The organism is Geodermatophilus sp. SYSU D01105 (assembly GCF_054050095.1).
On sequence record NZ_JBJGYR010000006.1, the window covers coordinates 112,841 to 169,029 of the forward strand.

A 56,189-nucleotide genomic window follows, 5' to 3' on the forward strand; every position below is an offset into this window, starting at 1 on the left:
CGTGGAGACGACCAGGCCGTCGCGGCCGAGCGTGCGGGTACCGACGGGGGGAGGAGAGGTCACCCCCGCATCCTCGCCTCGCCCCGCCCGGCACCGCCACCGCCGGCCGGCGGCGTCCTCCCTCAGCCCGGCGGCCGCAGGAGCACCGGCAGCTGTTCCAGGCCGTGGACGATGACGCTGCGCCGGTGGCGCAGGTCCTCCGGGGGCACGGCCAGGCGCAGGCCGGGGAACCGGTCGAGCAGCGACCGCAGGGCGACCTCCCCCTCGAGCCGCGCGAGCGGGGCACCCAGGCAGAAGTGCAGTCCGTGACCGAAGGCGAGGTGCCCTCCGGGATCGCGGTCGGGGTCGAGCAGCTCGGGCCGGTCGAAGCGGCCCGGGTCACGGTTGGCCGCGCCCACCGACAGCGTGACCACCGCGCCGGCGGGGATGGTGGTGCCCGAGTACTCGACGTCCTCGGCGGCGAAGCGCATCGGGGCGTTGTGCACGGGGCCGTCCCAGCGCAGGAACTCCTCGACCGCGGCGGGGATCCGCTGCGGGTCGGCGAGCAGGTGCTCGCGGAGCGCCTCGTCGGTGGCGACCCCCAGCACCGCGTTGCCGATGAGGTTGGCCGTGGTCTCGTGGCCGGCGATGAGCAGCAGCACGCCCATCGCGACGACCTCCTCGGTGCTGAGCTGGTCGCCGGCCTCGGACACCTCGACGAGGGCCGAGATCAGGGCGTCGTCCGGGGTGCGCCGCTTGGTCTCGACGAGGGCGTAGAGGTACTCCGCCAGCCCCGCGGTGGCCTGCTGCTCGTCGACGTCGTCGTGGTCGTCGACCAGCGCGCGCGACCAGGTGCCGAAGGCGTCGCGGTCGGTGTCGGGCACCCCGAGCAGCTCGCAGATGACGGCCATGGGCAGCGGCACCGCGTAGGCGGCGAGCAGGTCGACCGGCTCCCCGTCGGGCACGGCGTCGAGCAGGCCGGCGGCCAGCGCCTCGATGCGCGGGCGCAGCTCGGCGGTGCGCCGCGGGGTGAAGGCCCGGGAGACCAGGCGCCGCAGGCGGGTGTGGTCGGGCGGGTCGAGCAGGATCATCATCGAGCCGAAGGGCCCCGGCAGACGGGGGGCCTGCGCGCGGACCTCCGGGGGCAGGGTCGCGCGGTGGTCCTTGACCAGGCGGGGGTCGGTGAAGGCCGCGCGGACGTCGTCGTACCGGGTGATCATCCACGTGGTGCCGCCCCGGGGCAGCGCCACCTCGCGCACCGGGGCCTGCTCGCGCAGCCGCTCGTAGGCGGGGTACGGATCACGCCAGAAGGAGCCCTCGAAGACCGAGTCGTCGACCGCGGTCACCTCGCGCTGCCCTGCCTCAGCCGGCTCATCGCCCCAGCGTCGGGGCCGGGGGCCCGGGCGGCAAGGCGGGGCCCGCGTGTCGGCGTCGTGGTCAGCGGCGCGACAGGCCGTCGATGCGGGCGACCTCGTCCTCGCTCAGGGCGAAGCCCCCGATCGCGAGGTTGGCGCGGATCCGCTCCGGCGTGGCCGACTTGGGGATGACGACGACGCCGTGCTCGACGTGCCAGCGCAGCACCACCTGTGCCGGGGTGACGCCGTGCGCGTCGGCGACCTCGCGCAGCACCGCGTCCCCGAGGTCGGTGTTCTTGAACGGGCTGTAGCCCTCCAGGACCACCCCGCGCTCCCGGTGCCCGGCCTCGACCTGCGCGTCGTACTTCGCCGGTGCCCAGCTGACCTGGTTCACCTGCGGCGTCACGCCGGTCGCCTGCGTCAGCCGGTCGACCTGCTCGAGCGAGTAGTTGCTGACCCCGATCGCCCGGGCCCGCCCGGCCTCGCGGGCGGCGACGAAGCGCTCCCACACGTCCTCGCCCGCGCCGCCGGGCGGCCAGTGGACCAGCCACAGGTCGACGGCGTCCACGCCGAGTGCGGCCAGCGACGCCGACAGGGTCTGGTCGGCGCGGCCGGCCTCCCGCGGCGGCAGCTTGGTGGTCACGAAGACCTCGTCCCGGTCGAGGCCGGAGTCGCGCAGCGCGCGCCCGACCTCGGCCTCGTTGCGGTACATGGTCGCGGTGTCCAGGTGCCGGTAGCCGGCGTCCAGGGCGGTGCGGACGGCGTCGTAGCAGGTGGATCCGGTCATCTGCCAGGTGCCGAAGCCCAGCAGCGGCATGCTGCCGCCGCCGGGGAGCGGCGCGGCGGGGACGGTCTCGGTCATGCCACGCCCGTGCCCGACACCGCGCGGGACGACACCCGGCGCGGGCCGGTCCCGTCTGGTGGGATGGACGGCGACGGGCCGGCGACCGACCGGCCGAGGAGGGCCTCCCGTGCAGTACGCCGAGTCCGTCGTCGACCTGGTCGGCAACACCCCGCTGGTGCGGCTGACCTCGGTCACCCGCGACCTGGGTCCCGACGCGCCGCTGGTGCTGGCCAAGGTCGAGTACCTCAACCCCGGCGGGTCGGTGAAGGACCGGATCGCCGTCCGCATGGTCGACGCCGCCGAGGCCAGCGGCGCGCTCCGGCCGGGCGGGACCATCGTGGAGCCGACCAGCGGCAACACCGGCATCGGCCTGGCCCTGGTCGCCCAGCAGCGCGGCTACCGCTGCGTCTTCGTCTGCCCGGACAAGGTCGGCCAGGAGAAGATCAACGTGCTCAAGGCGTACGGCGCCGAGGTGCACGTGTGCCCCACCGCCGTCGACCCGGCCGACCCGCGCTCCTACTACTCGCTGTCCGACCGGCTGGCCCGCGAGCTGCCCGGCGGCTGGAAGCCCGACCAGTACTCCAACCCGGCCAACCCGCAGTCGCACTACGAGACCACCGGCCCGGAGATCTGGGCGCAGACCGAGGGGCGGGTCACCTGCTTCGTCACCGGCGTCGGCACCGGCGGGACGATCAGCGGCACCGGCCGCCACCTCAAGGAGGCCTCCGGGGGGCGGGTGCGGGTGGTCGGCGCCGACCCCGAGGGCTCGGTCTACTCCGGGGGCACCGGCCGGCCCTACCTGGTCGAGGGCGTCGGGGAGGACTTCTGGCCGTCGGCCTACGACCCCTCGGTCGCCGACGAGATCATCGCCGTCAGCGACGCCGACTCCTTCGCCATGACCCGCCGGCTGGCCCGCGAGGAGGGGATGCTCGTCGGCGGCTCGTGCGGGATGGCCGTGGTCGCTGCGCTGCGCGCCGCCGCGCGCCTGACGGCGGACGACGTCGTCGTCGTCCTGCTGCCCGACGGCGGCCGCGGGTACCTGAACAAGATCTTCAACGACGAGTGGATGGCCGACTACGGCTTCCTCGAGGAGACCGGCGGGGAGAGCGTCGGCGAACTGCTCGTCACGAAGTCCGGCGCCACCCCGCAGCTGGTGCACACCCACCCCAACGAGACGGTGCGCGAGGCGATCGACATCCTGCGCGAGTACGGCGTCAGCCAGCTGCCGGTGGTGCGGGCCGAGCCCCCCGTCACCGCCGGCGAGGTGGTCGGGTCGGTGTCGGAGAAGGTGCTGCTGGACGCGCTGTTCGCCGGGCGGGCGAACCTGTCCGACCGGGTCGAGCGGCACATGTCCGCGCCGCTGCCGATCATCGGGTCCGGCGAGCCGGTGAGCGCCGCCGTCGCCGCCCTCGGCGAGGCCGACGCGCTGCTCGTGCACGAGGACGGCAAACCGGCCGGCGTCGTCACCCGCCAGGACGTGCTCGGCCACCTGGCCGGCCTCGCGCCTACGGTGGCGCCGTGAGCTCCTCCCCGCGGCTGCCCGGCTTCAACACCCGCGCCATCCACGCCGGGCAGGACCCGGACCCCGCCACCGGCGCGGTCATCGTCCCGGTGCACCTCACGACGACCTACAAGCAGGACGGCGTCGGCGGGCTGCGCGGCGGCTACGAGTACAGCCGCAGCGGCAACCCCACCCGGACGGCGCTGCAGGAGGCGCTCGCCGCCCTCGAGCAGGGCCGGCACGGGATGGCCTTCGCCTCGGGGCTGGCCGCCGAGGACACCCTGCTGCGCACGGTCTGCGAGCCGGGCAGCCACGTCGTGCTCGGCGGCGACGCCTACGGCGGCACGTTCCGGCTGATCTCGAAGGTGGCCGCGCGCTGGGGCCTGGAGCACACGCCGGCCGACCTCAACGACGTCGACGCGCTCCGGGCGGCGATCCGGCCGACGACGCGGGTGGTCTGGTGCGAGACGCCCACCAACCCGCTGCTCAACATCGCCGACATCGCCCTGGTGGCCGAGGTCGCGCACGAGGCCGGCGCGCTGCTGGTCGTCGACAACACCTTCGCCTCGCCCTACCTGCAGCAGCCGCTGACCCTGGGCGCGGACGTCGTCGTGCACTCGACGACCAAGTACCTGGGCGGGCACTCCGACGTCGTCGGCGGCGCCCTCGTGGTCGGGGACGACGCCGACCTGGCCGAGCGGCTGGCCTTCTCCCACAACGCGATGGGCGCCGTGGCCGGCCCGTTCGACTCCTGGCTGGTGCTGCGCGGCCTCAAGACCCTCGGCGTCCGGATGGACCGGCACCAGGCCAACGCCGCCCGCATCGCCGAGTTCCTCCTCGGCTCCCCCGCCGTGACCTCGGTCCTCTACCCCGGGCTGCCCGACCACCCCGGCCACGACATCGCCGCGAAGCAGATGTCCGGCTCGGGCGGGATGCTGTCGTTCCGGCTGGCCGGCGGGGAGGACGCGGCGCTGCGGGTGTGCGAACGGGCGCGGGTGTTCACCCTCGCGGAGTCCCTCGGGGGTGTGGAGTCGCTCATCGAGCACCCGGCGCGGATGACCCACGCCAGCGCCGCCGGCTCGCCGCTGGAGGTGCCCGGCGACCTCGTGCGCCTGTCGGTCGGCATCGAGGACGTCGAGGACCTGCTGGCCGACCTGGAGCAGGCCCTGGCCCCCTGACCTCCGGGTCACACCGCGGGCGCGCGACGCCGGATCACCTCGGTGCGGTGAGGATGCGCGGCCCCTCGTCGGTCACCGCGACGGTGTGCTCGACGTGGGCGGCCCGGCTGCCGTCGGCGCTGCGCAGCGTCCAGCCGTCGGCGTCGACCTTGTAGTCGTCGCTCCCGCCGGCGAGGAACCACGGCTCGATGGCGATGACCAGCCCAGGACGCAGCGGGACCCCGCGACCGGGGCGGCCCTCGTTGGGCACCGACGGCGCCTCGTGCAACGACCGCCCGACGCCGTGGCCGCCCTGGTCGGTGTTGATGCCGACTCCCCCGGCCCGGCCGACGGCGCCGATCGCCGCGGAGATGTCACCGACCCGGTTGCCGACGACGGCCGCGGCGATCCCCGCCTCGAGCGCCCGCTCGGTGGTGGCGACCAGTTCCAGGTCCTCGGGGCGGGGCGTGCCCACCGGGAAAGTCGTCGCGGCGTCGCCGACCCAGCCGTCGAGGGTGGCGCCGGCGTCCACGCTGAGCAGGTCGCCGTCGGACAGGACGTCGGGCGTCGGGATGCCGTGCAGCGCGACGTCGTTGACCGACAGGCACACCACGCCGGGGAACGGCGGCGTCGTCGGCAGGGGCGCGTAGCCGAGGAACGGGGACGTGGCACCGGCGTCGGCCAGCACGTCGCGGGCCACGGCGTCGAGCTGGCTGAGCCGCACGCCCGGGGCCGCGGCCGCACGCACCGCGGCCAGCATGTCGGCCACCACCGCTCCCGCGGCGCGCATCGCGTCCAGCTCGCCCGGGGTCCGGAGTTCGATCACGCCGTCATCCTGTCGCGCGGTGCCGGCCGACCGGCCACCGGATCCGCCCGCCGGCGAGCCTCAGCCCTGCGGACGGTCGACCAGGTCGGCGTAGTCGGGGTGCCGGTCGACCCAGGCGGCGATGAACGAGCACCGGGGGACGGCCCGCAGGCCCCGCGCCCGGACGTCGTCGAGCGCACCCCGGGCCAGGGTGCTGCCGACGCCGTTGCCCTCCTGGGCGGGGTCGACCTCGGTGTGGGTGAACACGACCCGGTCCCCCTCGCGCTCGTACGCGGCCAGGCCCAGGACCCGGTCGCCGTCGCGGACCTCGTAACGACCTGCCCCGGGCACGTCCCGGACGGTGAGCTCCATGCGACCGGCAACCCCGTACGCCGCGGCCCTGTTCCTCACTCGGTCAGGGACAGGGCCGTGGTCGGGCACTGGGCGACGGCGTCCCGGACGGCGGCCTCGTCCTCCGCGCCCGGCTCCGGCCGCAGCACCGCCACCACGCCGTCGTCCCCGACCTCGAAGACCTCCGGCGCCAGGACCTCACACTGGCCGGAACCGATGCAGCGCTCGCGGTCCACGACGACGCGCATCAGGCGACCCCGGACAGCCGGGCCGGCAGCCGCTTGACCCCGTTGACGAAGGAGGAGCGCAGCCGGTCCGGCGGGCCGGTGACCTCCAGGTCGGGCAACTGGTCGAACAGGGCGCGGAAGGTCACCGCGATCTCCCGGCGGGCCAGGTGCGCGCCCAGGCAGAAGTGCGGGCCGCGCGAGCCGAAGCCGACGTGCGGGTTCGGGTCGCGGGCGAGGTCGAAGACCTCCGGGTCGCGGAAGACGGCGGGGTCCCGGTTGGCCGCGGCGTAGAACAGCAGGAACTTGTCCCCGGCGGAGAACCGGTGGCCGTTGACCTCACCGTCCCGGGTGGCGGTCCGCCGCATCCAGGTGACCGGGCTCGCCCAGCGCACGACCTCCTCGACGGCGGTGCGGTCCAGCCCCGGGTCGGCTCTCCAGCGGGCCCGCTGCTCCGGGTGCTCGGCGAGGGCGAGGACGCCCTGGGAGATGGCGGTGCGGGTCGTCTCGTTGCCGGCGACCAGCAGCAGGATGAAGAACGACGCGATCTCCTGGTGGGTGAGCCGCTCCCCGTCGACCTCGGTGGTGACCAGGGCCGTGGTGAGGTCCTCGCGCGGCTCGGCCAGCCGCTCGGCGGCCAGGCGCTCCATGAGCGCGGCCAGCTCGATCCCGGCCTGGAGGACGGCGGTCATCGGGTCGTCCTGGTCCTCGACCAGCTCCGGGTCCCCGCCGGAGAGGATGACGTTCGAGTGGGCCAGGACCATGGGCCGGTCGGCGTCGGGGATCCCCATCATGTCGCAGATGACCCGCAGCGGGATCGGCGCCGCGACGTCGGCGACGACGTCGATCCGCCCGTCGTTCGCCTCCGCCGTCCGCCGTGTCCGCGCCAGGACGTCGTCGACCACGGCGCGCACCGAGTCCACGGTCCGCTCGAGCATCCGCGGCGTGAAGGTCTTCGACACGATCCGCCGGATCTTGGCGTGCCGCGGGTCGTCCATGCTGATCAGCGAGCCGTAGAACTCGTTGAGCTCGGCCGGGATGTCCTGGATGGACACCGCCCCCTCCCCCGAGCAGAAGACCGCCGGCTGGGAGCTGATCGCCTCGACGTCGGCGTACCGGGTCACCGCCCAGTAGCCGGGGCCGGTCGGCAGCATCGGGATCTCGGGCTCGGCGAAGAAGGCGAACGGCCGATCGCGCCGGAGCGCGGCGAAGGTGGCGTACCGCTCGGCCGCCGGGCGCAGCCACCAGTCCCGGTCGGAGAGGTCCAGGCTGTCCAGGTCGATGCTGTCCGGGTCGACGGTGCCCGGTGCGGTGGCCTCGACGGTCACGGGTCCTCCCCCTGCGAACGGTCAGCGTTGACCGGTCACGCTAGAGAGGGGGTGGCATGACGCACAACACAGCTGGCGCGGAGCCCGGGAACGGCGGAAGGCCCGGTCACCGTGGTGACCGGGCCCTCCGTGGTGGTAGCGGGGACAGGATTCGAACCTGTGACCTCTGGGTTATGAGCCCAGCGAGCTACCGAGCTGCTCCACCCCGCGTCGCACCCCCACCATACACGTCGCCCGGAGAGCCGCCGCCGGGCCCCCGGCACCCGCGCGCGCCTCACCCGATGCACTCGCGTGGCAACCTACAGTCGCGACCGTGGCGGAGGTGGCGACGAGCAGCTTCGTCGGCGACCCGCAGCCGGTGGAGGTCTTCCACGCCGGCGTCTGGTTCCCCGGCGAGCTCCTGGGCTGGCGGTTCGACGAGGCCGGGACCTGCCGGGTGCGCGTCCGCTGCGTGGTCGGCGGCCTGCGGCACACCGCCTGGACCGACCTGGCACACCTGCGCCTGCCGTCGATCACGGACGCCGACGTCCCGCCCCCTGCCGACGGTGCAGGCACTCCCCCGGTCGACGCCCCGCAGCCCCGGCGGCCCGCCGCGGACGGCGACACCGCACGGCACCCGCTGCTGCCCGCGTGGGACCGGCACGAGCACGGCGCCGACCTCCCCCGGCCGCGGCGCTCCGGGCTCGTGGAGTGGCTGAGCGCCACCTGACCGGCTCGCGGGACCGCGCCGCGACGGACCCGTCAGGCCGAGTGCGGGGATCGTGGACGGCTGCACGGCGCCGGCGTCCCGCCTGGAGGGCGGACCCGGTGATCCTGCCGATGCGAACAGCGACGAGCCGTCCCTGGGTTCGTTGCACAGACGACCGCCGACACCCAGGGGAACGCCGTGCAGATCGCCATCCTCCTGTTCGAGCACCTCACCGCACTCGACGCCGCCGGCCCCTACGAGGTGCTCAGCCGCATGCCTGGGGCGCAGACGGTCTTCGTCGGAGAGCGACCGGGCCCCGTCAGCACCGACGTGGGCAGCCTCGCCCTGCACGTGGACGCCGCGCTGACGGAGGTCCCGGCACCGGACGTCGTCCTGGTGCCCGGCGGGTTCGGCCAGACCGCCCTCATGTCCGACGGACCGGTGCACGACTGGCTGCGCGCCGCCGACCGCACGAGCACGTGGACCACGTCGGTGTGCACGGGGTCCCTGGTCCTGGCCGCCGCTGGTCTGCTGGCCGGGCGGTGCGCGACGACGCACTGGCTGGCCGCCGACCAGTTGGCCGGCTGGGGCGCGGTCCGGGCCGACGCACGGGTCGTCGTCGACGGCAGGTACGTCACCGCGGCCGGGGTCTCCGCCGGCATCGACATGGGCCTGACCCTGGTCGAGCGGATCGCCGGGGACGCCACGGCCCAGGCCGTCCAGCTCGGCATCGAGTACGACCCCCAGCCGCCGCACACCGCCGACTCCCCCCGGACGGCGCCGGCGCCGGTCGTCGACCTGGTCCGCTCCCTGGAGGGGACGATCCTCCGCGGCGAGTGAGCCCTCCGGCAGCGGGCCTCGACGAGCCACCCGCCTCCGCAGGACAGGGCGACGGGGCCACACAGCACGGAACCCCGGCCCTCTGACGAGGACCGGGGTTCCGGGTGGTAGCGGGGGCAGGATTCGAACCTGCGACCTCTGGGTTATGAGCCCAGCGAGCTACCGAGCTGCTCCACCCCGCGTCGGTGAGACCACTGTACCCCGCCGTCGGCCGGGTGTGCACCCGACCCCGGGGTGGGCCCCACCACAGGGCGGGACGGGCGTGGACCCCGTCCCGCCCCGCGGGTCACCCGCCGCCGCCGGCCGCGGCCTGAGCGGCCTCGTAGGCGTCGACGGCGGCCTGCAGGTCCTCCAGCGCCTGACCCTGGGCGGCGAAGTCACCGGAGCGCTGCGCGTTCTCCAGGGCCTGCAGCGCGGAGTTGATCCCGTCCACGGCCGACTGGAGCTCCGGCGTGTCCGCCGTCCCGCCGTCCGCCGGAGGTGCCGGCGTGGTCGTCGGCGAGGGGCTGGGTGACGGCGAGGGGCTCGGCGTCGTGGGCTCCTCCGCCGTCTCGTCGCTGTCGGCTGCCGCCTCCCCCGCCCCGGCGCCGAAGACCTGGTCCAGCGCCTCGGCGAGGGTGTTGGCGTAGCCGACCCGGCCGCCGTAGTTGACCAGCACCTTGCGCAGCAGCGGGAAGGAGTTGTCCCCGGTGCCCTCGACGTAGAGCGGCTGCACGTAGAGCAGGCCGTCGCCGCCGATGGGCAGGGTCAGCAGGTTGCCGAAGACCGCCCGCGACTCCTGGCTGTTGAACAGCGTCACGTCCGGCCGGACCTGGTCGTTGGTGTTGAACGACTGCTGCACCTGCTGCGGGCCGCGGAAGGGCGTGTTGCCCGGCAGCCGCAGCACCTGGATCTCCCCGTAGGTCGCCGGGTCGCTGGACGCGGAGATGAACGAGGAGAGGTTCTCCCGGCGGAAGGCGTTGAGCGCGCTGGTGAGCTGGAAGCTCGCGCGCTCGTCACCGGGCCGCTGGGCCAGGATGTAGTACGGCGGCTGCGCCTCCTGGGTGTCCTGCGTCGGGTCGGCGGGCACCTGCCAGCGGTCGTTCTGGTTGTAGAAGTCGACCGGGTCGCTGACGTGGTACCGGGTCAGCACGTCCCGCTGCAGCTTGAACAGGTCCTCCGGGTAGCGCACGTGGCTGACCAGCTCGTCCGACATCCGGTCGCGCGGCTCGACGACGCCGGGGAAGGCCTTCATGTAGGTCTTCAGAACCGGGTCGTCGACGTCCCACTGGTAGAGGGTGACGGTGCCGTCGTAGGCGTCCACCGTGGCCTTGACCGAGTTGCGGATGTAGTTGAACTGCTCGTTGGGCAGGGCCGTCGTCCCGGTGCCGGTGAGCGCGTCCGAGGCGGCCTCGCCCAGCTCCATCGACTCGGAGTACGGGTAGGAGTCCGAGGTGGTGTAGCCGTCGAGGATCCACTGGATCCGCCCGCCGATCACCGCCGGGTACGGGTCGCCGTCGACCTCGAGGAACGGCGCGGCCTTCTCGACGCGGTCCCGCGGGTCGCGGACGTAGAGCACCTTCGAGGCGTCGTTGACCGCGCTGGAGAGCAGGAAGTTGCGCTCCCGGTAGTAGATCGCGAAGGTCAGCTGCCGGAAGAAGCTGCCGATCGCGACGCCACCCTCGCCGTCGTAGGTGTTGTTGATCTGGCCCTCGTCCGACCCGTCCTCGGGCTGGTCGAACTCGCGCGGCGTGGCCCCCTCCGGCGCGCCGACGACCGAGTAGTTGTCGCTGCCGATCAGCTCGCCGTAGTAGATCCGCGGCTGCTCGACGTCGATGTTGCCGACCGTGGGCAGGTCACGGGTCGTGAAGTTGGGCTCGCCGCCCTCCTGACCGGCCACGACCTGGTTGGCCGGCGCCGCCACGAACCCGTTGCCGTGGGTGTAGACGGTGTGCCGGTTGATCCAGGTGTCCTGGTTCTCCGACAGCGCGTCGCTGTTGAGCTCGCGCGCGGCGACGACGTAGTCGCGGGTCTCGCCGTCGATCGTGTACCGGTCGATGTCGAGCTTCTCCGGGAAGCCGTACACGTTGCGGATCTGCTGGCGGGCCGTGAACGTGTCGGACAGGACGTTGGGGTCCAGCAGGCGGGCGTTCGGGATGGTCTCGGTGTCGTTGCGCAGCTCGGCCTGCGCCGCCGCGGTGTCGACCGACTCCCCCGTGCTGTCCTGCGCGTAGTCGATGTACTCGACGTCGGTGAGGTCGTAGGCGTCGCGCGTGGAGGCGATCGCCCGCTCGATGTAGTCCGACTCCCGCTGGTCGGCACTGGGCCGGACGACGAACTGCTGCACGATCGCCGGGTAGGCCACGCCGATCACCAGGCTGGACAGCAGCAGCAGCACCAGCGCTGCGGCCGGCAGCCGGAAGTTGCGGACGGCGACGTTGGCGAAGAAGGCGATCGCGCAGACCGCCGCGGCGAACACCAGGATCGTCTTGGCCGGGAGGAGCGCGTTGACGTCGGTGTAGCTGGCGCCGTTGAACAGCTCGCCGCGGTCGGAGTAGACCAGCCCGTAGCGGTCGAGCCAGTAGGCCACCGCCTTGAGCGCCACGAACAGCCCGAGCAGCACCGACAGCTGCACCATCGCCGCCGACGTCAACTTCTGCCCCGGTGTCTGCAGCCGCAGCCCGCCGAACACGTAGTGGGTGAGCAGCGAGCCGATCAGCGCCAGCAGCACGATGGCGAAGCCGAAGCCGAGCAGCAGGCGGTAGAAGGGGTAGTCGAAGACGAAGAACGACAGGTCCAGCCCGAACTGCGGGTCGGTCCGGCCGAAGTCGGTCGCGTTGCGGAAGGTCAGCCAGGTCTCCCAGTTGCCCTGGGCGGTGAACCCGGCGAACAGGCCGAGCACGACGGCCACCGCGGTCAGCACCAGGGTCCGGCGCGGCTCCAGCGACTGCCGGTAGCGCTCGAGGTTCTGCTGCTCGAGCGACATCGGCCGGAACGTGGGCCGGAACCGGTAGGCGAGGTAGATGGCCAGCGCCGTCAGGCCGCCGGTGGCCACGCCGGCCACCGCGAACAGCAGCGCACGGGTCTGCAGCTCGGTCCAGAAGACCTCGGTGTAGTCCGTCTCGTCGAACCACAGGTAGTCGACGTAGACGTTCGTCAGGGTCCCGATGGCCGTGAACAGCACCAGCAGCACGGCGATGGCCCCGATGACCACCTTCGCGCGCCGCGACAGCGTCGGCACGGACACGGGGGGCCGCATGGCCACGAGCGGTCTCCTTCAGTTGCAGTCGTGGCGGGCGGCCACGGACGTCCCCGGCCGCGGACGGTCGGGCCGGCCCGGAACGGGCGTCCCGGCGCCGTTCCGGTCAACCCAGATCAACGCGTGGGACCGCGCCGGGTTCCCCCGGTCGCCCGCTGTCGCCAACAGCTTCCCCCACCGGGGGCCCGATGTGTCGCCGGGGCGTCCTCAGCAGGGTTCCGGTGTCCGTCCGGCGCGGACGTCGGCCAGCGCGGCGAGGGCGTCGTCGAGGGTGGCCACCCGGGCGGTGACGAGCCCCTCCTGCGGCGCGGCGAGGGCGTCGGCGCAGTTGTCGGCGGGCACGAGGAACACCTCGGCGCCGATGTCCGCGGCGGCGACCATCTTCAACTGGATGCCGCCGATCGGTCCGACGTCACCGTCGGCGTCGATGGTGCCGGTCCCGGCCACCAGGGCCCCGCCGGTCAGGTCGGTGTCCCCGACCAGGTCGAGGATCCCGAGGGTGAGCATCAGCCCGGCCGACGGGCCGCCGACGTCCTCGACCCGGATGTCGATGTCGAAGGGCGCCGACGGCTGCTCGCGGACCAGCACGCCCAGCAGCGACCCCTCGTCGTCCTCCGCGGCCCGGGTCGTGACGGTCACGGTCTCGGCCTGCCCGAGGCGGATGAGGCCGACGGTGACGGTGGACCCGCCGGGGATCGAGGCGAGGACGTCGTCGAGCGTCTGCATGTCCGGGGTGGCCCGGCCGTCGACGCTGTCGATGGCGTCGCCCTCCTGCAGCAGTCCGTCGGACGGCGAGTCCTCGGTCAGGCCCCGCACGACCACCTTCACCGGGTAGCCCAGCTGCGAGAGCGCCGCGGCCTCGGCGGCCTCCTCGGAGGTGAGGAAGGCCTGCCGGTTGGCCTCGCGGGTCTCCTCCTCGGAGCGGTCGGAGGGGTACACCGCCTCCTCCGGGACGACGCTCACCTCGTCGTCGAACCACCCCTGCACCGCCTCGACCAGGCTCAGCCCGGCGCGGCTCACACCCACGGTGGTGAGCGTCAGCTCCCCCTCGACGTCGTTGCGCTCGCGGCCCTCGACGCTGATGACCGGCTCGCCGTCGATCTCGCCGAGGGTGTTGAAGGTGGGCCCGGGCACCTGCGCGACGTAGGGCACGGGCACGGCGGCACCGAGCACGCCGAAGACCACGAGCAGCACGACACCGACGCTGAGGACGGCGATCCGACGGGTCACGACCGGCGAGCTTATGTGGCCGGGCTGAACGGAGCCGGGGCCTCGGCGGTTCCGCCTTGCGCTGCGGGCGGACGGACCCTCTCGGCAGAGATCACCCGTCTACCGTGGGGGCATGAGCGATCTCCCGTTCGGCTTCGGCCTCCCCGATCGCGACCCCGAGCGCCGCGACCAGCCCGGATCCGGCGGCGGCATGCCACCCGGGTCCGGCGGGGGCGACGACCCGTTCGGGTTCGGGGCTCTCTTCGGCGGCGGCGCCGGCGGCGCGGGCACCCCCGAGGACCTCCTCGGCAAGATGCCGCTGTTCGCCGAGCTGCAGAAGCTCATGAACTGGTCGGGCGGGCCGGTCAACTGGGACCTCGCCCGTCAGGGGGCCATCAGCACGCTGGCCACCGGCTCCCAGCCGACGTCCGAGGCCGAGCGGGCCGCCGTCGCCGACGCGCTGCGGCTGGCCGACCTCTGGCTGGACCAGGTGACCGAGCTGCCCTCCGGCGTGGACCGTGCACTGGCGTGGTCCCGGGTGGAGTGGGTCGAGCAGACCCTCCCCGCGTGGAGCGAGCTCATCGACCCGCTGGCCGAGCGGGTGGTCGGCGCGATGACCAGCGCGCTGCCCGCCGAGGCGGCGGCGATGGCCGGGCCGCTGGCCGGGATCATGGGCCGGATGGGCGGGCTGATGTTCGGCGCCCAGGTCGGCCAGGCGCTGGGACGGCTCTCCGGTGAGGTCCTCACCAGCACCGAGGTCGGCATCCCCCTGGCCCCCGCGGGCGCCGGCGTCCTCCTGCCGCAGAACGTGGCCGAGTTCGCCGCGGGCCTGGACCGCCCGGCCGAGGAGGTGCGGCTGTTCCTGGCGCTGCGCGAGGCGGCGTCGCAGCGGTTGTTCGTGCACGTGCCGTGGCTGCGCCAGCAGCTGCACGACGCGGTGCACGCCTACGCCCGCGGGATCGAGGTCGACCGGGAGGCCATCGAGCGCGGCATCAACGAGGCCATGGGGTCCATGGGCGGCATCGACCCGTCCAACCCCGAGAGCATCCAGCAGCTGCTGAGCAGCGGCCTGCTCGAGCCGGAGGAGACCCCGGAGCAGCAGATGGCGCTGCGCCGGCTGGAGACGCTCCTGGCGCTGGTCGAGGGCTGGGTCGACGCCGTCGTCGCGGCGGCCGCCGGCGAGCGCCTCCCCGGCCACGGCGCGCTGGCCGAGACGATGCGCCGCCGCCGCGCCTCCGGCGGCCCGGCCGAGCAGACCTTCGCCACGCTGGTCGGGCTGCAGCTGCGGCCGCGGCGGCTGCGGGACGCGGCCACCGTCTGGGGCGCCATGGCGCAGCGGTACGGCAACGCCGAGCGTGACCGCCTGTGGTCCCACCCCGACCTCCTGCCGACCTCCGACGACCTCGACGAGCCCCTGGACTTCGTGGCCCGGCAGGGTGTGGACGACGAGCTGCGCGCCCTCACCGAGGACTCCGCGGAGGAGAAGCCGGCGGACGGGGACGACGCCGAGGACTGAGCCCGGCGTCGGTGGCCGGGGACCGCGACGCGCGGTCTCCCGCTCCGTCGGGGACGGCACGCAGCCGGGTGGACCGGTCGCGGGGGTCCGGAGGACCTCCCGACCGGGACGCGGGAGTGGGCTCAGCGGCGGCCGGGGGACGGCACCTGGTCGCGGTGTCGGCCGGTGGGCCGACAGTGTCATCGCGGGCGTCCGGAGGACCTCCCGACCGGGACACGGGCAGCGGCGCACCCGGGCCCCCTGCAGGGTCCCCCCGCGAGCGTGCGAGCGGTGGGGGCAGGGGGTCCTCTCTCAGTCGACCAGGTCGTCCTCGCCGCCGTCGGCCGGTTCCGCGCCGTCGGCGTGCGAGAGCTCCACGCCCTCGAGGAACCCGCGGGCGCGCTCGGCCTTCGGGTAGCGGGCCACGAGGGCCCAGAACCGCGCGTCGTGGCTGGGCTCGATCAGGTGCGCCAGCTCGTGCACCAGCACGTAGTCGACGACGTACTCCGGCATCGCCCGCAGCCGGCTCGACAGCCGGATGGTCCCGTCCGCCGGGGTGCACGACCCCCAGCGTCGCTGCTGGTTGTCCACCCAGCGGACGCTGGCCGGCTGCGGCACGCCGTCGAGGTGAGCCGACGACAGCGCCCGGGCGCGGGCCATCAGCTCGTCGTCCCCACCGAGGGACCGGCGGCGGCGCTCCTCGCGGGTCTGCAGCTTGGCGACCATCTGCGCCACCCAGCGACGCTCCTCGGCCGGGCTGAACGCCGCCGGGATGAGCACGACCGTCCGGCCGGACTCCCGGTAGGCGGTCACCGTCCGGCGGCGCCGCGCGCTGCGGCGGACCTCCACGTCCCCGGGCAGCACCGTCGCCGAGGCACTCCGGTCCGACCGGCTCGCGGGGACGGCGCGAGAGCCCCGGGCCTCCTGCGGAGGCGAGACCGGGACCGGGCGGTGCGGGGTGTCGGGAGGCGTTCCGGGCACGCAGGCACCGTAGTCACCGCCGCGCGGCCGCGCCGCACCACCGGGCCGACCGCGGGCGCATGTCGCACGGACGGTGGACACGAGGGCGCCCGTCCCGGGGACGGGTGCCCCGTCGAGCCGCCGTCCACAGCCCTGTGGACGCGTTCCCGCAGGTCGGAGCGGCCCTCGCCACCTCGCGCGGGCACCGGTGCACGGCCCCGTCCCCCGTTCGCGCACAGGGACACGCCGCAGCGTCCCCACGCGCTCCACAGCTCTGTCCACAGGCTGTGGGTGACGGGTTCCCCGTCGCCCCGAGTGGGCGCGCTCGTCACGGGTAGCGTTCCGGAGGACGGCGCCCGGGACGGGCACCGAGCAGGCCTGGAGAAGAGGAGGCACCGTGGCGGAGAGCTACAACGGCTACTGCGTGAAGTGCAAGGAGAAGCGGGACTTCGACGGCGAGGTCAAGGTCAGCGAGTCCGGCCGCCGCATGGCGCAGGGCACCTGCCCCGTCTGCGGCACCAAGATGAACCGGATCCTCGGCAAGGCCTGAGTTCGCCCGGCTCCCCACGGCGGCACCCGCACGGCGGGTGCCGCCGTCGTCGTCTCCGGCACCTGTGGACCCCGTCGGCGTCTGTGGACGAGGCGGGCACCCCCGGCCGCGCGGCTGCGAACCTGCCGGTGTGGACGACACCGCACACCCGCTCCTCCCCCCGGACGTCCCCCTCCTGCGGCTGGCGGGGTCCGGCGGCCGCGACACGCTCCGGGTGGGCGGGGCCGACTCCGGCGACGGGTTGCTCGTGACACCCGGTGCGGACGACCTCGCCGCCCTGCTGCGCGGGCTGGACGGGCGGCGCACCCAGCGGGGTGTCCTGACCGACGCCGCCCGTGCGGGGCACGACCCCGCCGCGGTCTCCACCCTGCTCGACGGGCTGCGGGCGACCGGCCTGCTGGTCGACGTCGACGCCACTGACCTGCTGGCCTCGGACGCCGGCCCGGCCGCCGCGGCTCGGACGCGATCGGAGCTCCCCTCGGCTGCGACCCGCGAGCAGCGGCGGGGGTCACCGTGGCGCGCCCGCCGCGGAGCGTCCGTGGTCGTCGAGGGGGCGACGCGGGTCGGGGTGCCGCTGGCCGCCCTCCTGGCCGCGAGCGGCGTGGGCCGGGTCAGCGTCCGGGACGCCGGTCCGGTCACCGCCGGAGACGCCGTCGTCGGAGGGCTGGACGCCGCGGACGAGGGGCGCGAGCGTGCGCTGGCCGCCGCCGACGCCGTCCGCCGCGCCAGCCCCCTGGCCGACGTGCGCCCGCTGCCCGCCGGCGCGCCCGGTGACCTGGTCGTCCTCACCCGCCCGTGGGCCGCCTCCGACCCGCTGGTCGCAGGCCTCCAGCGCCGTGGCGTGCCCCACCTGGTGGCCACCGTCCGTGGGCAGACCGGGGTGGTCGGCCCCCTCGTGGTGCCCGGTGCCACCAGCTGCCTGCGCTGTGCCGACCTGCACCGGCGGGACGCCGACCCGCGGTGGCCCGCGCTCGCCGCCCAGCTCACCGCGTCGCCGGCGCCCCCCAGCGGCGCGACCGTCACCTGCCTGATGACGGCGGTCACCGCGGCCGTGCAGGTGCTCGCCTACCTCGACGGCAGCGGCGCCCCCGTCACCCTCGGGGCGACGGTGGAGCTGCACCTCCCCGACCTGGTCCCCCGGCTGCGCCGCTGGCCGGCGCACCCCGACTGCGGGTGCCCCGCGGGTTCCCTCGGCCCCGATGGAGGGACATGAGCCCCCTCCTCCAGCGCTGCACCCACCCATCGGGTGACAATGGCGGGCAGAGTGCGCCGGCGAGCCCACACGGGGGCCTGGTGCCGCCGCGACTGCGGCCTGACGACGGCCAGCGAGGAGACCGCGTGACCGAGACCGGACGGGGCATCCCACGGGGCTCGGTCTCACGGACCGCACGGTTGGCCTCCCTCCCCCTGGGGGGGGGGGGGGGGGGGGGGCGGGGCCGGGGCTCGCGCCGGGCCGGGCGGCCCGGCCCCGCCCCCCCCCCCCCCCCCCCCCCCCCCCCCCCCCCCCCCCCCCCCCCCCCCCCCCCCCCACCCTCGGCATCGGCAAGCGGCTGTCCGGCCGGCCCGCCGACGCCGTCACCGCCGAGTTGCAGCAACGCACCGCCGAGCAGCTGTTCGCCGTCCTGGGCCAGCTCAAGGGCGGGGCGATGAAGCTCGGCCAGACGCTGTCGGTGTTCGAGGCCGCGGTCCCCGAGGAGGTCGCCGCGCCCTACCGCGAGGCGCTGGTGAAGCTGCAGGAGGAGGCGCCGCCGATGGCGGCGCGCACGGTCCACGGGGTCCTCGCCCAGCAGCTCGGCGGGAAGTGGCGGGAGCGCTTCCGGCACTTCGACGACGCCCCCGCGGCCGCGGCCAGCATCGGTCAGGTGCACCGCGGCACCTGGCGGGACGGGCGCGACGTCGCGGTGAAGATCCAGTACCCGGGTGCGGCCACCGCGCTGATGGCCGACCTCAACCAGCTCTCCCGCTTCGCCCGGCTGTTCGCCGCGCTCTTCCCGGGGATGGACGTCAAGCCGCTCATCGCCGAGCTCAAGGCCCGGGTCGTCGAGGAGCTCGACTACGGGCTGGAGGCCGATGCCCAGCGGGCCTTCGCCGCGGCCTACGTCGACGACGAGCAGATCGTCGTCCCCCGGGTCGTGGCCAGCGCGCCCAAGGTGATCGTCTCGGAGTGGCTGGAGGGGACGCCGCTGTCGCGGATCATCGCCTCGGGCACGCGGGAGCAGCGCGACCGCGCCGGCCTGCTGATGTCCGTGCTGCACTTCTCCGGGCCCCAGCGGGCCGGGCTGCTGCACGCCGACCCGCACCCGGGCAACTTCCGCCTGCTCGCCGACGGGCGGCTCGGGGTCATCGACTTCGGCGCGACCGCCCGCCTCCCCGACGGCCACCCCGAGCCGATCGGCCGGCTGGTGCGCTGGGCCCTCGAGGGCCGCGCCGACGACGTCCTGGCCGACCTGCGCGCGGAGGGCTTCGTGCGGCCCGGGGTCGAGGTCGACGCGCAGGGGGTGCTGGACTACCTGCGGCCGCTGCTGGAGCCGATCGAGAGCCACCACTTCCAGTTCACGCGGGCCTGGATGCAGGAGCAGGCCGCCCGCATCGCCGACCCGCGCAGCGAGGCCAGCCGGCTCGGCCGGATGCTCAACCTGCCCCCGGCCTACCTGCTCATCCACCGGGTGACGATCGGCTCGATCGGCGTGCTGTGCCAGCTGGACTCCGCGGGCGACTTCCGCAGCGTCATCGAGGAGTGGCTGCCCGGCTTCACCGGCTGAGGGTCACGGGTCCAGCCGCGCCTCGAGGTCGCGCAGGTGCTCCCGCGCGCACGCGGGGCACAGCGCGGTCGGCGGCGCGGGCTCCCGCGGGCCGGCGACGCCGGTCGCCCGGGGCGGGGTGCTCAGCGACCAGCCGCTCGGGACGTCGGCCGCGGTGCCGCTCCGGCCGCACCGGGCACAGGTCAGCTCGTCGTCCACTCCCCCAGCCTGCCCGCCGGGAGGGGCCGGGCACAGGAGGGCGGCCGGTCCCGGACGCACCGGGAGCGTCCGGGACCGGCCGCGGATCGGGCGGGGGCACGCGGCCCCCGCGGGAGGGACCGCCGTCAGCGGACGGCGGCGCTGGCGCGCGCGGCACGCCGCGTCGCCTGCTCGGCGCGACGGGCCCAGCGGCGGGCGGCGCGCAGCCGGTGGGCGCGCGCGGCGGTGTCGGCCTCGGCGCGCAGTTCGCGCAGTCGGTCGACGGCGAGGTCGTACTCGATGGTGTGCACCTTCAGTCCTCGGAGGTCTCGGGGAGCCCACCGGTCGGCGGGCCGGGATGGGTGGGTGGTGGTCGGGTCGGTCGGGGTCACGCGACCGCGACCTTGCGGGGGCGTCCGCGTGGCCGCTTCCGCGGGATGACCACGCCGCGCTCGAAGATCTCGCCGCCCCAGACGCCCCACGGCTCGCCGCGGTCGAGCGCACCGGCCAGGCAGGCGTCCCGGACCGGGCAGTTCGCGCAGAGCGTCTTGGCCTGCTCGAGCTGGGCCGGGCTCTCGGCGAACCACAGGTCCGGGTCGGTCCGGCACGGCAGCGGGAGCCGCACCGGAGCCGGGGTCGCCGGCCGTCGGGGAAGGGAGCCGCCGGTCCGGGGGAGCCCGGGTCGGCGGTGGGACGTCGGGCGGTCGATCGCCTGCTGCACTGCCGCTCCTCCTCGTACTCGTCGTCGTCAGCCGGCGGGGACCCGCCGACCGGGAGTCGGGGCCGGGTGCCGCGATGCCGAATGAGAGAGGCCGCGGAGCCCGGTGTTCGGGTTCCGCGGCCTCGAGGAGGACCGGTCGAGCGCTAGCTCAGTGGTCTCCTCGAGGAGGGGATCCCGAGGGTGGTGCCGTCGTTCTGCTCGTCCTGGATGACGTCGATGCCGGTGCCGAACTCATCGGTCGCACGGAGGGCGCCGAGGCCACGGCCGGAGGGCACGAGGTCGAACTGCGGAGCGCCGGGGACGTCGATGCCGGGGACCGGGGTCGCGACGGCGGGCACGCAGGTGGGCACGCCGGCGACGGCGGCGGTCAGGGGCAGGGCGCGGAGACGCTGGGCGGCGGACGGCGCCGTGTGGCCGGCCGGACGCACGGCGAGGCTCCCCGGGCCGGAGACCCCGGCGGGGGCGTCGGTCCACATCGTGGTGATCATCGGTCCCCCTCCTCTCCGGGGTCGGATCCCGGCCTGCCGGCCGGTCTCGGGCTTGGTGCGGCCCGGGGCGGTGCCCCGAGCGCGAGAAGGACAGTAGGGGCCCACCGCGAGGAGGGTCAACGCAATTAACCCCGCCGTGTCGGAGTGACCCAGGTCACCCGTTCGCCGTAACGGACGGCGACCTCTCAGGCGCTGACGGTGGCCAGCACGTCCTCGCCGTAGAGCTCGAGCTTGCGCGCGCCGATCCCAGGCAGGGCGGCCAGCTCGCGCAGCGTGGCCGGGCGGGACTCGGCGATGGCCTGCAGGGTCGCGTCGGTGAAGACCACGTAGGCGGGGACCGACGCGGACGCGGCGGCCTCGCTGCGCCAGGCCCGGAGCCGCTCGAACAGCTCCCCCGCCTCGCCCTCGAGGACGACCTTGGCGCGCTTCTGCCGCCGCGGGGGCGGCGCGGCCGTGGGGGTGGACTCCGGGACCAGCCCGGTGAGGAACCGGCTGCGCGGCCGCGACCGGCGGCCGCCCGGGTTGCGGGCCAGCGACCACGACAGCGTCAACTGCTCACGGGCCCGGGTCACGGCGACGTAGAGCAGCCGCCGTTCCTCCTCCACCGCCTCGGGTCGGGACAGCGACTGGGCGATCGGCACCACGCCGTCCACGAGGCCGACGACGAACACCGCATCCCACTCCAGGCCCTTGGCCGCGTGCATCGAGGCCAGGGTGACGCCCTGCACCGTGGGCGCGTGCTGCGCGTCGGCCCGCGCGGCCAGGTGGGTGACGAAGCCGGCGAGGTCCATCGTCGGGTCCTCGGCCACCAGGTCGACGGCGAGGTCGACCAGCGCGGCGAGGGACTGCCAGCGGTCGCGCGCGGCGCCGCCCGGCGGGGGCCGGTGCTCGGCCCAGCCGGTGGAGGCCAGCACGTCCCGCACGGTGGGCACCAGCGCGCCGGGCTCGATCCCGCCGGCCGCGGCGCCGCGCAGCAGCAGCACGGCCTCCCGCACCTCGGGCCGCTCGAAGAACCGCTCCCCGCCCTTGAGCACGTAGGGCACGCCCGCGGCGCTCAGCGCGTTCTCGTAGACCTCGGACTGGGCGTTGATCCGGAACAGCACGGCGATCTCGGCCGCCGGCATCCCCGCCTCGACGAGGGCGCGGCAGGCCTGCGCGACGGCGGCGGCCTCGGTCGGCTCGTCGGGGTGCTCGAAGAAGCGCGGCGCCGGACCCTCCGCGCGCTGGCCCAGCAACCGCAGGCCCGGCAGCCCCTTGCGCCGCGGTGCCTGCCCGATCAGCTTGTTGGCCAGCGCCACGACCTGCGGGGTGGAGCGGTAGTCCCGCTCCAGCTTGACCACCTCGGCGTCGGGGTAGCGGTCGGCGAAGCCGAGCAGGTAGTCGGGGTCGGCGCCGGTGAAGCTGTAGATCGTCTGGTTGGGGTCCCCGACGACGCACACGTCGGCCCGGCCACCGAGCCAGGCGTCGAGCAGCCGCTGCTGCAGCGGGTTGACGTCCTGGTACTCGTCGACGACGAAGTGCCGGTACTGGCCGCGCACCTGACGCGCCACGTCCGGGTGCTCCTCCAGTGCGTAGGCGGTGACGAGCAGGAGGTCCTCGAAGTCGAGGACGCCGTCGCGCTGCTTGGCCGACTCGTAGCTGGCGTAGACCGAGGCGACGGCGGCCGGCTCGAACGGCGGCTCGCGACCGGCGGCCTGCGCGCGGGCCGGGTAGTCGTCGGGGGTGGCCAGGGTGGTCTTGGCCCACTCGATCTCGCTGGCGAGGTCGCGCAGGCTCGTGCGGTCGGAGGAGAGGCGGCCCCGGGAGGCCGCGGTGGCGACCAGCCGCAGCTTGTTCTCCACCAGCCCCGGCATCGGCCCGCCCAGGACCCGCGGGGCGAAGTACCGCAGCTGACGCATCGCCGCGGCGTGGAACGTGCGCGCCTGCACGCCACCGACCCCGAGCCCGGCGAGGCGGCCGCGCAGCTCCCCGGCGGCGCGCGCGGTGAAGGTGACGGCCAGCACCTGCTCGGGCGCGAAGGCGCCCGTGTGCACCCCGTAGGCGATGCGGTGGGTGATGGTGCGCGTCTTCCCCGTGCCGGCACCGGCGAGGATGCAGACCGGCCCGGAGACGGCCTGGGCGGCCGCGCGCTGCTCGTCGTCCAGCTGCGCGAGCACCGCCTCCGCGCCCCGCACGACGCCGGGCGCTCCGGCGATCTGCGACATCCGGCCCCCCGTCTCTCCTCGATGGCCGTCCCCATCCTCCCAGCCGCTACCGACGCTGGAGGGAAGCATCCCCGGGCGCGCGGCGTTGACCCCCGGCGGTGGCCGGACTCCGCCGCGCCGCCCCACCGATCCCTGGGAGGACCCCCTCGATGAGTGCAGCGACCGCCGCCGTGACCATGTACACCACCACCTGGTGCGGCTACTGCGTGCGGCTGAAGAAGCTGATGCAGCGCGAGGGGATCGACTACGCCGAGGTCGACATCGAGCGCGACCCGGCCGCCGCCGACATCGTCATGCAGGCCAACGGCGGCAACCGCACGGTGCCGACGCTGGTGTTCGCCGACGGCAGCGCGCTGACCAACCCCAGCATCGACGAGGTCAAGAGCCAGCTCGCCCAGGCCGCTGAGGCGTGACGGCGAGTGTTCCCCCCGACTCGGTGCGCAAGGAGGCATGATCGTCGGCCGAGGGCTGTGACCACGGCCCCCTGACGTCCCGGCCACGAGACCGGGCCCGCCCCTCCGGAGGACGCCGTCGTGAGTTCGAGCGTCGAGCACGCAGCCGCCGCGGCCGCCTGCCCGGACGACGCACTCGGGTCGGAGGGACCCGCGGTCGTGGTCGCCCGCACCGGTCGGGGCTGGTCGGTCCTCGCCCCCGGCCGGGCGGCGGACGTGGGCGACCTGGTCGAGGGCATGTCGCTCGCCGACCTCGTCGCCGAGGAACTGGGCGCCCTGGTCGAGCCGGACCGGACCGCCCGGCGTGCCGCCCGCGGCCCGGTCGGGCAGACCGAGTCCGACGCCGACCCGCGCGACGCCCGCCTGGCCGCGCTCGAGCGGACCGTCGCCCAGCTCGAGCACGCGCTCGCGGCCCGGGTGTCCACCGAGCGCGCGATCGGCGTCCTGGCCGAGCGGCACGGCACCAGTCCCCGCTGCGCCTTCGAGCGGCTGCGCGGCAGCGCGCGGAACCAGGGGCGCCCGGTCGCCGACCTCGCCCGCGAGGTGCTCGAGGACCTCGAGACGCGCGCGGAGGAGCTCGCCCCGGCCGAGTCCGCGCCGCCTGCACCCCGGACCCTCGCCGCCTCCGACGGCCGGCGCACCCGGGCACGCGGCGAGCGGAGGGCCGCGGAGGAGCGGTCCTGACCCGTCCGGAGCCGCTGACCCCGACGGCGCTCGCCGACCGCCTGGCGGGGCTGCTCGGGGACCTGCCGCCCGAACCGGGGGCGACCGCGCTGCGGGTCGCCGTGGACGGGCCCGACGTCGCCGCGCCCGAGACCCTGGCCCGCGCGGTGGCCGAGCGGCTGCCGGCGCTGGGACGACCGGCCGCCGTCGTCCCGGCCGGTGGGTTCCTGCGCCCGGCCTCGCTGCGGTTCGAGCACGGCCGCACCGACCCCGACGCCCGCTACACCGACTGGCTCGACGCCGGGGCGCTGACCCGCGAGGTCCTGGAGCCCGTCGGCCCCGGCGGCTCGGGGCGGTACCTGCCGGTGCTGTGGGACGTCGTCCGCGACCGCGCCGCCCGGGCCCGCCCCGAACCGATGCCGCCGGGCGGCGTGCTGCTCGTGCCGGGTCCCCTGCTGCAGGGGTTGGGGCTCGCGTTCGACGTCGTCGTCCACCTGCGGGTGGCCCCACCGGCTCGTCGCCGGCGCACGCCCGCGGAGCAGGCCTGGGAGCTGCCCGCCTTCGACCGCTACGACGCCGAGGTGGACCCGGTGGCCCTCGCCGACGCCGTCGTCCTGGCCGACTCCCCCGACCACCCGGCACTGGTGCTCCAGGGCCGCCTCGCCTGACGACGGCCGTGATCGGCGTCCTGGTCGTCGCCGCCCCTCAGCCCAGCTCGCCGGCCACCCAGCGGTCGATGATGTGCCGGGCGATGGAGACCGCCGGTGGCAGTGCCCGCGGGCCGGCGCCGGAGCGCAGCTCCTCGCGGGTGAACCAGCGGGCCTCCTCGATCTCGGTGGGGTCCAGCCGCAGGGTCGGGTCCCCCTCGACGCGCGCGGTGTAGCCGAGCATCAGCGACTGCGGGAACGGCCAGGGCTGGCTGCCCACGTACCGGATGTCGGTGACCTGGACGCCGACCTCCTCGGCGACCTCGCGGGCGACGGCCGCCTCGGCGGACTCCCCCGGCTCGACGAACCCGGCGAGGATGGAGAACCGGCCGGGCGGCCAGACCGCCTGCCGGCCGAGCACGCACCGGTCGCCGCCGTCGTGGACCAGCATGATCACGGCCGGGTCGGTGCGCGGGAACAGCTCCGCACCGGTCACCGGGTCCCGCCGCACCCAGCCGGCCCGCTCGACGGTCGTCTCGGCCCCGGACAGCGGGCTGAACCGGTGCCGCTCGTGCCACTCGAGGATCCCGATCGCCTCGGCGAGCAGGCCCGCGTCGAGGTCGTCGAGGTCGGCGCCGAGCTCGCGCAGCCCGCTCCAGCCGTCGACCGGCCGCCCGCCGACGGCGAGCCGCCGGTCGCCGCGGACGGCGGCGTAGTGGACCCCGTCGGCCTCGCCGAGGTAGACCGCCCCGTCGGGCAGCTGCGTGCGCTCCTCCCAGAGGAGCCGGGGACGGCCGTCGTCCTCCCGGACCGGCACGGTGCGTCGCTCGTCGACGGTCAGCACCCGGACCGGGCGGCCCCCGGTGGGATCGGGCAGGGACCGCGCGAGGTGGCTGCGGTCGTGCGCGGAACGGGAGAGGACCGGCACCGGCCCCGGCGGGGACGGCCGGCTCTCCGGCCAGGAGCCGCGCGCGGGGTCGTGCAGGGGCGGGTTGTCCGCCGGCGTGCTGCCGCCGGCCGGGACGGTCACGCCGGCACCTCCGCCGAGGCGCGGACGTCGACCGGCCCGAGCGCCCGCAGCCCGTCGGTGACCCGCTCGGCGTCGCCGACCACCACCGCGGTCAGCGCGGCGGGCTGCAGGTAGCGGCGGGCCGCGGCCTGCACCTCCTCGACGGTCACCTCGGCCAGCGCCCGCTGGTGCTCGGCCAGCCAGCCCGGCGGGAGCCCGGCGCCGACCAGGGCCGACAGCGTGCTGGCCAGCCCGGCGTGCGTGGCCGTGGACAGCGCCATGCTGCCCAGCACGTACCGCCGGGCGCCGTCCAGCTCCTCGGGCGTGACCGGGGTGAGCGCCATCCGGCCCAGCTCGTAGAGGATCTCCAGCATCGCCGGCGCGGTGACCTCGGTGGCGACGTCGGCCTCGACCAGGAAAGACGACGCCGCGGCCAGGTGGTCGACCGAGCTGCGCGGGCTGTAGCTGTAGCCCCGCCGCTCGCGGATGTTCTCGACCAGCCGCGAGGAGAAGTAGCCGCCGTAGACCATGTTGGCCAGCCGGACGGCAGCCAGGTCGGGCTCGGTGCGGCTGGGGGCGGGTCCGCCGAGCCGGAGGTTGGACTGCACCGCGCCGGGGCGGTCGACCACCTCGAGGTGGCCGGGCACCAGCTGCGGCGCGGGCGGAGCGCTCACCGCCGTCCCCTCGCCGGTCCAGCCGGCCAGGGCCTCCCACGCCGCCTCGATCGCGGCCGCCGGGTCGAGGTCGCCGACGAGCACCAGCGTGCTGCCGGCGGGCAGCACCCGCTCGCGGTGCAGCTTGCGCAGCGCCTGGCTGCGCACCGCGGCGACCGCCTCGGTGGTGGGCAGCTGCTCGGCGTAGGGGTGGGTGCCGTACCGGCGGGCGGCCAGGGCGGTGCGCGCGATGACCCCGGGCTGCGACCGGGCGATGGAGATGCGCTCGCCGACGCGAGCGCGCTCTGCCTCGACCTGGTCGGCGGGGAACGTGGCGCTGGTGAGCACCTCGGCGAGCACACCGAGGACGGGGGCCAGGCCCTCGGACAGCAGCGTGGTCGAGAACAGCAGCCGGTCGGGGTCGGCCGAGACCGACAGCTCCCCGCCGTGGGCCTGGAAGAGCTGCGCGATGCCGGTGGCGTCGTGGGCCTCGGTGCCGAGCAGGACCGCGCCGGAGAGCACCGCCGTGCGCGCGGTGTGCGCGGCCGCGGTCCGCGCCGTCGGGGCGGCGAAGGGCACGCGCAGCCGCAGCTCGACCAGCGGGACGCCGGGTCGCGGGACGACGACCAGCCGCAGGCCGCTGGGCAGGGTGGCCTCGCTGACCGGCAGCTCGGGCTGCGGGCGGGGCTCGCCCAGCGGTGGGATCAGGTCCGGGGCACTCACCGACGTCCTCCCGTCGCGCGCAGTTCGAGGACGGCGGCGGTGCCGGGGTCCAGCCCGCGGGCGGCGACCTGCACCTGCTCGGGGGTGACCGCGGCGAGCCGGGCGGCGAGCTCGCCGGCCAGCTCGGCGCGACCGTGGATCAGCTCGGCCGTGCCGAACGCCAGCGTGCGGCCGAGCACGGAGTCGGCCTGGCGCAGCAGCTGTGCCTCGGCGCGGGCCTGCACGCGCGCGAGCTCCTCGGCGCCGACGCCCTCGTCGGCGATCTTGCCGATCTCCTCGTGCACCGCGGCCAGCACCTTCTCGACGGTGACCGACGCCGGGTGGTGGACCTGGGTGGTCAACAGCGTGGCGTCCCGGACCTCGAAGGGGTCGCCGAACAGGCCGACGTAGCTGCTCTGCGCGACGGCCAGCTGGTCGTCGTGCACGAGCCGGCGCTCCAGGCGGGAGGCGTCGCTCTCGCTGAGCAGCTCCGCGAGGAGGACGGTGCCCAGGTAGGTGTCGAGGTCGCCGACCGGGTCGGGGACCCGCCAGCCGACGGCCACCGCCGGGGTCGGTGCCAGGCGGTCCTCCACCACGCTCGAGCGCACCGTCGTCGGGGACGGCTCGCCGGTGGCGACCGTCGGCGGCACGTCGCGCGCCTCGATGGGGCCGAACCAGCGGCGCACCAGCCGCTCGGTCTCCTCGACCTCGAGGTCGCCGCCGATGCACACGACCGCGTTGCCCGGCGCGTAGTAGCGGTGGAAGAAGTCGGTGGCGTCCTCGACCGTGGAGGACTCGAGGTCGACGAAGGACCCGTAGCCGTCGTGGGTGTTGGCGAAGCTCTCGAAGGCGATCTGGGGCAGCTGCAGCCACGGGAAGGCGCCGTACGGCCGGTTGAGGACGTTGACCCGGATCTCCTCCTTCACCACGTCGATCTGGTTGCGGAGGTTCTCCTCGGTGATCGCCGGCGCCGCCATCCGGTCGGCCTCGAGGAAGATGGCGCGCTCGAGCGCCTCGGTGGGCAGCGCCTCGTAGTAGTTGGTGAAGTCCTGGTGGGTCGAGCCGTTGAAGGTGCCGCCCGCGGCCTGGACCAGGCGGGCGTGCTCCATCTTCGGCACGTTGGCCGAGCCCTGGAACATGAGGTGCTCGAAGAGGTGGGCGAAGCCGGTGCGGCCTTGCGGCTCGTTGCGCATCCCGACGTCGTAGGAGACGGTCACGGCGACCACCGGCACGCTGCGGTCGGGCGCGAGCACGACCCGCAGGCCGTTCTCCAGTCGGAATCGCTCCACCGGGTGCCGGAGGGTGAGGTCGGCCCCAGCTGCTGTCACGTCCCGACAGTAGCCGGACCCGGCGGCTAGGCGCCGTGGTGGACCTGGCCGCGGTGGACCGGTCGCGGGGCCCGGAGGGTCCCCGACCGGGACGCGGGGATCGGCTCCACTCGAGCCGGCGACGGCACCTGGCCGCGCTGCGGTCCGGAGGACCGCGGTGTCACAGCACCTCGACGCCGTCGATGACCCGGTCGATGACGCCGTACAGCTCCGCGTGCGTGTTCGGGATCGAGACGTAGAGCAGCGCCGGCGCCGGACGGCCGACGTCGAGCAGCAGCAGTGCCGCCCGCTCCCCGGTGGCGTCGTAGCCCTCCACGTCCCACGACAGGTCGAACTCGAACAGGTGCGCCGGCGCGCCGTCGACGGTGCGGCCCTCGTCGCGCAGGACCCGCCGCTCGTTGGGCGCCGGGTAGTAGTTGGTGCGCACGCTGTCGGCGACCTGGGCGAGCGTCGACTGCAGGCTCCCCGGCCCGGCGTAGCCGAACTGCTCGACCAGCGGGCCGGAGGTGCACTGGGCGATGAAGGTGCCGCCGTCGGGCGTGAGGTCCTGGGTCGTGAGGAACTGCCCCGCGACCGACGCCGTCTCGACGACCGGGCCCTGGTTGTACTCGTACCAGCCGTCGCCGAGGAAGGGGTAGGCGATGCCGGCGGCCTCGTCGACGATCCGCACCGTGCCCGGCGGGAAGGTCGGACCGGTGGCCACCGGAGGGCCGCCGGCCTGCCCGCCCTCGTCGGCCGCGCGGTCCGACGGCCGGCCGACGAGGAAGCCGATCAGCACGACGAGCACCACGCCGAGCACGGAGAGCCCGACGACCCACCCGGTGCGCCCGCGGCGCGGGGACGCCGGCGGGACCGGCGCGGACGGCGGGGTGGCCGGGACGTGCACCGGCGGCGCCTGGACGGCGACACCGGGTCCGGCGGGGGTGGTCACGTCCGACCAGGCCGTCCCGCTCCACCAGCGCACCATCCCCGGGGCGCCGTCCGGGTCGGGGTACCACCCCGCCGGGGCCCCTCCTGCCTGCCCTCCTCCGCTCACGTCTGCACCCTAGGACCGGCGGACGGGTGTCCCGGTCACCGGCGGTCCGCCGCGTCGGCCCACCACCAGCGCAGCGTGGACAGCCCGTCATCGCCGCCGCCGCGCAGCTCGACGAGCGCGAGGGTGCCCAGGTCGTCCCACGTCCAGCGCAGCTCGGCGTCGCCGTCGGCGTCCACGGAGCAGGCGAGGCGGCCGACGGGCCGGTCGTCGGAGTCGCGCAGCCGCACCCACCCGTGCGCGTCCTCGTCGCTGCCGCACTCGAACTCGTCGTCCAGCTCGCGGAGGCCGGCGTCCTGCACGTGCGCGGCGAACGCGGCGGCCGCGCCGTCCCCGGCGAAGACGGTGTAGGTCCCGGCCGGGGCGCCGTCGTCGTCGAGGTCGCCCGCGGGGCAGCTCAGCTGCCGCAGCCGGGTCCCGGCCGGCTCCACGACGGTGCACCGCGCGGCGTCGACCCCCTCGGGGAGGGTCACCACGAGCAGCCGCTCGGCGGCTCCCGCGGCGTCGTCGGCGGCTCCGTCGGCCCGCCGGTCGGTCGCCACCAGCAGGCCGGCGAGGACGAGCACCGCGACGAGGGAGGCGACCGCGACCACCCACGGGAGCCACGCCGTCCAGCGCCGGGAGCTCCTGCCCACCTCCTCCACGACGCCCGACGGGGTGGGCGGGGGCCAGGTCGTCAGCGGCGCCGCGGCGAGCTCCCGGCGGGTGACCACGCGGCCGCCGTCCCCCGCACCGACCGCGGTGGGTGCGGCGTCCGTGCGGGGCACCGGGACGCCGCTGGACGCGAGGGCGGTGCGGGCCGCGGCCGCCAGCTCGCCTGCGGTCTGCCACCGCTGGGCGGGGTCCTTGGCCAGCCCGCGGAGCACCACCTCGTCGAGCGCCCGCGGCACCCCGGGCCGCAGCGAGGACGGCGCCGGCGGCGGCGCGTGCAGGTGGGCGGCCATCAGGCCGACCGGGTCGCCCGCGGCGAACGGCCGGCGCCCGGTGAGCAGCTCGAACAGCACGCACGCCAGGGAGTAGACGTCCGCGCGGGCGTCCGGCGGCACGGCGGCGAAGCGCTCGGGCGCCATGTACTCGGTGCTGCCGACCGCGGTCCCGGTGGCGGTGAGCGCGGCGCCGGGACCGTCGTCCGCGCCCCGGGCGATGCCGAAGTCGGCGAGGTAGGCGAAGTCCTCCCCCGCCACGGACGCGGCGAGGTCCCGGCCGTCGGAGCGGGCGACCAGCAGCACGTTGGACGGCTTGACGTCGCGGTGCACCAGCCCGCCGGCGTGGGCGGCGTCCAGCGCGCGGGCGACCTGGCCGACCAGGTCGACGGCGCGTGCGGGGTCCAGCGGGCCGGCGCGACGCAACAGCGAGTCGAGGTCCTCGCCCTCCACCAGCCGCATGTCGAGGAACAGCTGCCCGTCGATCTCCCCGTACCGGTGGATCGGGATGACGTGCGGCTCGTTGAGGCGGGCGGCGATGCGCGCCTCCCGGCGGAACCGGTCGCGGAAGCCCTCGTCCTGCGCCCACTCCGGGTGCAGCACCTTGAGCGCGACGTCCCGCTCGTGCTCGGCGTCGTGCGCGCGCAGGACCTGGCCCATGCCGCCCCGCCCGAGCACCCCGAGCACCCGGTACGGGCCGAAGCGCTCCCCGTCCGGCGGCGCGGTCACCGGGCCGGGAACTCCACGGTCGCCAGCTCGCGCCACAGGTGCGCCGCCGCCTCCGCACCGCGGTACAGCATCGGCAGCAGCACACGCTCGTTGGGCGAGTGGATGCGGTCGGTGGGCAGGCCGGCGCCGAGGAACAGCAGCGGCGCGCCGAGGACGTCGACCAGGTCGGCCTCGGGCCCGCTGCCGCCCTCGCGGGTGAACAGCACGTCGGCGGGGTCGCGGTCGTTGGCCTGCCCGATGGCGGCCAGCAGGGCGGCCATCGCCGGGGAGTCCAGGTCGCTGGCGCAGGGCGAGACGCCGCCGGCCGGGACGTGCACGTCGGCCTCGATGCCCTCGGGCGTGTTGGCCGCGACCCAGGCGCGGACCTGCTCAGCGAGGTCGGCGGGCCGCTGGTCGGCGACCAGCCGGAAGGTGATCTTGGCGTGCGCCGCCGCCGGGATGATCGTCTTGTGACCGGGGCCGGTGTAGCCGCCCCACATGCCGTTGACCTCGGCGGTCGGCCGGGCACCGATCCGCTCGAGCGTGCTGAACCCCTCCTCGCCGGCGGCCACGCGGGAGGCCGCCGGGCCGGCCAGCCAGGCCTGCTCGTCGAAGGGCACCCGGGCCATGAGCTCGCGCTCGCGATCGGTCAGCGGCCGCACCCGGTCGTAGAAGCCGGGCAGGGTGACCCGGCCCCGCTCGTCGTGCAGGCTGGCGATCAGCGTCGCCATGGCGTGCAGGGGGTTGGGGACCCCGCCGCCGAACGAACCGGAGTGCAGGTCGACCGCCGGACCCCTCAGCGTGACCTCGGCGTCGGCCAGCCCGCGCATCGCCACGACGGCGCTGGGGACGTCGGGTGCGGCCATACCGGTGTCGCTCACCACGACGACGTCGCAGGCCAGCCGGTCGGCCCGCTCGCGCAGCAGGTCGGCGAAGTGCGGGGAACCGGACTCCTCCTCGCCCTCGACCAGCAGCTTCACGGTGACCGCGGGCGTCTGGCGGCCGGTGGCGGCCAGGTGTGCCCGGATGCCCACCAGGTGCATCGCGACGTTGCCCTTGTCGTCGATGGCGCCGCGGGCGTGCAGCTCCGGGCCGTCCGGGCCCTCCACGCGGGTCGGCTCGAACGGCGGGTGCTCCCACAGCTCCAGCGGGTCCACGGGCTGGACGTCGTGGTGGCCGTAGACCAGGGCCACCGGGGCGCCCTCGTCCGCGGACGGCCACTCGGCGAACACCGCCGGCGCGCCCGGGGTCGGCCAGATCTCCACGGTGGGGAATCCGGTGCGGCGCAACGCCTCGGCCAGCCACTCGGCGCTGGCGGCGACGCTGGGCGCGTGGGCCGGGTCGGCGGAGATCGACGGGATCCGCAACCAGGCGTCGAGGTCGGCGTGCAGGTCGTCGAGGTGCGCGGTCACGTAGTCGCGTTCGGGGCTGCCCACGGCCTCCGACCGTAGCGGCGGGCGCGCGGGACGCCGTCCCCGGCCAGGGCATGTCCGGCGGACCCGTGCCGAGGCTGGAGGCCCGTCGGACATGCCCTAACGTCGGCGGCATGCCCGGAGCCCTGCTGCAGGTGGACGTCGGCGACCTCACCTTCGACGTCCGGGCTGATGGCCCCGACGACGGCAGGCCGGTGGTGCTGCTGCACGGCTTCCCGGAGACGTCGGGGTCCTGGGCGGCGGTCACCCCGCTGCTCACCGAGGCGGGGCTGCGGACCTACGCCGTGGACCAGCTCGGCTACTCCCCCGGCGCCCGCCCGGCGGAGGTGGAGGCCTACGCGCTGACGAACCTGGCGCAGGTGACCGCCGACCTGATGACCGCGATGGACGTCCCGCGGGCCGACGTCGTGGGTCACGACTGGGGCGCGAACGTGGCGTGGGCGCTGGCGGCCTGGCACCCCGACCGGCTGCGCTCGCTGACCGCCGTGTCCGTGCCGCACCCGGGCGCGTTCACCGCCGCGTGGCGCTCGGACCCCGAGCAGCAGGAGCGCTCGGCCTACGTCCGGCTGTTCTGGCAGCAGGGCAAGGCCGAGGAGGTGCTGCTGGCCGACGGCGCCCGGCGGCTGCGGCGGATGTTCGGCGACGCCGTCCCCGCGGAGGCCGTCGACGAGTACGTGGCGGTGCTGTCGGCGCCGGGGGCGCTGACCGCCGCGCTCAACTGGTACCGGGCGATGAGCTCGAGCACGCCGGTGGACCCGGTGGCCGTGCCGACCACGTACGTGTGGAGCGACGGCGACGTGGCGGTCGGCCGCACCGCCGCGGAGGGCTGCGCCGAGCAGGTCACCGGCGACTACCGGTTCGTCGAGCTCGCCGGCGTCAGCCACTGGATCCCCGAGCAGGCCCCGGAGGCGCTCGCCACCGCGATCCTGGACCGCGTCGCGTCGTCGTGAGTGTGCGGCTCCGTGTCCCCACGGACGAGGACGCCGCTGCGTGGGCCGATCTCTTCGACGACGCCGAGGTCATGCGCCACGTCGGGACCGGTGAGCTGCGCGACCGCGCCTGGTACGCCGGGTTCGTCCACCGCCAGCAGGAGCTGGCCGAGTCCACGGGGCTGTGCCTGTCCACGGTGCTCGCCGACGGTGGGGTGGCCGGCTTCACCGGCGTCCAGCCGTGGGCTCAGGCGTGGGGCCCGGTCGGCGAGCCGGAGATCGGCTGGCGGCTCGGGCGCCGGTTCTGGGGCCGCGGCTCGGCGACGGCGGCGGCACGGATCGTCCTCGACCGGGCGCGTGAGCTGGGGGTCCCGCACGTCGTCGCGCTGGTCCACACCGGGAACGCGGCGTCCCTGGCGGTCGCCCGGAAGCTCGGCATGACCGAGGAGGCGGTCCTGCGGGCACCCTCCGGCGCCACCGTCCTGCAGTACGGCACGCCCCTGACGCGATGACGGTGACTCCAGCCGCCGCCTGGTCACTCGGTCAGCGGGCGGTGCCGGACACCAGGGCGAGCAGGCCGGCCTCGTCGAGCAGGTCGACCGGCCGGACGGTCACCCCGGCCGCGACGTGGTGGAACCCGGCGCTGACCCGCTCCACGGGGACGCCGGTCAGCCGAGACCAGCCCAGCCGGTACGCGGCCAGCTGGACACCGGCCGCGGCCAGCTCCGCGCCCGAGGGCGGCGGCCCGGTCTTCCAGTCGACCACCTCGTAGCCGCCGTCGGCGTCGGCGAACACCGCGTCGATCCGGCCGCGCAGGGTCAGCGGGCCCAGCGGCGTCTCGAACGGCACCTCGACCTCGACCGGCTGCCGGTCCGCCCACTCGCTGGCCAGGAACGCCGCCTGCAGGTCGGCCAGCGCGCTGTCGGGGGCGGCGAACTCGTCACCGGAGCCGGGCAGCTCGTCGAGGTCGACCAGGCGGGCGGCGCCGAAGCGCTCCTCCAGCCACGCGTGGAACGCCGTCCCCCGCCGGGCCAGCGGCGCGGGTGCCGCCGGCATCGGCCGGCGCAGCCGGCGGGCCAGCTCCGCGGGGTCGCGGCGCAGGGTCACCAGCGCCGACACCGACAGGTGCGAGGGCAGCGGGACGTCGACGGTGGGGCTCGCGGCCACCGCGCGCTCACGCAGCAGCAGGTCGGCGTCGCGCACCCACTGGTCGACCAGCGGGTCGGGGTCACCGAGCCGGGTGTCGGGGTCCAGCGGGTGCGGCGCCGACCCGGTGATCAGCTCGGCGGCGGCGGTCAGCGCGCGGCGCCGTCCCGGTGCGAGGGGGTCGGCCGGCCACACACCGACCGGCCACTCGGCCAGCGCCGGGTTCTCCGCACCCTCCTCGGGGGCCTCCGCCCACTGCACGACGGTGCCCGCGCCGGCCTCGCAGGCCTCGCGGACGGTGTGCAGCAGGGACGACGGCCCGCACGGGTTGACCCCGTCGCGCCACCAGCTGCCCGAACAGAGCAGCAGGTGGCGGGCGCGGGTGACGGCGACGTAACCGAGCCGGATCTCCTCGCCGGTGCCGAACTCCTTCCAGTCCTCGACGTAGCGCTCGAGCGCCTGCTTCACCACGGCCTGGTCGCCGGAGCCGGGCACCGGGAGGCGCAGCCGGGGCAGCTCCTCGCGGTCGACGGTGCGCAGGTCGACCGGCACCGCCCCGGGGTCCTTGATCCAGGAGTCGCTCGCGCCGGGCTTGGCGGGGAACTGGTCGACGGTCATGCCGGGCACGGCGACGACGTCCCACTCCAGGCCCTTGGCCGAGTGCCCGGTCAGCAGCTGCACCGCCTCGGGGTTGACCGCCACCTCGCCCGGTTCCAGCCCCCGCTCGCGGTCCTCGGCGTCCCGGAGGTACCCGAGGAAGGCCGGCAGGGAGGGCAGCTCGGCCAGCTCGGTGAACTGCGCCGCCACGGTGTGCAGGGCGTCGAGGTGGGCGCGGGCGCCGGCCGGGCTGACCTCCGGGGCGCTGGCCAGCTCGGTCTCCAGGCCGAGGGTGCGGGCCACCTCGTCGACCAGGTCGGGCAGCGACTCGCCCAGCCGGGTGCGCAGCTGGCCCAGCTCCGCGCCGAGCCGCCGCAGCCGCCGGTACCCCTCGGCGGAGTAGTCCTCCGGGTCGCCGAGGTCGTCGAGCGCCTCCACGATGCTGCCCCGCTCCTGCGGCGGCTCGGGCGTGCCGGGCTCGGGCGCCTCGCGGTGCGGCCGCCGGGAGTGCACCAGGGTGCGGGCCCGGGCCTCCAGCGCGGCGAGGTCGCGCGGGCCGATCCGCCACCGGGCGCCGGTGAGCAGCCGCCCGAGCGCGTCCCCGGCGGTGGGGTCGACGAGGACGGTGAGGGTGGCGACGACGTCGGAGACCTCGGGCACCTCGAGCAGGCCGCCCAGGCCCACGACCTCCACCGGCAGGCCCCGCTCGCGCAGCGCGGCGGCGATCCCGGGCAGCTGCTTGCGGGTCCGGGCCAGGACGGCGACCGTCGGGGGGCGTCCGTCGGCGCCGCGGGGGACCACCGGGTCGGTGCCGTGCCAGCAGGCGGCGAGCCGGTCGGCCAGCGCCGCGGTCTCCTCCGCGACGGTGTCGTAGAGGCCCACGGTCACCGCACCACGGCCGGCAGTGGGCGCGGGCGCGAGGTCGGGCAGCGGCACCTCCGGCGGCGGCAGCATCGCCGACACCGCGTTGGCGACGGCGAGCACGGCCTCGTCGTTGCGCCAGCTGGTGGCCAGGGTCAGCCGCTCGGCCCTCCGCCCGCGGACCCCGGGGAAGGTGCGGGCGAAGCGCTCGATGGTGCCCGCCGAGGCGCCGCGCCAGCCGTAGATCGACTGGCGGGGGTCACCGACGGCGAGGACGGGGTGGCCGGTCTCCCGGCCGAAGAGCGCCTCCAGCATCCGCAGCTGGCCGACGCTGGTGTCCTGGTACTCGTCGAGCAGCACGACCTTCCAGCGCGCCCGCTCGCGGCGGCCGACCTCCGGGGCGGAGACGGCGATGCGGGCGGCGGCGGAGACCTGGTCGGCGTAGTCGATCGAGCCCATGGCCCGCTTGCGGGCCTCGAACGCCTCCACCAGCGGCAGCAGCGCGACCCGCGCCCGCTGCCGGGCGAGCAGCTCCTGGACCTCCTTGTACGGCCCCTTCTTGCGCGGGGCGTCCGGGTAGCCGGCGACCTGCGCCTCCAGCCGGGCGGTCCAGGCGCGCAGGGCGGCGGGCGTCACGTCGTGCTCACCCATCTCCGCGGCCAGGGCCAGCACGTCCTCCACCGTGGTGAGCAGGGAGAGCTGGACGTCGTCCATGTCGCCGGTGTAGGCGGCGACGACCTGGGCTGCCTGCCCCCAGCACATGGCGGGGCCGAGGACCCCGGCGCCGGGTTCCACGCCGATCCGCAGGCCGTGCTCGGCGACCAGGGCGGCGGCGTAGCCGTGGTAGGTGGCGACGGTCGGCTGGGCGATGTCCAGCCGCTCCTCGAGGTCGGGCTCGGTGTCCGGGTGGCGGGCCAGGGCACCCAGCCGCATCCGGATGCGCTCGCCGAGCTCGCTGGCGGCCTTGCGGGTGAAGGTGAGGCCGAGGATCGCCTCGGGCTCGACGACCCGGTTGGCGACCAGCCAGGAGACCCGGGCGGCCATCGTCTCGGTCTTGCCCGACCCGGCGCCGGCGACCACCACGAGCGGCCGGTCGGCCGGTGCAGCGACGACGCGGGCCTGCTCCGGGGACGGCGCGTAGGCCAGCCCGCAGCGCTCGGCGACCTCGGCTGGGGTGAGCTGCCGTCGTGGCTGTGGCTCCGGGTCGGCGTCGACGCCGAGCAGGTCGTCGAAGGACAGCTGCTCCGAGGTCATGCCCGGCCCCCCGCGGGGACGGGGACCGCCGGCGCAGCGTTCCCGCGGCGTCGGCTCACGCGGTCACCTGCCGGCCGCGCTCGTGCATCGGGCAGCTGCGGCGGGCGGGGCAGCGCTGGCAGTGCGTGCCGGTGCGCACCTCGAAGGCGCCCGCGCCCATGCCCTCGCCGACCGCGGTGACGAGCTCGCCGGCGGGGGTCTGCTCCACCGGGACGTCGGTGGGCAGCGGCTCCTGGTGCTGTTCCTTGGCCTTGGCGCCGGTGCCGACCTGGAGCAGCGCGGCGCCGCCGGGAACGGTGCCGTAGGCCGCGAAGGCGCCGGCGGCGACGGCCACCTGGTAGGCGGCCAGCTGCCCGTGCTCCTCGACGTTCTTCGCCGCGGTCCTGCCCGTCTTGAGGTCGACGACCACCAGCCGCCCCTCGGCGTCGCGCTCGAGCCGGTCGACCTGCCCGCGCAGCCGCGCCCGGCCGACGACGACGTCGAAGTCCTCCTCGGCGGCGACCAGCTGGCGCCGGTTGGCCGCGTGCCAGCGCAGGAACCGGTCGAGCATCTGCTGGGCCGTGGCGCGCTGGCGCTGGTCGGACCACCCGGGCCCGAGGTCGAGCGTGTCGAGCTCGGCGGCCAGGGCGTCCGGCGCCTCGGCCGGCGGCAGCCCCTCGGCGACCCGCTGGGCGACGGCGTGCACCGCCGAGCCGACGGTGCGGGTGGCGTCCGGCGAGGCCTCGGCCCCCACCGCGCCGAGCACCCAGCGCAGCGGGCAGCGCTGGAAGGTCTCGATCGCGGAGGGCCGCACGCGGACGGGAGCCTCGGCCGGCACCAGCGGCGCGTCGTCGGACAGCGGCGAGAGCCCCCACCACTGCGCAGGGGCTGCCCCGGGCACGCCCTCCTCGGCCAGCCGGCGCAGCACCGCCGCGGCCGCCGACCGGCGGGCGGCAGGGGTGTGCGGGTCGGTCACCGCCCGGCGCAGGTCGGCGACGAGCGCGGGGAGGGTCAGGGAGCGGGGCAGGTCGGTGAGCGGGCGGCCGTCGTCGGGCGGCGGGGCGACCAGGTCGAGGAAGCGGGAGGCGGTCGCACCGGCCTCGGCGCCGTCGAGCGCGCCCTGCACGGCGGTCACCACCAGCCGGCGCCGGGCCCGCGTGCAGGCGACGTAGAACAGCCGCCGCTCCTCGGCCAGGGTGAGCGCCCGGCGGTCGACCCGGGCGCCGTCCACACCCGCGGCGCGCTCGACGAGCTCCTCGGTGCCGAGCAGCGAGAGCCGCTCCCGCAGGTCGGGCCAGACGCCCTCCTGCACGCCGGAGACGCAGACGAGGTCCCACTCCAGGCCCTTCGAGGCGTGCGCCGTGAGCAGCCGGACCGTCTCGTCGTTGGCGGCGCGCGCCGCGCCGGTGTCGCCCGGCAGCTCCTGGGCGGCGAGGTGGTCGACAAAGGCACGGACGTCGGCCGAGGGCAGCCGGTCGACGAAGCCCGCGGCGGCGTCGAAGAGGGCCACCACGGCGTCGAGGTCGCGGTCGGCCACCGCCCCCGCGGCCCCGCCGGCGGCGCTGGCCCGCGCCCAGCGGCCGGCCAGCCCGCTGCGCTGCCACATCGCCCACAGCACGTCCTCGGCGCTGCCGCCGGCGGCCAGCGCCACCCGCCCCGCAGCGAGGACCCCGGCGACCCGGTGCGCCGGGCGGGCCACGTGCTCGGGCAGCGACTCGAGCAGCAGCTCGTCGCTCACCGCGGTGGCCAGCGGCGCACCCCGCTCGGCGGCGTCGACGCCCTGCTGGGCCAGCGCGATGCGGACCGCCCGGCGCAGCCGGCGCAGGTCCAGCACCGTCGCCCCGCCCAGCGGCGAGGCCAGCAGCGCCTCGGCCGCGGGCTCGTCGAGGCCGGGGGGCGTCCCGTCGGAGCCGGGCAGCAGCGCGTCGAGCGCGCCGAGGAACGGGGCGACCGCCGGCTGGGCGGCCAGCGGCAGGTCGTCGGCGGAGATGGCCGACGGGACGCCGGCCGACGTCAGCGCCCGCCGCAGCGGACCGAGCGCCACCGCGGTGCGGACGACGACGGCCATCTGCGACCACGGGACGCCGTCGAGCAGGTGCGCGCGGCGCAGGACGTCGGCCACGTAGGCGGCCTCGACGGCGGCCGAGCCGAAGACGTGCACCTCCGCGGCGCCGTCGGGGGTGCCCTCGGCCGGCTGCAGCCGCCGGTGCTGGGCCGGGCCCGGCAGTCCCTCGGCCACCTTGCGGCTGATCCGCAGCAGCTCCGCCCCCGAGCGGCGGCACACCCCCAGCGACACCTGCTGGGCGGGGCGCCCGTCAGCGTGCCGGAACCGGTCCGGGAACTCGGCGATGCCCCGCGGCTCGGCGCCGCGGAAGGCGTAGATGGCCTGGTCGGGGTCGCCCACGGCGACCAGGTCACCGCCCCCGCCGGCCAGCAGCTCCAGCAGTTCCACCTGCGCGGGGTCGGTGTCCTGGTACTCGTCGACGAACAGCCAGCTGGCGCGGGCGCGCTCCTGGCGCAGCAGCTCGGGGTCGGCGGCCAGCTCGGCGATCGCCTCGCGCACCAGCTCGGCGGGGTCGAAGCCCGCGGCGTCACCCCGGCCGGCGGTGGCGAACGCCGTCACGGCCTCGTACTGCTCGGCGAACGCGGCGGCGTGCACCCAGGCCTCGTGCCCGAGCTCGCGGCCCCAGGCGGCCAGCACGTCGGACCCGATGCCGCGCTCCGTGGCCCGCAGCAGGAGCTCCCGCAGCTCGGTGCGGAACCCGGCCGTGGCCAGGGCCGGGGCGAGGGACGCCGGCCAGCGGACCGCCCCCTGCTCCTCGACGTCACCGCGCAGCAGTTGCGCGAGGACGGCGTCCTGTTCCGCCGCGGTGAGCAGCCGGGGTGGGAGGTCGCCGCGCAGCATGGCGGCCCGGCGCAGGACCCCGTAGGCGTAGGAGTGGAAGGTGCGGGCCAGCGGCTCCCGGATGGTGCGCGCCACCCGGGCGGTGATGCGGGTCCGCAGCTCGGCGGCGGCCTTGCGGCTGAAGGTGAGGACGAGGATCTGCTCGGGGTCCACCCCGCGGTCGATCCGGGCGGCGACGGCCTCGACGATCGTCGTCGTCTTGCCGGTGCCCGGGCCGGCGAGCACCAGCAGCGGCCCGCCGGGGTGGTCGACGACCGCCTGCTGCGTGGGGTCCAGCCGGGGCGGCGCCACCGGTGCCGGGTCGCTCTGCACGAGCCGGTAGACCGGCGCACCCTCTGCCCCCCGCAGTGCCACCACCCTTCGATGACACCACGGGCGGCCGACAGGTCGGGAACGGGTGTGGCTGGTGGGGTGGGAGTCAGGGCCAGCCGACGGCGGCGAGGTCGACGCGGCCGTCGCGCACGGGCACGCCCTCGGTGGCGAGGAGTTCCAGCTGCCGCACCCGGACCGGCTCGGCGACCGACCCGTCGGCGCGCACCACGCGGTACCACGGCACCGCGCCCCCGCCCTGCGACAGCGCCCGGGCCACCCGCCGCGGCCCGACCCCGACCAGCCGGCCGATGGCGCCGTAGGTGCTCACCCTGCCCGGCGGGATCTGCTCGACGGCGTCGAACACCGCCTCGTCGACGTCCTCCGGGTGCGCGGAGGCGCCCGGGGACGGGCGTCCTCCGGGCGGCTCCGGCGGGGTCACAGCTGGTAGTTGCTGTTCTGCGTCCACCAGCTGTACAGCGCCGCGAGGTCGGCCTGCGTCGTACCGGGCGCACTGACCAGGCCCTCGACCAACGCGTCGTTGTCGGTCCAGACGATGTTCACCACGCCCTCCTCGGCGCTGATCCAGCACGCGGCCAGACCGGAGTTGCCCTCGAACGTCCAGCTCTGGATCCCGGGAGCGGTGCTGCAGTCCTGACCCTCCGGCTGTTCGGCCACACCGAGGTCGGAGACGTCGTTGAAGAAGACCGTCTCCAGCGTCTGCTGGTCCTCGTACTGCCAGAAGGCGCCGGCCGCCGCGCCGGGCTGGGTGGCGCTCGAGCCGCACGTGGCGTGCGCGATGTCGCCGTCGGTGCCCGGTGCCTCCTCGGTGCAGCCGGTCATGTCCGCCGGGAGGATCGCGAGGAGGTCGCCCCCCGCCGGGACCGGCGCGCTGGACGACGGACTGCTCGGCGAGGACCGCGGGGGCGACGAGCTGCTCGACGCGGAGGTGGTCGCGGAACTCGTGCTCTCGGCGGCCGGCGTCGGGTCGTCGTCCTGACGGAGGCTGAGGAAGAGGACGGCGCCGATGGCGAGGACCGCCACGAGCCCGGCGACCAGTCCGATGACCAGGCCGCGACTGCCCTTGCCCTGCCCCGGCTGACCGGGTGGCCCGTAGGGCCCCGGCTGGCCGTAGGGCCCCGGCTGGCCGTAGGGCCCGGGCTGGCCGTACTGGACCGGCTGGCCGTAGGGCCCCGGCTGACCGTACTGACCGGGCGGTGGCCCGTAGGGGCCCGGTTGACCGGGCTGGCCCGGCTGTCCGGGCTGCCCGTGGGGGCCCGGCTGACCCGGCTGACCGTAGGGGCCGCCCTGCGGCGCGCCACCCTGACCACCGGGACCACCCTGGGGCTGACCCCAGCCTCCTTGTCCGGGCTGCTGGGGACCGGGCGGGCCGTAGGGACCCTGACCCGGTGGCGGCGTGCTCATGCGGGGACCTCCTGCTGGTGGGAGAGCGCCCGCAGCTTAGAGGCCGCCGATCCCGGGAGAGGGCCGTCGCGTCCTCCGCGGGTCAGCCCCGCCGGCCGTACCGCGCCAGCAACCGGGTCTGCGGGTCGGCGGTGGCCGGCACGTCCAGCGGTGGGTCGATCAGCCCGGGGACACCGTCCTCGGGCAGCCGGTCGGCGACCACGAGGCCGGCGGTGACCAGCACCGGGTCGAGCTCGGTGTCCCCGCCGGTGGCCCGGGCGAGGTCCCACGAGTGGACCGTCAGGTCGGCGGTCATCTCCTCGATGTAGTGCGCGGCGAGCAGGGGCCCGCGGGCCAGGTGCACCGTGCGCAGCAGCGCGTGGTCCTCGGCGAAGGCGGCCAGGGCGGCATCGGCGGCGCTCTCCCAGCCGGTGAGCGGGTCGTCGCCGAGCAGGTCCGGCGTCTCGTCGGGGAACCGCCCGTCGACCAGGTCGAACGGCTCTCCGGCGAGCAGCGGCGGCGCCCACAGCGCCTCGTTGACCAGGTGGGCCACGAGGTCGGCGACCGTCCACCCGGGCAGGGACGGGTCCTCCCACTGCCCCGGCTCCACCGCGTCGACCCGGTCGGTGAACGAGGCCTGTGCCCGCTGGAAGAGCTCGATCAGTTCCGACGGCGAGATCTCTGACACGAGGTCAGTAGACAGCGCGAGGGCCCGGGCCGCTCCCGCGAGGAGCGACCCGGGCCCTGGTGAGGTGATGGAGCGGCCACCCGTCAGGGGCCCACGCCGAGCCTGCGAGGCGTGGGGGGAAGGGTGGTCCTTCTTCAGTAGGTGGGCAGCGTCTTGTCGATCCGCGTCGCCCACGCCGTCACGCCACCCTGGACGTGCACGGCGTCGGAGAAGCCGGCGTTCTTCAGGGCCGCGAGCACCTCGGCGGAGCGGACGCCGGTCTTGCAGTGCAGCACGATCGGCTTGTCCTGCGGCAGCTCGGACAGCGCCCGCCCGGAGAGGATCTCGTCCTTGGGCAGCAGCCTGGCGCCCGGGATCGAGACGATCTCGTACTCGTTGGGCTCCCGGACGTCGATCAGCTCGAAGTCCTTGCCGGCGTCCATCATGTCCTTGAGCTCGTCGACGGTGATCGTCGAGCCGGCGGCCGCCTCCTGGGCCTCGACCGACACGACACCGCAGAAGGTCTCGTAGTCGATGAGCCCGGTGATCGGCTCGGCCTCCGGGTCCTTGCGGACCTTGATGGTCCGGAAGGTCATCTCCAGGGCGTCGTAGACCATGAGCCGGCCGAGCAGCGTCTCGCCGATACCGGTGATCAGCTTGACCGCCTCGGTCGCCTGGATGGCGCCGATGGTCGCGCACAGGACGCCGAGCACGCCACCCTCGGCGCAGCTGGGGACCATGCCGGGCGGCGGCGGCACGGGGTACAGGTCGCGGTAGTTGGGCCCGTGCTCGTTCCAGAAGACCGAGACCTGGCCGTCGAAGCGGTAGATCGAGCCCCACACGTAAGGCTTGCCCAGCAGCACGCAGGCGTCGTTGACCAGGTAGCGCGTGGCGAAGTTGTCGGTGCCGTCGACGATGAGGTCGTACTGGCTGAAGATCTCCATCACGTTGTCGCTGTCCAGCCGCGTCTCGTGCAGCCGGACGTCGATCAGCGGGTTGATCTCCTTGATCGAGTCCCGCGCGCTCTCGGCCTTGGACCGGCCCACGTCGGACTGGCCGTGGATGATCTGCCGCTGCAGGTTCGACTCGTCGACGACGTCGAACTCGACGATGCCCAGCGTGCCGACACCGGCCGCGGCCAGGTACATCAGCACCGGCGAGCCGAGACCGCCGGCGCCCACGGCAAGCACCTTGGCGTTCTTCAGCCGCTTCTGACCGTCCATGCCGACGTCGGGGATGATCAGGTGCCGGCTGTACCGGCGGACCTCGTCGATCGAGAGGTCGGCGGCGGGCTCCACCAGGGGTGGCAGGGACACGGGTTGCTCCTCAGTTCCTCGACAGCGACCCGCGGGGGGCCGGAGTTCGTCGGGACAACAGCCTGACACGCGGGGCTGTTCCCGCCCGCGGGTGGCGGTGTGGGCCGGAGCGCCTCCTCCCCCACCGTCCACCGTGCCGGACGACGCCCCGGGACCGGCTCACCTGGTCCCGGCGGGGCTCACGGGTGGGGCCAGGCGTTCTTGGCGCAGCCCTGCAACCCGAGGGTCTGCTGCTGCATGACCGGCGCGAGCTCCCCCGGGCCGGGGCACTGCTGGTGGCCGTTGCCCAGGGCGTGGCCGACCTCGTGGTTGACGACGTACTGACGGTAGGTCGCGACGTCGCCCTGGTAGTCCGGGACGGCGGTCTCCCACCGGGCCAGGTTGATCACCGCCCGGTCCCCGTAGCGGCAGGAGGTGTAGCCACCGGTGCCCACGCCGGGGCAGTAGACCTCCATGTTGCCGGGGCTGATCAGCGTCACCTTGAAGTCGTAGGCGCGGGCTGCGGCCTCCTCCGGCCCGACCCGCTGGAACGACATCCGGCCGCCGGCGCCCCACGAGCGCGGGTCGCCGAGCGTCGCCTCGACCGCGGCGGCGAACGCCGCGCCGTCCACGCCGATCCCGTCCTCGACCTCGACCACGAACCGCTCCAGCGGCCCGGTGCCGTAGACCCGCGAGGTGCCCGGGACCACGGTGACCGTGCCCGCCCCCTTCTGCACGAAGCCGGTCGAGGGTGCGGCCGCTCCGGTCGGGCCGGCGTCACCCTCCGCCTGTCCGGCTCCCGCGGAGGGCTCGGCCTGCGCCGACGACCCGGCCTGCTGCGACGGCTCGGCGACCGCCTGGGGTGCGGCTCGGCCGGAGGGGGCGGCGGCAGCGGAGGACGCCGCCGACCCGGCGGGCTGCGACGTCGTCCCGGTGACCGCCAGGTCGACGAGGACCAGCACGGTGGCGACGGTCAGCAGCGGGATCGCGTAGGCCCGCCAGCCCCACCGGCCCATGAACCGGCGCAGCCGGCCGCGGCGCCGGGCGGACGGGGGCGGGCGGCGGTCCGCCGGCTCCCGGCGGGCTCCCGGCGAGTCACCCGGAGCGGGCCGCGGCCGGCCCTCGGCGGCGCGCACGACACGGGGCTCGCGACCGCGGCCGGGCGGAGGCGGGACACGGTCGGCACCGCGGGCGCCCGGAGGGACGACACGGTCGCCACCGCGGCCGGGCGGCGGCCGGCGGGGCAGGCCGCGCGGCGGCTCCCCCGCGGAGGGGCGGGGCGCGCCGGGCGGCGGGAACGGGGGTCCGGGACGCCGGCCCGGCCCGCGGCCGGGAGGGGCGTCCGCGGGGCTCACCCGGTCAGGTTCTCACGAGCGGGGGGCGTCCGTGGAGAGCTTCCGATCACGGCGCGTGCCGGACCGAGCCGTCTCGGTGACGGCCCTCAGCAGGCCCGCGCGTCGGGGAGAGAGGCGGCGTCCTCGGCGGCGTCCTCGGCGGCGTCCTCGGCAAGGGCCAGGACGGCTCGGGCGGTCGGCTCGGCCGCCTCCATCATCGCCACGTGGCCGACCCCCTCCAGCAGGAGCAGACGCCCGTCCGGGACGGCGCCGGCGAGTCGCGGCGCGAGCGCGGGGTCGACCAGCCGGTCGCGGTCACCCCACACGACGAGCGTCGGCGGGCGCAGCGACCGGGCCATGCGCCAGGCGTTGGCCGCCCCGACCCGCAGGTAGGAGGTGATCAGCCCGCGCATGCTCCGGGTCAGCGCCCGCACCGCCCACGGCTGCTCGGCGCGCTCGCGCATCTCCGCCAGCGCCTGCTGCAGCCGCGCCCGGGGCACCCGGGAGGGGTCGCCGAAGCACATCTGCACCATCCCGCGGACCTGCTGCTCGGGGGTCACCCCGGCCAGCCGCCGTTCGGCGATCGACGGGACGCCGGGGAGCAGGAGCAGCAGCAGGGTGCGGCTGAACGCCGCCGGCACCCGGTACACCGGCATCGCCGGGGACACCAGCGTGAGCGTGGCGACCAGGTCCGGCCGGCGGGCGGCCACGATGAGCGACACGAGCCCGCCCAGGGAGTTGCCCAACAGGTGCACCGGCCGGCCCTGCGCCTCCCCCGGCTCGGCGGCGATCCGCTCCAGCACGTCGACGACGGCCTGCACGTGCCCGCGGATCGAGTAGGAGCTGCGCGACGGCGGGTGCGACCGGCCGAACCCGGGCAGGTCCAGCGCCCAGCCGTCGAACCGCACGGCCAGGAGCGCGGCCAGGTCGGTCCAGTTCGTCGAGGCCCCGCCCAGGCCGTGCACGTAGAGCGCGCGCTCCCGGGGAGCACCGTCCCGGGGACCGTCGGCCGGCCCCGTCCACGGCGTCCGCCGGACGAAGACCTCGCCGCCGCGCACCGACACCGGCTCCCCCGGCCACGGCGCCGGCAACGTCCCGGGATGGGGCAGCCGGGCGGTGGACAGGCGTGCGGGCGGGGCCGGGGTCGGGTCGGGGCGGGACGAGGTCACCCGCCGACGGTAGGTCAGCGCCACGGGCGGCGCGTCCACCGGTGACCCGCCGGTAACATCCGTGCGTCATGTCACTGCCGCGACCTGCACCCGAGCCCGTCCGCCGCTCGTCCCGTCTGCCGCGGGGCGCCCGGCGGCTGCAGCTGCTGCAGGCGGCGCAGGAGGTGTTCGTCGCGCAGGGCTACCACGCCGCCGCGATGGACGACATCGCCGACCGGGCGGGCGTCAGCAAGCCCGTCCTGTACCAGCACTTCCCGGGCAAGCGGGAGCTGTACCTGGCCCTCCTGGAGCAGCAGGTCACCTCGCTGACCGACCGGGTGCGCGAGGCGATGGAGGGCACCGACGACAACCGCACCCGCGTGAACGGCGCCGTCGGGGCGTACTTCGACTTCGTCAACGCCGAGGGTGCGGCCTTCCGGCTGGTCTTCGAGTCCGACCTGCGCAACGACGACGAGGTCCGGGAGCTGGCCGACCGCGGACACCTGGCCTGCGTCGAGGCGATCGCCGAGGTCATCGAGGCCGACACCGGCCTGGACCGGGAGCGCTCGCTGCTGCTCGCCTCCGGGATGACCGGCCTGGCCGAGACCAGCGCCCGCTGGTGGTTGCCGCGCAAGGGCACGGTGTCCCGCGACGAGGCGGTGTCGCTGATGACCGCGCTGTCGTGGCGCGGCATCTCCGGGTGGCCGCGACTGGAGGGCGACCCCGGCGCGCACTGAGCGCGACCGACCGTTCGCTGACGGCGCAGCTGCGCCGCAGGTCGGGGGATGTCGGCTGCACTAGCGTGGTGCGCAGCCGCGCAACTCGAGGAGGCATCCCCCGTGGAAGTCAAGATCGGTGTCCAACACTCCCCCCGGGAGCTGGTCATCGACAGCCCCAGCACCCCCGACGAGATCGCAGCCGAGGTGGCCAAGGCCATGTCCGGCGCCACCAAGGACGGCCTGCTGACGCTGGTCGACGACCGTGGCCGGCGGCTCCTGGTGCCGGTCGACCGGATCGCCTACGTGGAGATCGCCCAGGCCGACCAGCGCCGCGTCGGCTTCATCGCCGGCAGCTGACACCGGGCCCGACGGGGCGTCCCCCACGAGCGTGGGGGGCGCCCCGTCGCCTGTTCCCCGAACACCTGCAGCCCGCGCACACCGGAGGTCGCCCTGCGAGGCGTCCCGACGAGTGGGGCCGGATGCCTCCGCGAGGCGGGTCGGGACGGCGCCACGCAGACCGGGGGACGGCGCCTGGCCGCGGTGCGGTCCGGGGACCGCCACGTCATCGCGGTGTCGGCCGGAGGCCGACGATCAGGGGTTGAGCCCGAGGGTGCGCATCCGCTCGGTGTGCGCGGCCGTGATCCGCTCGATCAGCCGCCCGGTCCCGGCCAGGTCGCCGGTGCCCTCCATGATCAGCCGGGCCAGCTGGTCGCGTTCGGCGATGACCGCCTGCGACTGGGTGATCGCCTCCCCCACGAGCCGCCGTCCCCACAGCGCCAGCCGGCCGGCGACGGTCCGGCGGGCGGCGATGGCCGCCCGGACCTCGCGGACGGCGAAGTCCGCGTGCCCGGTGTCGGCGAGCACGTCGAGGATCAGCGCACGGTCCGGATCGGGCAGGAACGCGGCGATCTCCCGGTAGAAGTCGGCCGCCAGACCGTCGCCGACGTAGGCCTTGACCAGGCCCTCCAGCCACGTCCGCGGACGGGTGCTCTCGTGGAAGGCGTCGAGCGGGGCGACGAACGGCGCCATCGCCGCGGCGGGGTCGGCGCCGAGCTCGGTGAGGCGGGCGGTGAGCCGGCCGTGGTGGCCGATCTCCGCGGCGGCCATCTGCGCCAGCGCGGCCCGGCCGGACAGCGTGGGCGCCAGCCGGGCGTCCTCGGCGAGCCGGTCGAAGGCGGTCAGCTCCGCGTAGGCCAGGACCCCCAGCAGGTCGACGACGGCGCGCGGGTCGACCGCGGTCACGGGCGGCTCCTGTGCTCGGTGGAACGGGGCGCGCGTGCCCCGGACGGGTGACCCCCGGGGCTCCCGGGCAGCGCGGCGCGGAGAGGCTAACCGCTGCGCACGCTACGATGGGAATCGGCGAGCCGCTCGGTTCGCTTGTGTATCTGTGCGCTGACGACCGCTGGACGACGCCCTCCGGGGCTGTCTCCCGGGCCGAACCGACGCCCGGTCTGCTGGCCGCGTCGGCGCTGGAACTGATCCCGCGACAACCGACCGGGACAGGCGCGACGCGGCCTCCCGCCGCCGCGGCCGGTCCCCCCAGCAACCAGAGGCGAGAGCACTGACCTCCATCGACAACACCCTCCCCACCACGCCCGACACCGAGCGCGCCGAGACGGGCGCACCGGCGCCCGAGGCCCTCGAGCAGGACGTCGAGGAGCTCGGCGGCGCCCCCGTCGCCGCGGACGCGCCGCTGTTCAGCGACTTCGATGTCCACCCCGACGTGGTCGCGGCGCTGGCCGAGGTGGGCATCACCCGCACCTTCGCCATCCAGGAGCTCACCCTCCCGCTGGCGCTCGCCGGCAACGACCTCATCGGCCAGGCGCGCACCGGCACCGGCAAGACCCTCGGCTTCGGCGTCCCGCTGCTGCAGCGCGTCGTCCCCGCGGCCGAGGGCGGCGACGGCGTCCCGCAGGCGCTGGTCGTCGTCCCCACCCGCGAGCTGTGCGTGCAGGTCGCGCGCGACCTGGCCACCGCCGGCGCCAAGCGCAGCATCCGCGTGGAGGCCATCTACGGCGGCCGCGCCTACGAGCCGCAGGTCCAGGCGCTGCAGGGCGGCGTCGAGGTCGTGGTCGGCACGCCGGGCCGGCTGCTGGACCTCGCGCAGCAGGGCCACCTGATCCTCGGCAAGGTCCGCGTGCTCGTCCTGGACGAGGCCGACGAGATGCTCGACCTGGGCTTCCTGCCCGACATCGAGCGGATCCTCGGCATGGTCCCGGACAAGCGGCAGACGATGCTGTTCTCCGCGACCATGCCCGGCCCGATCGTGAACCTGGCCCGCCAGTTCATGACCCAGCCGACGCACATCCGGGCGCACGGCAACGACGAGGGCTCGACCGTCCCGCAGACGACGCAGTTCGTCTACCGCGCGCACAACCTCGACAAGCCCGAGCTGCTCGCCCGCGTGCTGCAGGCCCGCGGCCGCGGCCTGGTCATGGTGTTCTGCCGCACCAAGCGGACCGCGCAGAAGGTCGCCGACGAGCTCGTCGAGCGCGGTTTCGCCGCCGCCGCCGTGCACGGCGACCTCGGCCAGGGCGCCCGCGAGCAGGCGCTGCGGGCGTTCCGCAGCGGCAAGGTCGACGTCCTGGTCGCCACCGACGTCGCCGCCCGTGGCATCGACGTCTCCGGCGTCAGCCACGTCGTCAACTACCAGTGCCCCGAGGACGAGAAGACCTACGTGCACCGGATCGGCCGCACCGGCCGGGCCGGGCAGACCGGCGTCGCCGTCACGCTCGTCGACTGGGACGACATCCCGCGCTGGCAGCTGATCAACAAGGCGCTCGGCCTGGACTTCGAGGAGCCCCGCGAGACCTACTCCACCTCGGCGTGGGTCTACACCGACCTCGACGTGCCCGAGGGTGCCACCGGCCGGCTGCCGCGGGCCCAGCGCACCCGCGAGGGGCTGGGCGCCGAGACCCTCGAGGACCTCGGTGAGACCGGCAAGCGCACCCGCTCCGCCGGTCGGGGTCCGGCCCGCGACGACGCCGAGAAGCCGGTGGGTGGCCGGAGCAGCCGCCCGCGCCGGCGCACCCGCGGTGGCGGTGCCACCGCGGCCGCCGCTGCCGCCGCAGAGCCGGCCGCCGGCTCCGGTGCGCCCACGGCCCCGGCGGCCGGGTCCGGTGAGGGCGCCGCTGCCCAGCCGCGTCGCCGGCGTCGCCGCCGCGGGGGCGCCAACCGCGGCTCGGCCGAGCCCGCCGCCTGAGAGAGGACCCCTTGCCCCCCACCGGGGGAGGGCCCCGTCCTCACCCCTCGCACACTCGGGGCGAGCCTCGGGACGGGGCCGCGGCGGGACCCTGCACGGGGGCCGGGCGTCCGCCGCTGCGGGTGTGGGTCTGGACGGCGGCCACGCTGGCCCTCGTCGTCGTGGCCGCCCTGCTCTGGCGGGGCTCGGACGCGGCCGCCACCGAGAGCACCACTGCTGCACCGGCCGGTGTCCCCGACGGGACGCCGGCCGGCGCCGTCTCTCCGGCCTGGACCTCCCCGACGGCCACCAGCGGCGACGTCCCGCGGGCGACCGTGCACGGTGGCCGGGTCCTCGTCGGCGGCGCGCACGGGGTCCGGGCGCTCGACGTGGGCACCGGCGCGGAGGGGTGGCACTACACCCGGGCGAACGCCCGGCTGTGCGACTGGACGGCGGTCGGCAGCGTGGTGGTCGCGGTTTTCCGCACGGAGGACCGCTGCGACGAGGCCGTCGCGCTGGCGGCCGACACCGGCGTGCGCCAGTGGACGCGCAACGTCGACCTCCGGACCGACATGGTGCTGCGCAGCACCGACGGGATCGTGCTGGCCGCCGCGCCGACCGGGGTGGTCACCCTCGACCCGGTCGGGGACAACACCCGCTGGCGCCAGGCGCCCACCCCGGGCTGCCGCCTGCTGGGTGCCGACGTCGGCGAGGCGGGGGTCGTCGTCCTGCAGCGGTGCGCCGAGACGGCGGCACTGCAACTGCGGCTGTTCGACGGCTACACCGGCGAGGCCGCCTGGACCCGCGACGTCCCCGACACCGAGGCCACCCTCGTGGGCGTCGACCGGACCGTGGCCGTGGCCGGGAGCGCCGGGGTGCAACTGTTCGCCGGGGGCGACGGCGTCCCGGTCGGCTCGCCGGTGTCCGGGGCCGGCCCGGTGCTGGTCCGCGGCGCCGGCGAGGTGCTCCTGGTGCTGGCCGGCGGCACCCTCTCCGCGGTCGAGCAGGACACCGGCGCGGTGCGCTGGTCCACCCCGGCGACCGGTCTGCCCGGTGGCCCGGCCGAGGGCGGGCAGCCCGCCGCCGAGGCGGCCGTGCCGGTCCCCGAGGACGGCGCCGTCGTCCTCCGCGACCTGGTGTCCGGCGAGGAGGTGGGCCGGGCCTCGGCCACCGGGGTGCCCACCGGCGGGGTCGCCACGGTCACCGGCCCGGTCGTCGTCGTGCAGTTGGCCGACCGCGTGCTCACCTACCGCTGACCCCGGACGCCACCCCTGGCCGCGCGGGGGTATGACTGGGTCATGGTGATGCCCGGCGGCCCCGACGACAGCGCTCCCCTCTCCATCGCCCCGGACGACCTCCGGCAGCTGGCCGAGCACGACGCACACCACCGCACCTTCCGCGGGGGCGCCGGGCCGCTGACCGCGTTGGACACCGGCGGCGCCGGCGAGCGCGGCACCGTCCTCATGGTGGCCGGGTACACCGGCAGCAAGGAGGACTTCGCGCCCCTGCTGCGCCCGCTGTGCGCCGAGGGGTACCGGGTGGTCGCCATCGACCAGCGGGGCCAGTTCGAGTCCCCGGGCCCCGACGACCCGGCGCGGTACACCGTCGCGGAGCTGGCCGAGGACGTCGTGGCCGTGGCCCGGGCGCTGGCGGCCGGGGCCCGCGCGGGGCTGCACCTCGTCGGGCACAGCTTCGGCGGGCTGGTCAGCCGGGCCGCCGTCCTGGCCGAGCCGTCGCTGTTCGCGTCGCTGACCCTGCTGGGGTCGGGGCCCTCGCGACTGGTCGGGCCGCGTGCCGACCTGCTCGACCACCTGTCCCCGCTGCTGGACGCCGGCGGCGTCCCGCTGGTCAACGATACGCTCGAGCAGCTGGCCATGACCGATCCGAGGGCGCAGGCGGTGCCGGCGCCCACCCGGGCGTTCCTGACCCGCCGGTTCCTCGCCAACAGCGCCGCCGGGCTGCGCGGCATGGCCGACGCGATGACCAGCGAGCCCGACCGGGTGGCCGAGCTCGCGGCCACGGGCGTGCCGGTGCTCGTGGCGCACGGAGCCGCGGACGACGCCTGGTCGCCGGCCGTCCAGGAGGACATGGCCCGGAGGCTGGGCGCCCGGCACGCGGTCATCCCCGGGGCCATCCACTCTCCGGCCATCGAGAACCCGGCCGCCACGCTGGACGTCTTCCTCGAGTTCTGGGCGTCGGTGACCGCCCCCTCGGGAGCGCGGTCGTGACCGGCTCGGCGACCGACTGGACGCCGGAGGAGGACCTGCTCGGGTTCTTCGGCCCCGGCAGCGTGACCTGGCGGGTGCACGCCGACCCGGTGTTCTCCGTCGGCGGGCTGCGCGCGCTGCTGCTGCAGGCGCTGCACCCGGTCGCGATGGACGGCGTGGCCACCAACTCCCTCTTCCGTGACGACCCGTGGCCCCGGCTGGTCCGCACCGCCGCCTACGTCGACACCCTGACCTTCGGCACCCGGCGGGAGGCGCTGCGGGCGGTGCGGCGGGTCCGCGGCATCCACCGCCGGCTCGGTGGGGACGTCGACGGCCGCGCCTACCGGGTCGACGACCCCGACCTGCTGCTGTGGGTGCACTGCTGCGAGGTCGACTCGCTGCTCGACGTCGCGCGCCGGGCCGGGGTGGTGACCGGGGACGCCGACGCCGACCGCTACGTCGCCGAGCAGGTGACCGCCGCGGTCCTGGTGGGGTGCGCCGAGGCCGACGTGCCCCGGACGGTCGCCGGGCTGGCCGGCTACCTCGCCGACGTCCGCCCGTCCCTGCGGGTGACCCCCGCAGCCCGTGACGCGGTGCGCCTGGTGCTCACACCACCGATGCCGGCGTGGGTGAGGTTCCTGACGCCCGCCCGCCCCGCGTGGGGCTCGCTGGCCTCGCTCGCGGTGGCCACCCTGCCCCGGTGGGCGCGCCGGATGTACTCGTTGCCCGGGTTGGGGGTGACCGACGCGGCCGCGACGGCCGCCCTGCGGGCCTTCCGGCTGGGGATGCTGCGGCTGCCGCAGCGGGTCCAGCGCTCCCCCATCGTCTGGGCCGGGTACGAGCGGGTCGCCCAGGCGGTGCCGGTCAGCGCCTGACGGAGGACCGCGGTCGGACCGGCCCCTGGTCCAGCTCGCGCCGCGCCGCGGCGAGCACCGCGGCGGCGACCCGGTCGAGGGACGGCGAGCGCATCCTCCACTGCTGCCAGTGCAGGACGACGTCGACCGCGCCTCCCGGGTCGAGCTCGACCAGCTCCCCTGCCGGTTCCTGTTGCACGGGCACCATCCCCCACCCGAACCCCAGCCGGACGGCGGTGACGTAGTCCGCCGACGCGGGCACGTGGTGCACCGGGGGCGTGCCCGCGTCGATGCCCCGGGCGCGCAGGTAGCGGTACTGCAGGTCGTCCTTGCGGTCGAAGACGACCACCGGCGCCCGGGACAGCGCCTGCTCGCCGACCCCCTCGGGGAACCACCGCTGGGCGAACGCCGCGGTGGCCATCGGGCGGTAGTGCATGCTGCCCAGCCGGGTCACGGTGCACCCCGGCACGGGGTCGGGGTCGGCGGTGACCGCGGCCATCACCCGCCCGTCCCGCAGCAGGACGGCGGTGTGCTCCTGGTCCTCCCGGTGCAGGTCGAAGGCGAGCTCGCCCGCGAGCGGCGCGAGCGCCGGGAGCACCCAGGTGGCCAGCGAGTCGGCGTTGACCGCGATCGGCAGGGCGACCGGCCCGCTCGTCCCGTCGCCGGCCAGCTCCCGGGTGGCGTCGGCGGTGAGCACCGCGACCTGCCGCGCCAGCCGCAGCACCGCCTGCCCGGACTCGGTCACCCGCACCGGCTTGCTGCGCACCAGCAGCACCCGCCCGGTGGCCGCCTCCAGTGCCTTGAGCCGCTGGCTGATCGCGCTCGGGGTGACGTGCAGCGCCCGGGCGGCGCCGTCGAGCGTGCCCGCGGTGACGGTCGCCTCCAGAGCCCTCAGCTGGGCCAGGTCGAGGTCCACGCCGTCATTAGAGCTGCTTCAGGTCCTGCAGGACATCGCGCTGCGCTGTCGGCACGGTCCGACCTAGCGTCGTCCGCGTGCCCGCTGCCCTGCTCGCCACCGCGTCCGGCCTCGGCCTCGGCCTGTCGCTCATCGTCGCGATCGGCGCGCAGAACGCCTTCGTCCTGCGCCAGGGGCTGCGCGCCGAGCACGTGGCCGCCGTCGTCGCCGTCTGCCTGCTCTCCGACGTCGCGCTCATCGTCGCCGGCACCGCGGGCGCCGGTGCGCTGGTCACCCGGGCGCCGCGGCTGCTGACCGTCGTCTGCTTCGCCGGGGCGGCCTTCCTGCTCGCCTACGGGCTGATGGCCGCCCGCCGGGTGGCGCGCCCGGCCGCCCTCGTCACCGACGAGGCCGGCCGCCGGACCGGGCTGGCGGTCACCGTGACCACCTGCCTGGCACTGACCTGGCTCAACCCGCACGTCTACCTGGACACCGTCGTGCTGCTCGGGTCCCTGGCCGGCACGTGGGACGACCTGCGGTGGTGGTTCGCCACCGGTGCCGCGGCCGGCAGCGCGGTCTGGTTCACCGGCCTCGGCTTCGGGGCCCGGCTGCTGCGGCCGGTGTTCGCCCGTCCGGCGGCCTGGCGGGTGCTGGACGCGGGCATCGCCGTCGTCATGGTCACGCTCGCGGTCTCCCTGGCCGTACGCGGCGCCCAGGGCGCCTGACGCTCCCGGAGGACGCCTCAGCCGCTCTCCTCGGCGAGGAAGCTCCAGGTCTCCCGCGCCGGGGTGGCGGCCTGGCCGACCGGGCAGCTGGGCCGGAAGTCGCACCAGCCGCACTGCCGGCCGGGCGCGGCCGGGAAGGCGACGTCCGGGTCCTCACCAGCCTCCACGGCCGCGGTGGCTGCACCGATGTCGGCGGCGACGTCCTCGGCCCGGCGGACGTGGTTGGCCAACGACCGGTCGGTGTGCTCGAACGCCGCGACCGTGCCGCTGGGCAGGTGGTGCAGCTCCACCCGGCTGCACGGACGGCGCAGCGTGCGGCGCACCCCGAGCACGTAGGCGGCCAGGGCAGGCGACCCCCGGGCGTCGTCGTCGGTGCTGGGCACCCGGCCGGTCTTGTAGTCGACGACCACCAGCTCCTCGCCCCGCTGGTCGATCCGGTCGACGCGGCCGGAGAGGGCCAGCCGCTCGGTGGTGGTGGCGACCTGGCGCTCCAGCCCGACCGGCTCCTCGCCCGGGTCGAGCCCGTTCACGTAGTCGGTGAGCCAGGCCGCCGCCCGTGCCCGCCAGCGGTCGGCCTGCTCGGCGTCGCGGAAGCCGGCCGGTGACCAGACCGAGTACAGCAGCTGCCGGGCCGAGACCGCCGTGCGCTTGCGCATCGGCAGGTCCCACCACGAGCGCAGCGCCGCGTGCACCGCGGACCCGACCGAGTTGTGCGCCCACGCCGGACCCTTCTGCGGCGTCGGGCGGTCGACGTAGGCGTACCGGTAGCGGCGCGGGCAGTCGGCGAACGTCGCCAGCTTGCTCGGCGTGGCCGGGAACAGCCGCCGCGGCATGCCGGGCATCTCCAACTGCGCCCCCTGCATGCCTCCCACGCTAGCCGGGAGCACGGGCGGATCGGCCGGGTCAGTCCCGGTACGGCGCGGCGCCGGTGCCGGCGGCCAGGATCGCCTCGAGCTGGTCGGGCGCGGTCGTGCAGGCGGCGATCGGCGTCGTCTTGTTGGTGCCGTGGTAGTCGCTGGAGCCGGTGACCAGCAGCCCCAGCTCGCCGGCCAGGCCGCGCAGGTGCGCCCGCTCGTCGGGATCGTGGTCGGGGTGGTCGACCTCGAGGCCCAGCAGCCCCGCCTCCACCATCCTCGCGACGGCCTCGTCGCCCACCACCCGGCCCCGCTTGGTCGCCAGGCCGTGCGCGAAGACCGGCACGCCGCCGGCGGCCCGCACCAACGCGATGCCGTCGAGCACGTCGGTGTCGGCCTTGGCGACGTAGTAGGGGCTGCGGTGGTGCAGCACGGTGGCGAAGGCGTCGTCGACCGAGGCGACGACACCGGCCTCGACCAGCGCGCGGGCCACGTGCGG

General features: G+C 75.9%; 54 protein-coding genes and 2 tRNA genes (2 of these 56 running past the window's edge). 21 read left to right on the forward strand and 35 right to left on the reverse strand.

Translation table 11 applies throughout. From position 1 onward, the window contains the following. From ACI79I_RS07405 to ACI79I_RS07415, 3 genes are all read right to left on the reverse strand, one after another. A protein-coding gene (locus ACI79I_RS07405; RefSeq protein ID WP_456991660.1) for an aldo/keto reductase crosses the window boundary here: on the reverse strand, positions 1 to 63 show its start. Its footprint begins 978 nt before the window's first position; the window shows 63 of its 1,041 coding nt (coding positions 1-63); the start codon lies at positions 61 to 63; the stop codon falls past the left edge of the window. A 59-nt stretch (positions 64 to 122) separates the two neighbouring features. Beyond that, positions 123 to 1,325, reverse strand: a complete 1,203-nt coding sequence (locus tag ACI79I_RS07410; protein ID WP_456991661.1) for a cytochrome P450 family protein — start codon at positions 1,323 to 1,325, stop codon at positions 123 to 125. Positions 1,326 to 1,416: 91 nt separating this feature from the next. Then, entirely contained in the window at positions 1,417 to 2,196 is a 780-nt protein-coding gene (locus tag ACI79I_RS07415; protein WP_456991662.1) for an aldo/keto reductase, read from the reverse strand. Positions 2,197 to 2,305: 109 nt separating this feature from the next. Between ACI79I_RS07415 and ACI79I_RS07420 the strand changes: the two genes are divergently transcribed. Next, positions 2,306 to 3,700 (forward strand): cystathionine beta-synthase, encoded by a 1,395-nt coding sequence (locus tag ACI79I_RS07420; protein WP_456991663.1) that lies wholly within the window; start codon positions 2,306 to 2,308, stop codon positions 3,698 to 3,700. Further along, complete coding sequence (locus ACI79I_RS07425; protein ID WP_456991664.1) at positions 3,697 to 4,857, forward strand: cystathionine gamma-synthase; 1,161 nt, start codon at positions 3,697 to 3,699, stop codon at positions 4,855 to 4,857. Before ACI79I_RS07420 ends, ACI79I_RS07425 begins: the two co-directional genes overlap by 4 nt. A gap of 34 nt (positions 4,858 to 4,891) precedes the next feature. Here the strand turns inward: ACI79I_RS07425 and map are convergent, their stop codons facing one another. The 5 genes from map to ACI79I_RS07450 all read right to left on the reverse strand — a co-directional run bounded on the left by map (position 4,892) and on the right by ACI79I_RS07450 (position 7,754). Beyond that, the gene (gene map, locus ACI79I_RS07430; RefSeq protein ID WP_456991665.1) at positions 4,892 to 5,662 is read right to left on the reverse strand and encodes a type I methionyl aminopeptidase; all 771 of its coding nucleotides are present in this window, start codon (positions 5,660 to 5,662) and stop codon (positions 4,892 to 4,894) included. 60 nt (positions 5,663 to 5,722) lie between these two features. Next, positions 5,723 to 6,013 (reverse strand): GNAT family N-acetyltransferase, encoded by a 291-nt coding sequence (locus ACI79I_RS07435; protein ID WP_456991667.1) that lies wholly within the window; start codon positions 6,011 to 6,013, stop codon positions 5,723 to 5,725. A gap of 35 nt (positions 6,014 to 6,048) precedes the next feature. Beyond that, the gene (locus ACI79I_RS07440) at positions 6,049 to 6,240 is read right to left on the reverse strand and encodes a ferredoxin (protein ID WP_456991669.1); all 192 of its coding nucleotides are present in this window, start codon (positions 6,238 to 6,240) and stop codon (positions 6,049 to 6,051) included. Beyond that, positions 6,240 to 7,544: a cytochrome P450 gene (locus ACI79I_RS07445; RefSeq protein ID WP_456991671.1), complete on the reverse strand. Its 1,305-nt coding sequence runs from the start codon at positions 7,542 to 7,544 to the stop codon at positions 6,240 to 6,242. The genes ACI79I_RS07440 and ACI79I_RS07445 overlap by 1 nt, the downstream gene beginning before the upstream one ends. Positions 7,545 to 7,677: 133 nt before the next feature. After that, positions 7,678 to 7,754 (reverse strand) — tRNA-Met (locus ACI79I_RS07450). A gap of 103 nt (positions 7,755 to 7,857) precedes the next feature. Here ACI79I_RS07450 and ACI79I_RS07455 point away from each other — a divergent pair. Continuing rightward, entirely contained in the window at positions 7,858 to 8,253 is a 396-nt protein-coding gene (locus ACI79I_RS07455) for a hypothetical protein (RefSeq protein ID WP_456991672.1), read from the forward strand. 177 nt (positions 8,254 to 8,430) lie between these two features. Beyond that, positions 8,431 to 9,072, forward strand: coding sequence for a DJ-1/PfpI family protein (locus ACI79I_RS07460; RefSeq protein ID WP_456991673.1), 642 nt, complete (start codon positions 8,431 to 8,433; stop codon positions 9,070 to 9,072). Between the two features lie 105 nt (positions 9,073 to 9,177). Here ACI79I_RS07460 and ACI79I_RS07465 read toward each other — a convergent pair. The 3 genes from ACI79I_RS07465 to ACI79I_RS07475 all read right to left on the reverse strand — a co-directional run bounded on the left by ACI79I_RS07465 (position 9,178) and on the right by ACI79I_RS07475 (position 13,540). Beyond that, positions 9,178 to 9,254 (reverse strand) — tRNA-Met (locus tag ACI79I_RS07465). Positions 9,255 to 9,358: 104 nt separating this feature from the next. Continuing rightward, positions 9,359 to 12,310: a UPF0182 family membrane protein gene (locus ACI79I_RS07470; RefSeq protein WP_456991782.1), complete on the reverse strand. Its 2,952-nt coding sequence runs from the start codon at positions 12,308 to 12,310 to the stop codon at positions 9,359 to 9,361. Positions 12,311 to 12,517: 207 nt separating this feature from the next. Next, positions 12,518 to 13,540 (reverse strand): YlbL family protein, encoded by a 1,023-nt coding sequence (locus tag ACI79I_RS07475; RefSeq protein WP_456991674.1) that lies wholly within the window; start codon positions 13,538 to 13,540, stop codon positions 12,518 to 12,520. Positions 13,541 to 13,652: 112 nt separating this feature from the next. Here ACI79I_RS07475 and ACI79I_RS07480 point away from each other — a divergent pair, with 112 nt between their 5' ends. Then, positions 13,653 to 15,035, forward strand: a complete 1,383-nt coding sequence (locus ACI79I_RS07480) for a zinc-dependent metalloprotease (RefSeq protein WP_456991675.1) — start codon at positions 13,653 to 13,655, stop codon at positions 15,033 to 15,035. A 291-nt stretch (positions 15,036 to 15,326) separates the two neighbouring features. Here ACI79I_RS07480 and ACI79I_RS07485 read toward each other — a convergent pair whose 3' ends face one another. Next, on the reverse strand, positions 15,327 to 15,995 hold the full coding sequence (locus ACI79I_RS07485) for a M48 metallopeptidase family protein (protein WP_456991676.1): 669 nt from the start codon (positions 15,993 to 15,995) through the stop codon (positions 15,327 to 15,329). A gap of 376 nt (positions 15,996 to 16,371) precedes the next feature. Here ACI79I_RS07485 and ACI79I_RS07490 point away from each other — a divergent pair, with 376 nt between their 5' ends. The 3 genes from ACI79I_RS07490 (at position 16,372) to ACI79I_RS07500 (ending at position 19,286) form a co-directional block, all read left to right on the forward strand. After that, the gene (locus ACI79I_RS07490) at positions 16,372 to 16,524 is read left to right on the forward strand and encodes a DUF5679 domain-containing protein (protein ID WP_012950213.1); all 153 of its coding nucleotides are present in this window, start codon (positions 16,372 to 16,374) and stop codon (positions 16,522 to 16,524) included. Between the two features lie 130 nt (positions 16,525 to 16,654). Next, positions 16,655 to 17,737 (forward strand): ThiF family adenylyltransferase, encoded by a 1,083-nt coding sequence (locus ACI79I_RS07495; protein ID WP_456991677.1) that lies wholly within the window; start codon positions 16,655 to 16,657, stop codon positions 17,735 to 17,737. A 373-nt stretch (positions 17,738 to 18,110) separates the two neighbouring features. Beyond that, entirely contained in the window at positions 18,111 to 19,286 is a 1,176-nt protein-coding gene (locus ACI79I_RS07500; protein ID WP_456991678.1) for an ABC1 kinase family protein, read from the forward strand. Between the two features lie 3 nt (positions 19,287 to 19,289). On the opposite strand, the gene ACI79I_RS07505 is transcribed toward ACI79I_RS07500, so the two are convergent. The 5 genes from ACI79I_RS07505 to ACI79I_RS07525 all read right to left on the reverse strand — a co-directional run bounded on the left by ACI79I_RS07505 (position 19,290) and on the right by ACI79I_RS07525 (position 22,876). Further along, a complete protein-coding gene (locus tag ACI79I_RS07505; RefSeq protein ID WP_456991680.1) occupies positions 19,290 to 19,484 on the reverse strand; it encodes a hypothetical protein in 195 nt (64 codons plus the stop codon). Positions 19,485 to 19,609: 125 nt separating this feature from the next. Next, positions 19,610 to 19,774, reverse strand: a complete 165-nt coding sequence (locus ACI79I_RS07510; RefSeq protein WP_456918678.1) for a hypothetical protein — start codon at positions 19,772 to 19,774, stop codon at positions 19,610 to 19,612. Positions 19,775 to 19,851: 77 nt separating this feature from the next. Beyond that, entirely contained in the window at positions 19,852 to 20,088 is a 237-nt protein-coding gene (locus ACI79I_RS07515; protein WP_456991681.1) for a WhiB family transcriptional regulator, read from the reverse strand. Positions 20,089 to 20,327: 239 nt separating this feature from the next. Further along, on the reverse strand, positions 20,328 to 20,672 hold the full coding sequence (locus ACI79I_RS07520) for a hypothetical protein (RefSeq protein WP_456991682.1): 345 nt from the start codon (positions 20,670 to 20,672) through the stop codon (positions 20,328 to 20,330). A 185-nt stretch (positions 20,673 to 20,857) separates the two neighbouring features. After that, on the reverse strand, positions 20,858 to 22,876 hold the full coding sequence (locus ACI79I_RS07525) for an ATP-dependent helicase (protein WP_456991683.1): 2,019 nt from the start codon (positions 22,874 to 22,876) through the stop codon (positions 20,858 to 20,860). 149 nt (positions 22,877 to 23,025) lie between these two features. On the opposite strand from ACI79I_RS07525, the gene ACI79I_RS07530 reads away from it, so the two are divergent. The 3 genes from ACI79I_RS07530 (at position 23,026) to ACI79I_RS07540 (ending at position 24,659) form a co-directional block, all read left to right on the forward strand. Then, positions 23,026 to 23,289, forward strand: coding sequence for a mycoredoxin (locus tag ACI79I_RS07530; RefSeq protein WP_456991684.1), 264 nt, complete (start codon positions 23,026 to 23,028; stop codon positions 23,287 to 23,289). A gap of 120 nt (positions 23,290 to 23,409) precedes the next feature. Then, positions 23,410 to 24,012: an ANTAR domain-containing protein gene (locus ACI79I_RS07535; protein ID WP_456991685.1), complete on the forward strand. Its 603-nt coding sequence runs from the start codon at positions 23,410 to 23,412 to the stop codon at positions 24,010 to 24,012. 101 nt (positions 24,013 to 24,113) lie between these two features. Continuing rightward, the gene (locus ACI79I_RS07540) at positions 24,114 to 24,659 is read left to right on the forward strand and encodes a uridine kinase (protein ID WP_456991686.1); all 546 of its coding nucleotides are present in this window, start codon (positions 24,114 to 24,116) and stop codon (positions 24,657 to 24,659) included. Between the two features lie 37 nt (positions 24,660 to 24,696). On the opposite strand, the gene nudC is transcribed toward ACI79I_RS07540, so the two are convergent. The 6 genes from nudC to ACI79I_RS07570 form a co-directional block, all read right to left on the reverse strand. Continuing rightward, positions 24,697 to 25,668 (reverse strand): NAD(+) diphosphatase, encoded by a 972-nt coding sequence (nudC, locus tag ACI79I_RS07545; RefSeq protein WP_456991687.1) that lies wholly within the window; start codon positions 25,666 to 25,668, stop codon positions 24,697 to 24,699. Then, positions 25,665 to 27,023, reverse strand: coding sequence for a M16 family metallopeptidase (locus tag ACI79I_RS07550; protein WP_456991688.1), 1,359 nt, complete (start codon positions 27,021 to 27,023; stop codon positions 25,665 to 25,667). Before ACI79I_RS07550 ends, nudC begins: the two co-directional genes overlap by 4 nt. Beyond that, positions 27,020 to 28,330, reverse strand: coding sequence for a M16 family metallopeptidase (locus tag ACI79I_RS07555; RefSeq protein WP_456991689.1), 1,311 nt, complete (start codon positions 28,328 to 28,330; stop codon positions 27,020 to 27,022). Before ACI79I_RS07555 ends, ACI79I_RS07550 begins: the two co-directional genes overlap by 4 nt. A gap of 160 nt (positions 28,331 to 28,490) precedes the next feature. Further along, positions 28,491 to 29,366 carry a DUF2510 domain-containing protein gene (locus ACI79I_RS07560; RefSeq protein WP_456991690.1) on the reverse strand — a complete coding sequence of 292 codons (876 nt, stop codon included), beginning with the start codon at positions 29,364 to 29,366 and terminating at the stop codon, positions 28,491 to 28,493. A 35-nt stretch (positions 29,367 to 29,401) separates the two neighbouring features. Further along, the gene (locus ACI79I_RS07565) at positions 29,402 to 31,015 is read right to left on the reverse strand and encodes a serine/threonine-protein kinase (protein WP_456991691.1); all 1,614 of its coding nucleotides are present in this window, start codon (positions 31,013 to 31,015) and stop codon (positions 29,402 to 29,404) included. After that, the gene (locus ACI79I_RS07570; RefSeq protein WP_456991692.1) at positions 31,012 to 32,430 is read right to left on the reverse strand and encodes a M20/M25/M40 family metallo-hydrolase; all 1,419 of its coding nucleotides are present in this window, start codon (positions 32,428 to 32,430) and stop codon (positions 31,012 to 31,014) included. Before ACI79I_RS07570 ends, ACI79I_RS07565 begins: the two co-directional genes overlap by 4 nt. Before the next feature lie 110 nt (positions 32,431 to 32,540). On the opposite strand from ACI79I_RS07570, the gene ACI79I_RS07575 reads away from it, so the two are divergent. Together ACI79I_RS07575 and ACI79I_RS07580 are read left to right on the forward strand one after the other, a co-directional pair. Further along, positions 32,541 to 33,377: an alpha/beta fold hydrolase gene (locus tag ACI79I_RS07575; RefSeq protein WP_456991693.1), complete on the forward strand. Its 837-nt coding sequence runs from the start codon at positions 32,541 to 32,543 to the stop codon at positions 33,375 to 33,377. Continuing rightward, a complete protein-coding gene (locus ACI79I_RS07580) occupies positions 33,374 to 33,868 on the forward strand; it encodes a GNAT family N-acetyltransferase (protein WP_456991694.1) in 495 nt (164 codons plus the stop codon). The genes ACI79I_RS07575 and ACI79I_RS07580 overlap by 4 nt, the downstream gene beginning before the upstream one ends. Before the next feature lie 31 nt (positions 33,869 to 33,899). On the opposite strand, the gene ACI79I_RS07585 is transcribed toward ACI79I_RS07580, so the two are convergent. The 4 genes from ACI79I_RS07585 to ACI79I_RS07600 all read right to left on the reverse strand — a co-directional run bounded on the left by ACI79I_RS07585 (position 33,900) and on the right by ACI79I_RS07600 (position 41,250). Next, positions 33,900 to 37,214, reverse strand: coding sequence for an ATP-dependent helicase (locus tag ACI79I_RS07585; protein WP_456991695.1), 3,315 nt, complete (start codon positions 37,212 to 37,214; stop codon positions 33,900 to 33,902). Positions 37,215 to 37,269: 55 nt separating this feature from the next. Further along, entirely contained in the window at positions 37,270 to 40,455 is a 3,186-nt protein-coding gene (locus tag ACI79I_RS07590; RefSeq protein WP_456991697.1) for an ATP-dependent helicase, read from the reverse strand. Between the two features lie 61 nt (positions 40,456 to 40,516). After that, complete coding sequence (locus ACI79I_RS07595) at positions 40,517 to 40,849, reverse strand: MGMT family protein (RefSeq protein ID WP_456991698.1); 333 nt, start codon at positions 40,847 to 40,849, stop codon at positions 40,517 to 40,519. After that, positions 40,846 to 41,250, reverse strand: a complete 405-nt coding sequence (locus tag ACI79I_RS07600; RefSeq protein WP_456991699.1) for a hypothetical protein — start codon at positions 41,248 to 41,250, stop codon at positions 40,846 to 40,848. Before ACI79I_RS07600 ends, ACI79I_RS07595 begins: the two co-directional genes overlap by 4 nt. Here ACI79I_RS07600 and ACI79I_RS07605 point away from each other — a divergent pair. Continuing rightward, positions 41,249 to 41,407, forward strand: a complete 159-nt coding sequence (locus ACI79I_RS07605) for a hypothetical protein (protein WP_456991701.1) — start codon at positions 41,249 to 41,251, stop codon at positions 41,405 to 41,407. The two genes, ACI79I_RS07600 and ACI79I_RS07605, sit on opposite strands and share 2 nt — an antisense overlap. 507 nt (positions 41,408 to 41,914) lie before the next feature. Here the strand turns inward: ACI79I_RS07605 and ACI79I_RS07610 are convergent. From ACI79I_RS07610 to ACI79I_RS07625, 4 genes are all read right to left on the reverse strand, one after another. Then, positions 41,915 to 42,499, reverse strand: a complete 585-nt coding sequence (locus tag ACI79I_RS07610) for a TIGR03086 family metal-binding protein (RefSeq protein WP_456991702.1) — start codon at positions 42,497 to 42,499, stop codon at positions 41,915 to 41,917. 134 nt (positions 42,500 to 42,633) lie between these two features. Continuing rightward, positions 42,634 to 43,794 (reverse strand): adenylyltransferase/sulfurtransferase MoeZ, encoded by a 1,161-nt coding sequence (gene moeZ, locus ACI79I_RS07615; RefSeq protein ID WP_456991703.1) that lies wholly within the window; start codon positions 43,792 to 43,794, stop codon positions 42,634 to 42,636. Positions 43,795 to 43,973: 179 nt separating this feature from the next. Further along, on the reverse strand, positions 43,974 to 44,909 hold the full coding sequence (locus ACI79I_RS07620) for a DUF3152 domain-containing protein (RefSeq protein WP_456991705.1): 936 nt from the start codon (positions 44,907 to 44,909) through the stop codon (positions 43,974 to 43,976). Between the two features lie 305 nt (positions 44,910 to 45,214). Next, positions 45,215 to 46,276, reverse strand: coding sequence for an alpha/beta fold hydrolase (locus ACI79I_RS07625; protein WP_456991706.1), 1,062 nt, complete (start codon positions 46,274 to 46,276; stop codon positions 45,215 to 45,217). A 68-nt stretch (positions 46,277 to 46,344) separates the two neighbouring features. Here ACI79I_RS07625 and ACI79I_RS07630 point away from each other — a divergent pair, with 68 nt between their 5' ends. Beyond that, positions 46,345 to 46,992: a TetR/AcrR family transcriptional regulator gene (locus ACI79I_RS07630; protein ID WP_456991708.1), complete on the forward strand. Its 648-nt coding sequence runs from the start codon at positions 46,345 to 46,347 to the stop codon at positions 46,990 to 46,992. A gap of 102 nt (positions 46,993 to 47,094) precedes the next feature. Beyond that, the gene (locus tag ACI79I_RS07635; RefSeq protein ID WP_456991709.1) at positions 47,095 to 47,331 is read left to right on the forward strand and encodes a DUF3107 domain-containing protein; all 237 of its coding nucleotides are present in this window, start codon (positions 47,095 to 47,097) and stop codon (positions 47,329 to 47,331) included. A gap of 234 nt (positions 47,332 to 47,565) precedes the next feature. Here ACI79I_RS07635 and ACI79I_RS07640 read toward each other — a convergent pair whose 3' ends face one another. Beyond that, on the reverse strand, positions 47,566 to 48,216 hold the full coding sequence (locus ACI79I_RS07640) for a ferritin-like fold-containing protein (protein WP_456991710.1): 651 nt from the start codon (positions 48,214 to 48,216) through the stop codon (positions 47,566 to 47,568). A gap of 481 nt (positions 48,217 to 48,697) precedes the next feature. On the opposite strand from ACI79I_RS07640, the gene ACI79I_RS07645 reads away from it, so the two are divergent. The 4 genes from ACI79I_RS07645 to ACI79I_RS07660 all read left to right on the forward strand — a co-directional run bounded on the left by ACI79I_RS07645 (position 48,698) and on the right by ACI79I_RS07660 (position 53,237). Next, positions 48,698 to 50,176 (forward strand): DEAD/DEAH box helicase, encoded by a 1,479-nt coding sequence (locus tag ACI79I_RS07645; protein WP_456991711.1) that lies wholly within the window; start codon positions 48,698 to 48,700, stop codon positions 50,174 to 50,176. A 122-nt stretch (positions 50,177 to 50,298) separates the two neighbouring features. Beyond that, positions 50,299 to 51,411 carry an outer membrane protein assembly factor BamB family protein gene (locus tag ACI79I_RS07650; protein ID WP_456991712.1) on the forward strand — a complete coding sequence of 371 codons (1,113 nt, stop codon included), beginning with the start codon at positions 50,299 to 50,301 and terminating at the stop codon, positions 51,409 to 51,411. Between the two features lie 42 nt (positions 51,412 to 51,453). Next, the gene (locus tag ACI79I_RS07655; protein ID WP_456991713.1) at positions 51,454 to 52,383 is read left to right on the forward strand and encodes an alpha/beta fold hydrolase; all 930 of its coding nucleotides are present in this window, start codon (positions 51,454 to 51,456) and stop codon (positions 52,381 to 52,383) included. After that, on the forward strand, positions 52,380 to 53,237 hold the full coding sequence (locus tag ACI79I_RS07660) for an oxygenase MpaB family protein (RefSeq protein ID WP_456991714.1): 858 nt from the start codon (positions 52,380 to 52,382) through the stop codon (positions 53,235 to 53,237). Before ACI79I_RS07655 ends, ACI79I_RS07660 begins: the two co-directional genes overlap by 4 nt. On the opposite strand, the gene ACI79I_RS07665 is transcribed toward ACI79I_RS07660, so the two are convergent. Then, positions 53,227 to 54,132 (reverse strand): LysR family transcriptional regulator ArgP, encoded by a 906-nt coding sequence (locus tag ACI79I_RS07665; RefSeq protein ID WP_456991715.1) that lies wholly within the window; start codon positions 54,130 to 54,132, stop codon positions 53,227 to 53,229. The genes ACI79I_RS07660 and ACI79I_RS07665 overlap by 11 nt on opposite strands. A gap of 77 nt (positions 54,133 to 54,209) precedes the next feature. On the opposite strand from ACI79I_RS07665, the gene ACI79I_RS07670 reads away from it, so the two are divergent. Then, positions 54,210 to 54,836 (forward strand): LysE/ArgO family amino acid transporter, encoded by a 627-nt coding sequence (locus tag ACI79I_RS07670; protein ID WP_456946940.1) that lies wholly within the window; start codon positions 54,210 to 54,212, stop codon positions 54,834 to 54,836. A gap of 17 nt (positions 54,837 to 54,853) precedes the next feature. Here ACI79I_RS07670 and ACI79I_RS07675 read toward each other — a convergent pair whose 3' ends face one another. Continuing rightward, positions 54,854 to 55,699: a RecB family exonuclease gene (locus ACI79I_RS07675; protein WP_456991716.1), complete on the reverse strand. Its 846-nt coding sequence runs from the start codon at positions 55,697 to 55,699 to the stop codon at positions 54,854 to 54,856. Positions 55,700 to 55,739: 40 nt separating this feature from the next. Further along, positions 55,740 to 56,189 carry the 3' portion of a PHP domain-containing protein gene (locus tag ACI79I_RS07680; RefSeq protein ID WP_456991717.1) on the reverse strand. It continues 408 nt past the right edge of the window, so only the last 450 of its 858 coding nucleotides appear in the window; the start codon falls outside the window, past its right edge; its stop codon occupies positions 55,740 to 55,742.

Coding starts and splice junctions, on each gene's coding strand:
- ACI79I_RS07585 (WP_456991695.1), bottom strand. CDS start 37,214: ATGACCTCGGAGCAGCTGTCCTTCGACGACCTGCTCGGCGTCGACGCC.
- ACI79I_RS07520 (WP_456991682.1), bottom strand. CDS start 20,672: ATGATCACCACGATGTGGACCGACGCCCCCGCCGGGGTCTCCGGCCCG.
- ACI79I_RS07655 (WP_456991713.1), top strand. CDS start 51,454: ATGGTGATGCCCGGCGGCCCCGACGACAGCGCTCCCCTCTCCATCGCC.
- ACI79I_RS07605 (WP_456991701.1), top strand. CDS start 41,249: ATGTCCGCCGGGAGGATCGCGAGGAGGTCGCCCCCCGCCGGGACCGGC.
- ACI79I_RS07675 (WP_456991716.1), bottom strand. CDS start 55,699: ATGCAGGGGGCGCAGTTGGAGATGCCCGGCATGCCGCGGCGGCTGTTC.
- ACI79I_RS07600 (WP_456991699.1), bottom strand. CDS start 41,250: ATGACCGGCTGCACCGAGGAGGCACCGGGCACCGACGGCGACATCGCG.
- ACI79I_RS07630 (WP_456991708.1), top strand. CDS start 46,345: ATGTCACTGCCGCGACCTGCACCCGAGCCCGTCCGCCGCTCGTCCCGT.
- ACI79I_RS07530 (WP_456991684.1), top strand. CDS start 23,026: ATGAGTGCAGCGACCGCCGCCGTGACCATGTACACCACCACCTGGTGC.
- ACI79I_RS07525 (WP_456991683.1), bottom strand. CDS start 22,876: ATGTCGCAGATCGCCGGAGCGCCCGGCGTCGTGCGGGGCGCGGAGGCG.
- ACI79I_RS07415 (WP_456991662.1), bottom strand. CDS start 2,196: ATGACCGAGACCGTCCCCGCCGCGCCGCTCCCCGGCGGCGGCAGCATG.
- ACI79I_RS07435 (WP_456991667.1), bottom strand. CDS start 6,013: ATGGAGCTCACCGTCCGGGACGTGCCCGGGGCAGGTCGTTACGAGGTC.
- ACI79I_RS07480 (WP_456991675.1), top strand. CDS start 13,653: ATGAGCGATCTCCCGTTCGGCTTCGGCCTCCCCGATCGCGACCCCGAG.
- ACI79I_RS07440 (WP_456991669.1), bottom strand. CDS start 6,240: ATGCGCGTCGTCGTGGACCGCGAGCGCTGCATCGGTTCCGGCCAGTGT.
- ACI79I_RS07470 (WP_456991782.1), bottom strand. CDS start 12,310: ATGCGGCCCCCCGTGTCCGTGCCGACGCTGTCGCGGCGCGCGAAGGTG.
- ACI79I_RS07575 (WP_456991693.1), top strand. CDS start 32,541: ATGCCCGGAGCCCTGCTGCAGGTGGACGTCGGCGACCTCACCTTCGAC.